The 55,209-nt window shown below is 64.8% G+C and carries 56 protein-coding genes and 6 pseudogenes; 25 read left to right on the forward strand and 37 right to left on the reverse strand.

Annotated elements, in window-relative coordinates; all coding sequences use genetic code 11:
* Positions 1–94: 94 nt before the first annotated feature.
* A pseudogene (locus tag ABIE65_RS25165) lies at positions 95–729 on the reverse strand (transposase); the annotation flags it as partial.
* Between the two features lie 343 nt (positions 730–1,072).
* On the opposite strand from ABIE65_RS25165, the gene ABIE65_RS25170 reads away from it, so the two are divergent.
* From ABIE65_RS25170 to ABIE65_RS25190, 5 genes are read left to right on the forward strand one after another with little or no spacing between them, the layout of a single operon-like run.
* A complete protein-coding gene (locus ABIE65_RS25170; protein ID WP_354081545.1) occupies positions 1,073–1,438 on the forward strand; it encodes a DUF302 domain-containing protein in 366 nt (121 codons plus the stop codon).
* A gap of 1 nt (position 1,439) precedes the next feature.
* The gene (locus tag ABIE65_RS25175) at positions 1,440–2,111 is read left to right on the forward strand and encodes a TVP38/TMEM64 family protein (protein ID WP_354081546.1); all 672 of its coding nucleotides are present in this window, start codon (positions 1,440–1,442) and stop codon (positions 2,109–2,111) included.
* The gene (locus tag ABIE65_RS25180) at positions 2,111–3,424 is read left to right on the forward strand and encodes an APC family permease (RefSeq protein WP_354081547.1); all 1,314 of its coding nucleotides are present in this window, start codon (positions 2,111–2,113) and stop codon (positions 3,422–3,424) included. The genes ABIE65_RS25175 and ABIE65_RS25180 overlap by 1 nt, the downstream gene beginning before the upstream one ends.
* Before the next feature lie 60 nt (positions 3,425–3,484).
* Positions 3,485–5,818, forward strand: a complete 2,334-nt coding sequence (locus tag ABIE65_RS25185) for a heavy metal translocating P-type ATPase (RefSeq protein ID WP_354081548.1) — start codon at positions 3,485–3,487, stop codon at positions 5,816–5,818.
* Between the two features lie 10 nt (positions 5,819–5,828).
* Positions 5,829–6,440: a class I SAM-dependent methyltransferase gene (locus ABIE65_RS25190; protein WP_354081549.1), complete on the forward strand. Its 612-nt coding sequence runs from the start codon at positions 5,829–5,831 to the stop codon at positions 6,438–6,440.
* Between the two features lie 43 nt (positions 6,441–6,483).
* On the opposite strand, the gene ABIE65_RS25195 is transcribed toward ABIE65_RS25190, so the two are convergent.
* The 5 genes and pseudogenes from ABIE65_RS25195 to ABIE65_RS25215 all read right to left on the reverse strand — a co-directional run.
* Positions 6,484–7,803 carry an MFS transporter gene (locus ABIE65_RS25195; RefSeq protein ID WP_354081550.1) on the reverse strand — a complete coding sequence of 440 codons (1,320 nt, stop codon included), beginning with the start codon at positions 7,801–7,803 and terminating at the stop codon, positions 6,484–6,486.
* Positions 7,804–7,815: 12 nt separating this feature from the next.
* Positions 7,816–8,151 carry a YnfA family protein gene (locus ABIE65_RS25200; protein ID WP_354081551.1) on the reverse strand — a complete coding sequence of 112 codons (336 nt, stop codon included), beginning with the start codon at positions 8,149–8,151 and terminating at the stop codon, positions 7,816–7,818.
* A 33-nt stretch (positions 8,152–8,184) separates the two neighbouring features.
* On the reverse strand, positions 8,185–8,319 hold the full coding sequence (locus ABIE65_RS25205) for a MerR family transcriptional regulator (RefSeq protein ID WP_354081612.1): 135 nt from the start codon (positions 8,317–8,319) through the stop codon (positions 8,185–8,187).
* A gap of 9 nt (positions 8,320–8,328) precedes the next feature.
* Positions 8,329–8,562 (reverse strand): annotated as a pseudogene (locus ABIE65_RS25210) (MerR family DNA-binding protein); the annotation flags it as partial.
* Positions 8,492–9,183: pseudogene (locus tag ABIE65_RS25215) on the reverse strand (IS630 family transposase); the annotation flags it as partial. The pseudogenes ABIE65_RS25215 and ABIE65_RS25210, both read right to left, overlap by 71 nt.
* Positions 9,184–9,440: 257 nt before the next feature.
* Between ABIE65_RS25215 and ABIE65_RS25220 the strand changes: the two are divergent.
* Complete coding sequence (locus ABIE65_RS25220; protein WP_354081552.1) at positions 9,441–10,382, forward strand: 1-phosphofructokinase family hexose kinase; 942 nt, start codon at positions 9,441–9,443, stop codon at positions 10,380–10,382.
* A 59-nt stretch (positions 10,383–10,441) separates the two neighbouring features.
* On the opposite strand, the gene ABIE65_RS25225 is transcribed toward ABIE65_RS25220, so the two are convergent.
* Positions 10,442–11,388 (reverse strand): IS630 family transposase gene (locus ABIE65_RS25225; protein WP_354081553.1). Its coding sequence is split into 2 segments (ribosomal slippage): positions 10,442–11,052 and positions 11,052–11,388, totalling 948 coding nucleotides; the frame shifts between segments, so codons are not numbered across the junction.
* Between the two features lie 675 nt (positions 11,389–12,063).
* Here ABIE65_RS25225 and ABIE65_RS25230 point away from each other — a divergent pair.
* The 12 genes and pseudogenes from ABIE65_RS25230 (at position 12,064) to glgP (ending at position 24,113) form a co-directional block, all read left to right on the forward strand.
* Positions 12,064–12,696 carry an RNA polymerase sigma factor gene (locus ABIE65_RS25230; protein WP_354081554.1) on the forward strand — a complete coding sequence of 211 codons (633 nt, stop codon included), beginning with the start codon at positions 12,064–12,066 and terminating at the stop codon, positions 12,694–12,696.
* A gap of 668 nt (positions 12,697–13,364) precedes the next feature.
* Entirely contained in the window at positions 13,365–13,877 is a 513-nt protein-coding gene (locus tag ABIE65_RS25235) for a hypothetical protein (RefSeq protein ID WP_354081555.1), read from the forward strand.
* A gap of 181 nt (positions 13,878–14,058) precedes the next feature.
* The gene (locus tag ABIE65_RS25240; RefSeq protein ID WP_354081556.1) at positions 14,059–14,739 is read left to right on the forward strand and encodes a TVP38/TMEM64 family protein; all 681 of its coding nucleotides are present in this window, start codon (positions 14,059–14,061) and stop codon (positions 14,737–14,739) included.
* Positions 14,740–15,055: 316 nt separating this feature from the next.
* Positions 15,056–15,715, forward strand: coding sequence for an RNA polymerase sigma factor (locus ABIE65_RS25245; RefSeq protein ID WP_354081557.1), 660 nt, complete (start codon positions 15,056–15,058; stop codon positions 15,713–15,715).
* Between the two features lie 398 nt (positions 15,716–16,113).
* On the forward strand, positions 16,114–18,465 hold the full coding sequence (locus ABIE65_RS25250) for a heavy metal translocating P-type ATPase (protein WP_354081608.1): 2,352 nt from the start codon (positions 16,114–16,116) through the stop codon (positions 18,463–18,465).
* Between the two features lie 69 nt (positions 18,466–18,534).
* Positions 18,535–18,798, forward strand: a complete 264-nt coding sequence (locus tag ABIE65_RS25255; protein ID WP_354081558.1) for a DUF2933 domain-containing protein — start codon at positions 18,535–18,537, stop codon at positions 18,796–18,798.
* A gap of 23 nt (positions 18,799–18,821) precedes the next feature.
* Entirely contained in the window at positions 18,822–19,475 is a 654-nt protein-coding gene (locus tag ABIE65_RS25260; RefSeq protein WP_354081559.1) for a methyltransferase family protein, read from the forward strand.
* Positions 19,476–19,785: 310 nt separating this feature from the next.
* Positions 19,786–20,838, forward strand: a complete 1,053-nt coding sequence (locus tag ABIE65_RS25265) for a type II glyceraldehyde-3-phosphate dehydrogenase (protein WP_354081560.1) — start codon at positions 19,786–19,788, stop codon at positions 20,836–20,838.
* A gap of 20 nt (positions 20,839–20,858) precedes the next feature.
* On the forward strand, positions 20,859–21,533 hold the full coding sequence (locus ABIE65_RS25270) for a CBS domain-containing protein (RefSeq protein ID WP_354081609.1): 675 nt from the start codon (positions 20,859–20,861) through the stop codon (positions 21,531–21,533).
* A 31-nt stretch (positions 21,534–21,564) separates the two neighbouring features.
* Positions 21,565–22,164: a hypothetical protein gene (locus ABIE65_RS25275; RefSeq protein WP_354081561.1), complete on the forward strand. Its 600-nt coding sequence runs from the start codon at positions 21,565–21,567 to the stop codon at positions 22,162–22,164.
* Between the two features lie 78 nt (positions 22,165–22,242).
* Positions 22,243–23,003: pseudogene (locus ABIE65_RS25280) on the forward strand (IS5 family transposase).
* 27 nt (positions 23,004–23,030) lie between these two features.
* Positions 23,031–24,113, forward strand: a complete 1,083-nt coding sequence (gene glgP, locus ABIE65_RS25285; RefSeq protein ID WP_354081562.1) for an alpha-glucan family phosphorylase — start codon at positions 23,031–23,033, stop codon at positions 24,111–24,113.
* A 66-nt stretch (positions 24,114–24,179) separates the two neighbouring features.
* Here the strand turns inward: glgP and ABIE65_RS25290 are convergent, their stop codons facing one another.
* Both ABIE65_RS25290 and ABIE65_RS25295 read right to left on the reverse strand, forming a co-directional pair.
* On the reverse strand, positions 24,180–25,076 hold the full coding sequence (locus tag ABIE65_RS25290; protein WP_354081563.1) for a DMT family transporter: 897 nt from the start codon (positions 25,074–25,076) through the stop codon (positions 24,180–24,182).
* A gap of 268 nt (positions 25,077–25,344) precedes the next feature.
* The gene (locus ABIE65_RS25295) at positions 25,345–26,010 is read right to left on the reverse strand and encodes an RNA polymerase sigma factor (RefSeq protein ID WP_354081564.1); all 666 of its coding nucleotides are present in this window, start codon (positions 26,008–26,010) and stop codon (positions 25,345–25,347) included.
* Between the two features lie 523 nt (positions 26,011–26,533).
* Between ABIE65_RS25295 and ABIE65_RS25300 the strand changes: the two genes are divergently transcribed.
* A complete protein-coding gene (locus tag ABIE65_RS25300) occupies positions 26,534–26,746 on the forward strand; it encodes a hypothetical protein (RefSeq protein WP_502918573.1) in 213 nt (70 codons plus the stop codon).
* 153 nt (positions 26,747–26,899) lie between these two features.
* Here the strand turns inward: ABIE65_RS25300 and ABIE65_RS25305 are convergent, their stop codons facing one another.
* The 5 genes from ABIE65_RS25305 to ABIE65_RS25325 all read right to left on the reverse strand — a co-directional run bounded on the left by ABIE65_RS25305 (position 26,900) and on the right by ABIE65_RS25325 (position 30,935).
* A complete protein-coding gene (locus ABIE65_RS25305) occupies positions 26,900–28,162 on the reverse strand; it encodes an IS256 family transposase (protein WP_354081565.1) in 1,263 nt (420 codons plus the stop codon).
* A 793-nt stretch (positions 28,163–28,955) separates the two neighbouring features.
* Positions 28,956–29,372 (reverse strand): hypothetical protein, encoded by a 417-nt coding sequence (locus tag ABIE65_RS25310; protein WP_354081566.1) that lies wholly within the window; start codon positions 29,370–29,372, stop codon positions 28,956–28,958.
* A gap of 277 nt (positions 29,373–29,649) precedes the next feature.
* The gene (locus ABIE65_RS25315) at positions 29,650–30,147 is read right to left on the reverse strand and encodes an MFS transporter (RefSeq protein WP_502918574.1); all 498 of its coding nucleotides are present in this window, start codon (positions 30,145–30,147) and stop codon (positions 29,650–29,652) included.
* A gap of 12 nt (positions 30,148–30,159) precedes the next feature.
* Complete coding sequence (locus ABIE65_RS25320) at positions 30,160–30,495, reverse strand: YnfA family protein (protein ID WP_354081567.1); 336 nt, start codon at positions 30,493–30,495, stop codon at positions 30,160–30,162.
* The gene (locus tag ABIE65_RS25325; protein ID WP_354081568.1) at positions 30,492–30,935 is read right to left on the reverse strand and encodes a MerR family transcriptional regulator; all 444 of its coding nucleotides are present in this window, start codon (positions 30,933–30,935) and stop codon (positions 30,492–30,494) included. The genes ABIE65_RS25320 and ABIE65_RS25325 overlap by 4 nt, the downstream gene beginning before the upstream one ends.
* 90 nt (positions 30,936–31,025) lie before the next feature.
* Here ABIE65_RS25325 and ABIE65_RS25330 point away from each other — a divergent pair, with 90 nt between their 5' ends.
* The 4 genes and pseudogenes from ABIE65_RS25330 (at position 31,026) to ABIE65_RS25345 (ending at position 36,494) form a co-directional block, all read left to right on the forward strand.
* Positions 31,026–33,257 carry a heavy metal translocating P-type ATPase gene (locus ABIE65_RS25330; protein ID WP_354081569.1) on the forward strand — a complete coding sequence of 744 codons (2,232 nt, stop codon included), beginning with the start codon at positions 31,026–31,028 and terminating at the stop codon, positions 33,255–33,257.
* A 154-nt stretch (positions 33,258–33,411) separates the two neighbouring features.
* The gene (locus ABIE65_RS25335; protein ID WP_354081610.1) at positions 33,412–33,642 is read left to right on the forward strand and encodes a transposase domain-containing protein; all 231 of its coding nucleotides are present in this window, start codon (positions 33,412–33,414) and stop codon (positions 33,640–33,642) included.
* 492 nt (positions 33,643–34,134) lie between these two features.
* A pseudogene (locus ABIE65_RS25340) lies at positions 34,135–35,325 on the forward strand (IS256 family transposase).
* Between the two features lie 404 nt (positions 35,326–35,729).
* Complete coding sequence (locus ABIE65_RS25345) at positions 35,730–36,494, forward strand: peptidoglycan-binding protein (protein ID WP_354081570.1); 765 nt, start codon at positions 35,730–35,732, stop codon at positions 36,492–36,494.
* Positions 36,495–36,737: 243 nt separating this feature from the next.
* Here ABIE65_RS25345 and ABIE65_RS25350 read toward each other — a convergent pair whose 3' ends face one another.
* The 22 genes from ABIE65_RS25350 to cueR all read right to left on the reverse strand — a co-directional run bounded on the left by ABIE65_RS25350 (position 36,738) and on the right by cueR (position 51,548).
* Complete coding sequence (locus tag ABIE65_RS25350; RefSeq protein WP_502918576.1) at positions 36,738–37,913, reverse strand: ISL3 family transposase; 1,176 nt, start codon at positions 37,911–37,913, stop codon at positions 36,738–36,740.
* Between the two features lie 437 nt (positions 37,914–38,350).
* The gene (locus ABIE65_RS25355) at positions 38,351–38,800 is read right to left on the reverse strand and encodes a DUF305 domain-containing protein (protein ID WP_354081572.1); all 450 of its coding nucleotides are present in this window, start codon (positions 38,798–38,800) and stop codon (positions 38,351–38,353) included.
* A gap of 77 nt (positions 38,801–38,877) precedes the next feature.
* A complete protein-coding gene (locus tag ABIE65_RS25360; RefSeq protein ID WP_354081573.1) occupies positions 38,878–39,327 on the reverse strand; it encodes a c-type cytochrome in 450 nt (149 codons plus the stop codon).
* Entirely contained in the window at positions 39,324–39,455 is a 132-nt protein-coding gene (locus tag ABIE65_RS25365) for a hypothetical protein (RefSeq protein ID WP_354081574.1), read from the reverse strand. Before ABIE65_RS25365 ends, ABIE65_RS25360 begins: the two co-directional genes overlap by 4 nt.
* Before the next feature lie 4 nt (positions 39,456–39,459).
* Positions 39,460–39,879, reverse strand: coding sequence for a DUF411 domain-containing protein (locus ABIE65_RS25370; RefSeq protein ID WP_354081575.1), 420 nt, complete (start codon positions 39,877–39,879; stop codon positions 39,460–39,462).
* Between the two features lie 67 nt (positions 39,880–39,946).
* Positions 39,947–41,086, reverse strand: a complete 1,140-nt coding sequence (locus tag ABIE65_RS25375) for a copper resistance protein B (protein WP_354081576.1) — start codon at positions 41,084–41,086, stop codon at positions 39,947–39,949.
* A 2-nt stretch (positions 41,087–41,088) separates the two neighbouring features.
* Positions 41,089–42,837 carry a copper resistance system multicopper oxidase gene (locus ABIE65_RS25380; protein ID WP_354081577.1) on the reverse strand — a complete coding sequence of 583 codons (1,749 nt, stop codon included), beginning with the start codon at positions 42,835–42,837 and terminating at the stop codon, positions 41,089–41,091.
* Complete coding sequence (locus ABIE65_RS25385; RefSeq protein WP_354081578.1) at positions 42,837–43,385, reverse strand: cupredoxin domain-containing protein; 549 nt, start codon at positions 43,383–43,385, stop codon at positions 42,837–42,839. The genes ABIE65_RS25380 and ABIE65_RS25385 overlap by 1 nt, the downstream gene beginning before the upstream one ends.
* Before the next feature lie 661 nt (positions 43,386–44,046).
* On the reverse strand, positions 44,047–44,778 hold the full coding sequence (locus ABIE65_RS25390) for a cytochrome c biogenesis CcdA family protein (protein ID WP_354081579.1): 732 nt from the start codon (positions 44,776–44,778) through the stop codon (positions 44,047–44,049).
* The gene (locus ABIE65_RS25395) at positions 44,775–45,203 is read right to left on the reverse strand and encodes a hypothetical protein (protein WP_354081580.1); all 429 of its coding nucleotides are present in this window, start codon (positions 45,201–45,203) and stop codon (positions 44,775–44,777) included. Before ABIE65_RS25395 ends, ABIE65_RS25390 begins: the two co-directional genes overlap by 4 nt.
* Before the next feature lie 59 nt (positions 45,204–45,262).
* A complete protein-coding gene (locus tag ABIE65_RS25400; RefSeq protein WP_354081581.1) occupies positions 45,263–45,877 on the reverse strand; it encodes a hypothetical protein in 615 nt (204 codons plus the stop codon).
* Positions 45,874–46,317, reverse strand: coding sequence for a copper chaperone PCu(A)C (locus tag ABIE65_RS25405; RefSeq protein WP_354081582.1), 444 nt, complete (start codon positions 46,315–46,317; stop codon positions 45,874–45,876). The genes ABIE65_RS25400 and ABIE65_RS25405 overlap by 4 nt, the downstream gene beginning before the upstream one ends.
* Positions 46,314–46,970 (reverse strand): SCO family protein, encoded by a 657-nt coding sequence (locus tag ABIE65_RS25410; RefSeq protein ID WP_354081583.1) that lies wholly within the window; start codon positions 46,968–46,970, stop codon positions 46,314–46,316. The genes ABIE65_RS25405 and ABIE65_RS25410 overlap by 4 nt, the downstream gene beginning before the upstream one ends.
* A gap of 53 nt (positions 46,971–47,023) precedes the next feature.
* Positions 47,024–47,302, reverse strand: a complete 279-nt coding sequence (locus ABIE65_RS25415) for a hypothetical protein (protein ID WP_354081584.1) — start codon at positions 47,300–47,302, stop codon at positions 47,024–47,026.
* Between the two features lie 23 nt (positions 47,303–47,325).
* Complete coding sequence (locus ABIE65_RS25420; RefSeq protein WP_354081585.1) at positions 47,326–47,601, reverse strand: hypothetical protein; 276 nt, start codon at positions 47,599–47,601, stop codon at positions 47,326–47,328.
* A 3-nt stretch (positions 47,602–47,604) separates the two neighbouring features.
* Positions 47,605–47,943 carry a thioredoxin domain-containing protein gene (locus ABIE65_RS25425; protein ID WP_354081586.1) on the reverse strand — a complete coding sequence of 113 codons (339 nt, stop codon included), beginning with the start codon at positions 47,941–47,943 and terminating at the stop codon, positions 47,605–47,607.
* Entirely contained in the window at positions 47,940–48,518 is a 579-nt protein-coding gene (locus ABIE65_RS25430) for a DsbE family thiol:disulfide interchange protein (RefSeq protein ID WP_354081587.1), read from the reverse strand. Before ABIE65_RS25430 ends, ABIE65_RS25425 begins: the two co-directional genes overlap by 4 nt.
* On the reverse strand, positions 48,515–49,000 hold the full coding sequence (locus ABIE65_RS25435; protein ID WP_354081588.1) for a c-type cytochrome: 486 nt from the start codon (positions 48,998–49,000) through the stop codon (positions 48,515–48,517). Before ABIE65_RS25435 ends, ABIE65_RS25430 begins: the two co-directional genes overlap by 4 nt.
* A gap of 132 nt (positions 49,001–49,132) precedes the next feature.
* The gene (locus tag ABIE65_RS25440) at positions 49,133–49,672 is read right to left on the reverse strand and encodes a DUF411 domain-containing protein (protein WP_354081589.1); all 540 of its coding nucleotides are present in this window, start codon (positions 49,670–49,672) and stop codon (positions 49,133–49,135) included.
* Positions 49,648–50,580, reverse strand: a complete 933-nt coding sequence (locus ABIE65_RS25445) for a hypothetical protein (protein WP_354081590.1) — start codon at positions 50,578–50,580, stop codon at positions 49,648–49,650. The genes ABIE65_RS25440 and ABIE65_RS25445 overlap by 25 nt, the downstream gene beginning before the upstream one ends.
* A 138-nt stretch (positions 50,581–50,718) precedes the next feature.
* Positions 50,719–51,063, reverse strand: a complete 345-nt coding sequence (locus tag ABIE65_RS25450) for a hypothetical protein (RefSeq protein ID WP_354081591.1) — start codon at positions 51,061–51,063, stop codon at positions 50,719–50,721.
* Between the two features lie 89 nt (positions 51,064–51,152).
* The gene (gene cueR / locus ABIE65_RS25455) at positions 51,153–51,548 is read right to left on the reverse strand and encodes a Cu(I)-responsive transcriptional regulator (RefSeq protein ID WP_354081592.1); all 396 of its coding nucleotides are present in this window, start codon (positions 51,546–51,548) and stop codon (positions 51,153–51,155) included.
* A 143-nt stretch (positions 51,549–51,691) separates the two neighbouring features.
* Here cueR and ABIE65_RS25460 point away from each other — a divergent pair, with 143 nt between their 5' ends.
* Both ABIE65_RS25460 and ABIE65_RS25465 read left to right on the forward strand, forming a co-directional pair.
* Positions 51,692–53,437 (forward strand): heavy metal translocating P-type ATPase, encoded by a 1,746-nt coding sequence (locus tag ABIE65_RS25460; protein ID WP_354081593.1) that lies wholly within the window; start codon positions 51,692–51,694, stop codon positions 53,435–53,437.
* Between the two features lie 6 nt (positions 53,438–53,443).
* Complete coding sequence (locus ABIE65_RS25465) at positions 53,444–54,145, forward strand: HAD-IC family P-type ATPase (RefSeq protein WP_354081594.1); 702 nt, start codon at positions 53,444–53,446, stop codon at positions 54,143–54,145.
* A 30-nt stretch (positions 54,146–54,175) separates the two neighbouring features.
* Here the strand turns inward: ABIE65_RS25465 and ABIE65_RS25470 are convergent.
* Positions 54,176–54,898: pseudogene (locus ABIE65_RS25470) on the reverse strand (IS3 family transposase); the annotation flags it as partial.
* Positions 54,899–55,209: the final 311 nt, after the last annotated feature.

Here is a 55,209-nt window from a genome sequence, read left to right on the forward strand (position 1 = left end):
ATCATCCGGGCCCTCCGCAACACGCGTCGGGCCCAGCCTATCGGCTGGGGCAGAAATCAATCGGCGACCGGGTCAGTTTTCATGCGGCGGCTACACTGTCGGGATCGGTGCGCGAGATCTTCGTGTCTTTGACGGCCGGCTCCCGCTCCCTGCGCTGCAGCGGCTTCTGGCCGTGGGCGGCCCGCTCGGCCTCGCCGCCGCGTCGAGATCGTCCCAGTAATCGGCGGTGCTCTTGGCGCGCGGTTCCCAGTCGAAGCGGTTCTTGTTGGCGTTCGCCTTCAGATGGGTGGAGTCGGTGTAGAGCACCCGCCCGTCGACCAGGCCGTGCGAGATCGCCTGTTCGACGATCGCCTCGAAGATGGCCCGGGGAACACCGTCCTCCTGGAAGCGGCGCCGGCGGTTCTGGCTGATCGTCGAGGCGTCGAAGACCCGATCGGTGAGCTTCAGGCCCAGGAACCAGCGATAGGCGACATTGACCTCGATCTCCCGCACCAGCTGGCGCTCGGAGCGGATGCCGAACAGATAGCCGACGAACAGCGCCTTGAACATCAAGGTCGGATCCAGCGGCGGCCGGCCGTTGTCGGCGCAATAGAGCCCGGCGACGCGCTCGTGGATGAACGAAAAGTCGATCACAGCCTCGATCTTGCGAAGCAGGTGATCCTTCGGAACCAACTCCTCGAGCGTCACCATCTCGAGCGTCGTCTGCTCCGGCGAGGGCTTCTTGAGCATCAATTCTTGAATCACAAAGGCCCGGCTACCGCCAGGCCTTTGTCAGCAGTCTGAGCCGGGCACCCGACAGGGGTGCCCGGCTTTCGCCACATCCACGTCGTGTCTCTGCTGGATGCCCCATGTTGGCGCGACGGCCGAATCCAGGGTGTAGTCAGTGACAGAACAACAGGACACGCAGATGATGAACTGGAACGAAATGGGCCCTAAGTGGATTTCGCTATGGGGATTGGCTGGATCGCATGGATCCTGATTCTTGTTATCGTGGTTTTGACCATAGCCGCCTTCGCGAAATATCTTCGGAAATGAGCGAAAAGACTTCTGAATGACCTATACAATCAATCGAATGATGTCCGGCGCGGCTATCGACGACGTCGACGCGCGTGCGCGAAAAGCGCTTTCGGAGCACGGCTTCGGCGTGCTGACCGAGATCGACGTCAAGGCGACGATGAAAAAGCAGCTCGACGTCGAGCTGCCGGCCTATCGCATTCTCGGCGCCTGCAACCCGAAGATGGCGCATCAGGCAATCGAAATCGAGCCGCGGGTCGGTGCGATGCTGCCCTGCAACGTCATCCTGCGCGAAGTCGAGGGTGGTGTTGATGTCAGCGCCATCGACCCGGTGGCGTCGATGCAGGCTATCGAAAACGCTCAACTGATGGCCGTCGCGGGCCAGGTCCGCGAGCTGCTGGCGAAGGCCGTAGAGGCGATCTGAGATGAGCCTGCGCGCCGCCACACTCGGAGGCCTGGCGATCTTCGGGATCGTCCTGCTCGGCGTTTGGCAGATCGCGCCATCGGTCTTCACCGAGGCACGTGGACTGATGGACGGTGAACGTCTCGATATGCTGGTGGCGCGCGCTGGCTTCTGGGGGCCCGTTGTGATCGTCACGCTGATGACCGTCGCAGTCGTTGCGAGCCCGATCCCGAGCGCGCCGATTGCGCTGGCCGCCGGGGCTGCCTACGGACATCTCTGGGGCACAGTGCAGGTCGTGATCGGCGCAGAGCTTGGGGCGCTGATCGCGTTCGGCCTGGCACGAGTTCTGGGGCATGATGTATTGCGACGGGTGTTCGGTGATCGGATGGACGCCGGTCTGCTCGGGTCGCAGACCGCGTTGACGGCGACGGTTTTTGCCAGCCGCCTGATGCCCTTCGTGTCCTTCGACATGATCAGCTACGCAGCCGGACTCAGCCGACTGCATGCTTGGCGTTTCGCGCTTGCGACACTGGCTGGCATCGTTCCGGCGAGCTTCCTGCTCGCCCATTTCGGCGGGGAGGCGGTCAGCGGGGACCTCGGGCGGGCGACATGGGCGGTGCTTGGCCTCGGCCTGGTCACAGGATTGCCGCTGCTCTGGATCGCGACCCGACGCAAAACCAAGAAGGAATCCTGATGGCGGCCGCCTACAAGAAAAACAGCATCACATTGCCGGGCGCAGTGGCCATGGGCACCGGTGTGATGATCGGCGCGGGTATCTTCGCGCTGACAGGACAGATCGTCGAACTGGCCGGGCCGCTCTTCCCGCTGTCTTTTGTCGTCGGTGCAATCGTGACCGCGTTCAGCGCCTACACCTACATCAAGATGTCTAACGCGTTTCCGTCTGCGGGCGGCATCGGGATGATCCTGACGAAAGCCTACGGGCCGGTGACGATCGCGGCGGGCGCTTCACTCCTGATGGCGTTGTCGATGGTCATCAACGAAAGTCTCGTCGCGCGCACCTTCGGGACTTACACGCTGCGGGCGTTCGGCGGCGATCCTGACAGCGTTCTGGTTCCGGTTCTGGGCGTCGGGCTGATCGTCATTGCCTATCTCGTGAACGTCTCCGGCAACCGTTCGGTAGGGCTGTTGTCCATCATCATGGCCGTACTCAAGGTCGGCGGCATCGCGCTGTTCGGGGTGGCCGGTCTCTGGGCAAGTGGGATCTCGTTCGAGGCCACGGGCGGAGACCTGGGCACAACCGGCTTCGTGGCGTCCGTCGCGCTGTCGATCCTCGCTTTCAAGGGTTTCACCACGATCACCAACAGCGGTGCCGAACTCACCGAGCCACATAAAAACGTGGGCCGGGCCATTGTCCTGTCCATTGCGATCTGCGCGGTCGTCTATCTGCTTGTCGCCTTCGCGGTCGGATCCAGCCTACCGCTCGACCGCATCGTGGCGGCGAAGGACTACGCGCTGGCCGAGGCGGCCCAGCCCGCCCTCGGGCAAACTGGCTTCTATCTGACGGTGGCGCTCGCGCTGGTGGCCACGGCGTCGGGCCTGATCGCCAGCGTGTTCGCGGTCTCGCGGATGCTGGCGATGCTGACCGAGATGAAGATGATTCCGCACAGTCATTTCGGGATGCCGGGCACGATCAAGGACCATACGCTCGTCTACACCGTCGTGATCGCAGGCTTCCTGACGGTCTTCTTCGACCTCAGCCGGATCGCCTCGCTTGGCGCCTTCTTCTATCTGGTGATGGACATGATCATCCACTTGGGCGTGTTCCGGCATCTGCGCGAGGAGATCGGCGCACGTGGCTGGGTGCTGCTGGCGGCCATCGCGCTCGATGCCGTGGTGCTGGCTGCCTTCGCCGCGATGAAGTGGCAGTCCGACCCGCTGATCGTCGTGATCGGCCTCGTCGGCATGGCGCTGGCCTTCCTGTTCGTGCGGGTGTTCCTTGCGCGCAATCCTGTCAGCGAAGGCGATCACGACCACCATCGAAAGTGACTTGAGCTTCCAGTCGCTGGAGGCGTGAAACTGCGACAGAACCAGAAAGGTTCACACACCATGGACCACGATCATCATCACGCGGGGTCCGATATCCCGGCGGGAACGGAGACGGCAAAGGACCCGGTCTGCGGGATGAAGGTCGCGGTCAGGCCCGACGGGCGGCACGCGGAGTTTGGGGACAAGACCTTCCATTTCTGCTCCGAGAAGTGCCAGACGAAGTTCAAAAGAGACCCATGGTTCTACGCAACGGGCCGGAGCTCTGAGCACCCAAAGGCGGCCCCCGCGGACGTCCAGTACACCTGCCCGATGCACCCCGAGATCATCCGCGACGCGCCCGGTGCCTGCCCGATCTGCGGCATGGCGCTGGAGCCGATGCTGCCAACTGACGAGCCGAGTGAGGAACTAACCGACTTTACACGCCGGATGTGGATTTCGGCCGCCGCCGCGGTGCCGCTTGTCATCCTGACGATGGGCGAATTGGTGGCGCTGCCGGTGCGCGACTGGATCGGGCACCAGACGGCGAGCTACCTGGAATTCGTGCTGGCCACGCCGATCATCCTCTGGGCCGCCTTGCCGTTCTTCCAGCGCGGCTGGGATTCGATTGTGAACCGATCCCCCAACATGTGGACGCTGATCAGCCTCGGTGTGGCGGCAGCCTATCTCTATTCTCTGGTTGCGACATTCCTGCCGGACGTCTTTCCGGAACAGTACCGCATGGGCGAAGGCGTCGGTACTTACTTCGAGGCGGCGGTGGTGATCGTGACGCTGGTCTTCGTGGGGCAGGTGCTGGAGTTGCGCGCGCGCGAACGCACCGGCGACGCGATCCGTGCGCTTCTGGATCTGGCGCCGAAGACCGCACGGCGCATCCTGCCGGACGGGTCTGAATATGACGCGCCACTGGAAAACATCATGGAAGGCGATCGGCTGCGCGTGCGGCCAGGTGATGCGGTCCCAGTCGACGGAACGGTGATCGAAGGTCGCTCGTCTCTGGACGAAAGCATGCTGACTGGCGAGTCGATGCCCGTCGAAAAAGGCCCAGGCGACGCGGTGACCGGCGCCACGTTCAACAAGAACGGCAGCCTCGTGATCGCGGCGGGCAAGGTCGGGTCCGACACGGTGCTCGCACAAATCGTGGCGATGGTGTCGAACGCGCGGCGGTCTCGCGCGCCAATCCAGGGGCTGGCGGACCGGGTGTCGGCGGTGTTCGTGCCGACCGTGGTCGGGATTGCTATCTTCGCCTTCGTCGTCTGGATGATCTTCGGTCCGGAACCCGCGCTCGTCTTCGCCATCGCCTCGGCCGTATCGGTGCTGATCATCGCCTGCCCGTGCGCGCTTGGGCTGGCGACGCCGATCTCGATCACCACGGCGGCGGGGCGCGGGGCGCAGGCGGGGGTGCTGGTCAAGGATGCTGAAGCGCTCGAGCGGATGGCCGGGGTCGATACGCTGATCGTGGACAAGACCGGCACCCTGACGATGGGCAAGCCGAAGCTGACGGATACCGTTGCGCTGGAGGACGTGGCCGAAGCGGACCTGCTGTCGCTTGCCGCTGCACTCGAGCGCGGGTCTGAACACCCGCTGGCCGAAGCGATTGTCGAGGGGGCCGAGGCGCAGGGCGCGGCACGGCAAGAGGCGGCGGATTTCGAGGCTGTCACCGGAAAGGGCGTGCAGGGCCGCGTCGGTGGACGCGCGGTGGCGCTCGGCAACGCCGCGATGATGAAGGAGATGGGGCTGGATACGGGCACGGCCGACGCGAAGGCCGACACTTTGCGCGCCGAGGGCAAGACGGCGATGTTCATCGCGGTCGATGGCGCACTTGCCGGTATCGTGGCGGTGGCCGACCCGATCAAGGAAAGCACCACGCAAGCGATCCGCGAACTTCACGCCCAAGGGCTGCGCGTCATCATGGCGACTGGCGACAATGAACGGACGGCGCAGGCGGTGGCGGGCAAGCTCGGCATCGACGAGGTGCGCGCCGGCATCCTGCCCGAGGCCAAGAAGGACCTGATCGACCAGTTGCGCCGTGAGGGCCACAAGATCGCCATGGCAGGTGATGGCGTGAACGACGCTCCCGCACTGGCCGCCGCCGATGTCGGCATCGCCATGGGGACGGGCGCCGACGTGGCGATGGAAAGCGCAGGGATCACACTACTGGGCGGTGACCTCATGGGTATCGTGCGAGCCCGTAAGCTCGCCCGCGCCACCCTGCGCAACATCAAGCAGAACCTGTTCTTCGCCTTCGCCTACAACGCGCTTGGTGTGCCTATCGCCGCGGGGCTGCTCTACCCCGTGACCGGGCTCCTCCTGTCGCCGATGATCGCGGCGGCGGCGATGAGTCTGTCTTCGGTCTCGGTCATCAGCAACGCGCTGCGGTTGCGGCGGGTTGATCTTTGAGGGAACGACCATGGCTGAAGAACCGAGCCGCTGGGAAAACGTCTACCAGAGCAAGGAAGAGGCCGAGACGAGCTGGTACGAGGATCGTCCGCAGGTCTCGCTCGACCTGATCGCCGCGACAGGGGTAACCATCGACGCCGCCATCATCGATGTCGGCGCGGGGGCGTCGCGGCTGGTGGATTGCCTGCTGGAACAGGGCTTCCGTCGGATCACTGTGCTGGACCTGTCTGGCACTGCGCTGGCAAAGGCCCGCGCCCGACTGTCTGACGATGTGCCCGTCGATTGGGTCGTGGCCAACGTCCTCGACTGGCAACCGTCAGTGCACTTCGATGTCTGGCATGACCGGGCTGCGTTCCATTTCCTGACCGACGCGCCCGACCAAGACGCCTATCTGCGGGTCATGGACCAGGCTCTTGTCCCGGGTGGCCATGCCATCATCGGCACGTTTGCGCCGGATGGCCCAGAAAAATGCAGCGGCCTACCGGTCGCCCGCTATGACGCGACCCTTCTCGCGGAACGGCTGGGCCCGGGCTACCGGCTGATCCAGTCCTTGATGCACGATCACGTGACGCCTTGGGGCAGCGTGCAGCGGTTCCATTTCGGCCTGTTCAGAAAGATCTGATCCATCCGACCAGCTCTTTGCCCGACCTGCCAGAGCCGGATCTTCAGGCCAGCCTCGACCACTGCGGATGCAGATCGTCGACAATGACGGGATGGGCGTGCCCCCGAGCGTGATTCCCCTCGCGCAAATGCGGATGATCGGGCGGCAGATTTTCATGGCGATGCGAGACCGGTTCTTCTCCCGCCGCAGGCCAGACGGCCAGGGCCAGCGCGACCGACGCGGCGGCGATCATTGCCAACACGGCGAATGTCGGCCCCATGCCTACGCGCGCGCCGAGCCAGCCCGCCAGCGGGTAGGTGATCAGCCAGCATCCATGCGACAATGCGAACTGCGCGGCAAAAACCGCTGGCCGATCTTCAGGCAAGGCCGAGCGGCGCAACAGCCGCCCTGAGGGAGTCTGCACGACCGAATAGCCGAGGCCCAGAATGACCCACAGCGCCATCAACGCCGGAAGCCCGGCCGTTATGAGAAATGGCCCGGCGATCAGCCCCGCCGCCAGCACCGCAGCCCCCGCCAGCATCACCGGACGGTCGGGCACGCGGTCGAGCAGGCGCGGCAGGGTCAGCGCCGCCAGCATCGACCCGCCCCCGAAGGCCGCCAGCGCCAAGGCGACCTGCGACTGCCCAAGGCCCAGACCGGCCTGCACGATCACCACCGTATTCACGATCACCATGGCACCGGCCGCGGCAACGGCAAGATTCAGCGCCAACAGGCCGCGCAGCCGCGGCGTCGCCAGATAGAGGCGGATACCGCGCGTCGTGCGGTCCCAGATCCCGCGCGGGACTCCCGGCTTCGGGCTGGGCAGCACGACCGAGACCACCAGCACCGCCGAGGCAAGGAAGCCCACGACCGTGCCCCCGAACAGCGCGGGGAAACTCACCACTGTCAACAAGGCCGCCGCCAGCATCGGCGAGATCAGGTTCTCCAGATCATAGGCCAGGCGCGACAGCGACAAGGCCCGGGTATAGTCCTTCTCGTCGGGCAGAATGTCGGGGATGGTGGCCTGGAAAGTCGGCGTGAACCCAGCCGACGCCGCCTGCAACAGGAAGATCAACACATAGACTTGCCAGACCCCGGTCACGAAAGGCAAGGCGAGCGCGACCCCAGCGCGGATCAGATCCAGCGCGACCAGCATCCCGCGGCGCGGCAGACGTTCGGCAAAGGCCGCTGCGATCGGGGCCAGCACGACATAGGCCACCATCTTGATCGCCAGAGCGGTACCCAGCACCAGCCCCGCTTCCGCCCCCGCCAGATCATACGCCAGCAGGCCGAGGGCCACCGTCGCAAGGCCGGTTCCCACGAGCGCGATGACCTGCGCCGCAAACAGGTGGCGATAGGTGCGGTTTGCGAGCAATCGGAGCATGACGTGAACCTTTCAGGCGGTGCGTGGCGCAAGCAGGATGAAGCCGGCACCGAGGAGGCAGAAGATCGCGCCGGTCAGGTCCCAGGGATCCGGCCGTTGTCCCTCGATCGCCCAGAGCCAAACCAGGGAGGCCGCAATGTAGACCCCGCCGTAAGCTGCGTAGGCGCGACCAGCGAAGTCGGACGGGGCAAGTGTCAATAGCCAGGCAAAGGCCGCAAGCGAAACGAGGCCGGGCAGCAGCCACAGCGCCGAGGCCCCGAGCCGCATCCACGCCCAGACGGCAAAGCATCCGGCAATTTCGGCAAGCGCCGCGGCGGCATAGACCGCAAAGGTCGGAAGCGCGGTCATGTCGCCGCCCCCGAGCCGGGCTCGGGACGATGGTCATCGGCGCAAAAGCGCATGGTCGCTCAGCACCTCGATCACCCTGCAATCCGCGATCGTACCCTGGGCGCATTGCATGATCATCCGCTCAAGTTCAGCCTTCAACGCCGTCAGCCGCGCGATGCGCGCCTTCACGGCGGCAAGCTGTTCCTTTGCGATGATGTCCGCAGCGGCGCAGGACTGGTCGGGCCTGTCGGCGAGGCTGAGCAGGTCGCGGATGGCCTCGAGCGGAAATCCGAGATCACGCGCCTGGCGGATGAAAGCAAGCCGGTCGAGCGCCTTTGCCCCGTAGAGCCGCTGGTTCCCGGCGCTGCATGTTGCGGCCGATGACGGTGCCGTCGAGGACATTGAGGGCGGCGAAGAGCGTGGTGGTGCCATGGCGTTTGTCGTCGTGGGTCATGGTGCCGGCGCGTCCCTTCTTCATGGGCAGGCCGGGCTGGGTGCGGTCGAGGGCCTGGATCTGGCTCTTCTCGTCGACCGAGAGGACGATTGCGTGGGCCGGCGGGTCGAGATACAGGCCGACCACGTCGCGCAGCTTCTCGACGAACTGCGGGTCGTTGGAGAGCTTGAACCGCTCGACCCGGTGCGGCCGCAGGCCATGGGCACGCCAGATGCGCTGGACCGAGGAAACGCTGATGCCGGCGGCCTTCGCCATCATCGCGGCCGTCCAGTGTGTCGTCTCGACCGGGGGATCGGTCAGGGTGAGTGCGACCACACGCTCCGCCACCTCCGGTCCGAGCGGCGGGATGCGCGACGGCCGCGTTCTGTCGCGCAGCAGGCCGTCCACCCCTTCGGCCATGAACTGCTCCTGCCAGCGCCAGACGCGGGCTTCGACTTGCCCGTGCGGCGCATGATCTCGACGGTTCCCGCGCCGTCGGCCGTCGCCAGAATGATGCCTGCCCGCCAGACGTGCTTCTGCGGGCTGTTCCGATCCGCGACGACCGCTTCCAATCGGGCACGGTCTGCGGCACTTACCTCGACGGTGATACCTTCGCGCATCCCGCCGAGACTCGCACACGCGAAGCGGTCAGGGAATCTTCTGTTAGGTTCTAACCACTAGCTTAACTGTGTCCACGGAACCGGCAGCAGGCCATACGCCGAGGCGTAAGAAATGTGGACGCGCGCCGTTCCTTCAGCCATCGCCGCGACGCGCCAGGCGATCGCGGCGTCATTTTGTGGTCTCCTGCGATCAAGAGTGGGAGTTCTGTTGCCGCCGGAAGATCGAACTGCGCTGCCCGATCTGGAGAACTGCTACAATGAAACCTATCGTCACATTGACCCTGAACCCGTCGGTAGATGGCGCCGCGGAGGCCGATGTCGTCCGTCCGGTCCGCAAGATCCGAACATCGAACGAACGATACGATCCGGGCGGAGGCGGCATCAATGTGGCGCGGGTCGTTCGGGAACTCGGCGGCTCTCCGCTTGCGATCTATCTCGCCGGCGGCGTGACCGGCGGTGTGCTCGACGACCTGCTCGACGTTGCGGCGGTGGCCCGACGGCGCGTGTCGATCCAGGATCACACCCGCGTCAGCCACGCCGTCTACGAGCGTTCGAGCGGTCAGGAATACCGGTTCGTACCTGCCGGCCCCCTGGTCCAGGAATCGGAATGGCGGGCGTTCCTGGCGTCGATCGAGGATCTCGACTGCGACTATCTCGTTGCGAGCGGGAGTCTGCCACGCGGTGCCCCCGAGGATCTCTACGCCACCGTCGCTGACATGGCGCGCCGTAAAGGGGCCAAGCTAGTGCTCGACACTTCGGGGATGGCGCTTCGCGCCGGGATCACGCGCGGCGTCTATCTGCTGAAGCCAAGTCTCGGCGAACTCGAGACCTTGCTCGGTCGAAAACTTCCCGATCCGGCGGCGCAGGAGGCGGCGGCGCAAGAACTGGTCAGTTCGGGTGCTGCCGAACTGGTGGCGTTGACCCTGGGCCGCGATGGCGCACTGCTCGCGACGAGCGAGGGTACGCTGCGCCTGGGTGCGCTCGATGTCGTCGTAAAAAGTGCGGTCGGCGCCGGAGACAGCTTCGTGGCGGCCATGACCCTCGGTCTCGCCCAAGGGCGCTCGGCAGAAGATGCGTTCGGCTATGGGATGGCGGCAGGTGCTGCGGCCGTCTTGTCGGCCGGTACCGGCTTGTGCCATCGGGAGGACGTCGAGCGTCTCTACGGAGAGCTGAAATGCCGGATGCCGGCTGGCCGATAAGCCGTCACAAGGACCGAACGGCCGGTGGTTGGGCGAGAAGTGATTAGAGCGGTTTCCGATCAGTCTGCATCGTATCCTGCTTTGGCGAAGTAGTTCGCGCACTCGGCGGGCGAGTAGAGGTCTACGATGCGGCCGATGGTGCTCCAGAGACCGTGGATTGTGCGCTCTGCCGCCTTGCGCAGGTGCGCTTTGAGCTTCGAGAAGGCGAGTTCGATCGGATTGAAGTCGGGGCTATAGGGCGGCAGGAACAGCAGCTTCGCGCCGGCCGCTTCGATCGCTGCCGCGACGACAGGCGTCTTGTGGCTCGACAGATTGTCCATGATCACGGTGTCGCCTGGATGCAGCTCGGGGATGAGCACCTGGCGGATATAGGCGATGAAGGCCTCGCGATTGATCGGGCCGTCGAGCACCATCGGCGCCATCATGCCGGTGCGCCGCAGGCCTGCAACGAAGGTGGTCGTCTTCCAATGGCCATGTGGCACGCCAGAGCGCAGTCGCTGTCCCCGGCGGCAGCGGCCGTGTCGACGGGCCATATTCGTCGAGGCCCATGTCTCGTCGATGAACACCAGCCGTTCGGGATCGAGGTCGAGTTGACCTTCGAACCAGTCCCAGCGCCGCTTCAGGACGTCGGGCCGGTCCTGCTCCGTGGCGTGCGCCGACTTTTTTTGCGCGTGATCCGGTGCCGATCGAAGAAGCGCCACAACGTCCCGATGCCGACCGCTACGCCGCGTTCCGCCAACAGCGCCTGGATTTCGACCAGGGTGATGTCGTCGGTCGCCTCGACGCACCCGAGGATGAAGGCGGCATGCGCCTCGATCCTGGCCGAGCGGCGGTCACCGCCCTGCGGCTTCGCTGCCGGCGTGCCGTGACGAAGCGCCAGTTGCCGCCAGCGGATCGCGCTGGCGGCGCTCACACCGAAGCGAGTTGCGGCCTGACGGCACGACATCCCGCCTTCGACCGCGGCCACCACCCGATCACGAAGATCCTGCGAAAGTCCTCGACCCATCCATGCCGGCCTCCCTCACCAGCAAGGATCGTGAATCAGAAAACCACGCTCATGGGAATCCCCTACGATTCACGTCGACCGGAAACCGCTCTAGCGCCCACCTCCGCACAGGGATCATCAAGATTGCTTGAAGCAACATTGACCGAGATCAATTCGCACCAATCTCCAGTGTGCCAAGATGGGGTTGATGGCCGTTAGCGTCTGCTCGGATATGCGATGCGGCCGGATGGAGCCGAGCTTTTGCACCGAATTGTGCCGATATTGCGGACCTGGGCGACGCTCGCAGTCTGCTTTTTGCTGGCGGCTGGCCTAAACTTTCATCCAATTCACGATTCGGAATATTCAGCATTTGCTGGGACGCCTTTGTTGCAGGCTGCGATCGCGCCTGCGCAAGCGGCAGGCGGCGGTGCCCATCATCAATCTTCGGCAGCCTTGCACTGCAACTCACCGGGCTCCTGCGCCTTTCTGCCCGTGAGTTTCTCGGCTCTCATCCGCGAACCGAAATCCGGCGACTGGACACTCCGACCGTCGCGCCATCCGCGATCCAGGATCGTCCATCGTCAATTCCGACCGCCCCGTCTCCCTGCGCACGCATGACCGTCGCGCGGTGGGCCCGATGCTCCTCTGCGCGTCGCGACACCCCTTCGTCGTTCCAATGCGCATGGAGATGCTGCAATGCCCGCCCTCTCACGCCCCGAACCCACCCGTTCGACGTCAGCCACCTACGATGTCGCCGCCGTCCGCCGTCTGACCGAGTGCCGACCGGAATTCTTACGCTTCTTCCGTAGTCGTCTAAGCCGGCCGGAGGATGCCGAGGATGCCTTCCAGGATTTTTGCCTCAAGGTGATCCGGGCTGCGCAAGCGCCGGGCGACGGCGGCAAGGTCGATGCCTGGCTCCGCCGCGTTCTGCGCAATACCCTGACCGACTATTACCGCCGTCGCGCGACGCGGCAGCGGGCGGAGGCCGCGTACGAAGTCGAGGCTCCGGAGCCGGTGTTTCAGCCCGGCGCAGACCAGCAAGATAATCCGTGCCGCTGCGTCCGGGACCTCGTGCCGACTCTCCGGCCGGACTATGCCGAGATCATCCAACGCGCCGATCTCGAACAGGAGCCGCGGGAGCGAATCGCGGCACATCTCGGACTGACGACCAACAATATCGGCGTCCGCCTGCATCGGGCGCGCCGAATGCTAAAAGACAAGATTGAGGAACGCTGTCCGACATGTTGCGACGGCAGCTTCCGGAACTGCGATTGCGGGCCGGTGGCGCACGGGGCGAGTCGGGTCGAACGGTATACTCCCTGGGTGTAATGGCGGCATGGCCGGAGCGTCTCTCTGATCGACGCCAAACGCGGGTCGTCGCCATCAGGAAGACGGCCCGCGCCGATGGCATGGCTGATCGTCAGGAGCTCGGGATCACGCCGTCGCCAACGCCGCGGCATTGCTGGCCGGAATTGCGTTCGCCGTTCGCGGGGTGAGTCTGGTCACGCGCCACGGCAAGAGACCGACAGCGACCGTCGGTTGATGGCGGGAGATGAAATATTCCCGAGAGAGCCTCCCCCTCGTTTACCAGTCCGAGGCTCGTCGGCGGCCCACGCCGACGAAGAAGCAAGGTTTTCAGGCGCCCGAATCTCTGCGCCGAGTTCATCGGGCTCGCTTCTTGACGCGGCCGCCGCTGTCGGGCGCGAATTCAGCCGCATCTTCAGTGGGCTGCGCCTGCACGGACGCGGAACCGTTCTTCCGGTACACGATCGCCACACCCATGCGGGGAGAACGGGGTGCCCGCGGCGACGCGTATGGCATCTGCGACCGAGTGGCCTGAGCGGTTGGCGTGTTCCCGACGGAAGACGTCCGAAGCGCGTATTCGGCGCCCCCGGTGTAATGACGCGGCAGGACGAGCGTCTGAAGGATCGAACGCTGCGCCAGGCACGAACGTCCGCCTGCACGGCGTCTCCCATTCCAGCCGCAGGAGAGCAAAGATGACGATACACTCCGCCTCGCCCCGTTCGATTGGCTTGCGTTTGCCGGTTCTGAAAGCCCTGGGCGTCGCCGTTGGCATCACTGCCCTCACCGCAACCGGCGCTTTGGCGGCGCAACACGAGACAAAGCCGCAGCAGGGCCAGTCGCAGCAAATGCCCGGACCTTCCTTCGAACGCATGCAGGAGATGATGCAGCAGGCCGGCGAGGCGAAAGACCCCGCCGAACGCCGCCAGCTCATGCGTCAGCACATGCAGATGATGGGCGAGAAGATGCAGGCGATGCGCGGCATGATGGGCGACATGCCCATGCATGGCCGAATGGGCGGCGGTCAGATGTCAAGCGGCTCGTCCATGGGCATGTCGGGAGACAAGTCCGGGCAGATGCCGCAGATGATGGGTGCGGCGACGCCCGAAATGATGACCCGCATGCGCGAACATCAGGGCATGATGCAGCAGATGATGGAGCAGATGCTGGAACAGCAACGCATGATGATGGACAAGGGCGAGCAGTAATAACGCCGAAAAGGCGGCGGCCGCACCGGAAGGTGCGGCGGCCGCTGTCCGAAACTCTCAAAGGCCCGGTGTGAGCGAGACGCAGGACGCATGATCCGGTCTGTCCTGGTCCCGCATCGTCGCGGGACTGGTGGTTCTTTCCGTCTTTGGTGCGGCGTCTTTCGTCCTGTGGTGGACCGGCATGCTGGACCGCCTGCTCGACGGTGAGGCGCTTAAGCAGGCGGCGATGCAGCTCGGTCCTTTCGGTCCGCTCCTTATCATCGGCCTGATGACCGTCGCCATCGTCATGAGCCCGATCCCGAGCGCCCCGATCGCTTTGGCTTCCGGCGCCGCGTACGGGCATTTCTGGGGGGCGCTTTATATCGCCATTGGTTCCGAAACAGGCGCACTGATCGCCTTCGGCGTTTCCCGCCTCGTCGGGTACGACGCGCTCAGAGCATGGGTCGGCACACGGCCGTCAAAAGGCATATTGCGACGCTTCATAGCCTCGCAAAACACCTTGATGGCGGTCGTATTCGCCACGCGACTGATGCCGTTCCTGTCCTTCGACATCATCAGCTACGCCGCCGGTCTGACACCGCTCAGGACCTGGCGCTTCGCGGTCGCGACCTTGCTGGGCGTTATTCCCGCGAGTTTCCTGCTGGCACATTTCGGCGACGAACTCGCCTCCGGCGACTGGCGGCGAGCCGGGGTAACCGTGCTCGCGCTCGGCCTCGTCACCCTGCTGCCCGTCGCGTGGAAGCTCGTTCCGGCGCGCCGCCGGTCAGTGTTGAGGCGCCTGTTCCGTGCGGGACAGCCTTCGAAGACCGTGGCACCGGACCCGATAGCCACAAGCCAACAGGATGGGAGGAAGAGGCCGTGATGGGACGGCATGTGGAGCATGGGCGGAATGGGGCTCATCTGGATACTGATCCTGGTGGTCGTGGCCGTCGGTATTGCCGCCTTGGTCAAGTACCTGATGTCGCGGAAGTAGCTTCGACGCTGATCCGGTCCGGAGCGACGGCATCTTCTCGGTCCTGATTCTAGCCGTTGCGCATACCCACTGAAAGCGGCCTTACCTCCTGCTCCGACATTGTTGCGGCCACAGAAAGCCCAGCATCGACGTTCGCCGTTCGTATTCGGCGCCACCGCTGTAAGGCGTTTGTAGGTTAGGCGTCTGAAAGGACAGGAGGTGAACGATGACTGGCGACGATCCAGAAGGCCGCTCGGGCGGCGGCGATGAGCATGACGCGGCCGCCAGGGCTGCTGATGCCGCCGTGCGTCGGGCGCTCGTCGAGAGCCGCCGGCAGATCCTGAGTTTTCTGCGACGGCGACTGGGCAGCTCCGAAGCCGCCGAAGATGTCTTGCAGGCATTCATGCTGCGGGCAATCGAGCGATTGGCCCAGTTGCGCGATGTCCGCACGGTCCGGGGCTGGCTGAGCCGGATCCTCGCTTCGACCATCGTCGACCATCAGCGTCGGTCCACCCGGCGGCGGCAAAGGGAGGCGGTGATGAGCCCGAACGATCTTGAAGCATTTGAAATCGAGGCGGACGAGGAGCTCGACGAGGCGGTCTGCAACTGCCTCTACAAGCTCCTGCCCACGCTCAAGTCGGAATACGCCGAAGTGATCTGGCGCGTGGATCTGTTGGGGGAGCCTCGGGATCGGGTCGCGGCGAGCCTCGGCATCACCTTGAACAATGTGACCGTGCGGCTCCACCGCGGCCGGCAGGCGCTGAAGAAGCGGCTCGAGGAGATGTGCCTGACCTGCCCGGTCCACGGCTTCCTCGACTGCCGCTGCGAAGAGGCGGAACGCGCGCGGCGGCGTCGCGAAGAGCTGGCGGATGGCATGAAACTGTAATGCCAAGTGCGTCGTCGCGTCTGTAGGGCTGAATGGCGGTTCCATTCGGGCCGGGCCGCCCGGCGGTCCGGCTGTGACTCGGACGCACATGAAAGGATGACAACAATGCACACGGATACGAAGCCTTCGAGCGTCAGTCCGGCCAATCGGACCGAAGAATCCTGCTGCGGTCATGGAGGGCGCGCTCCAGCCGATTCAGTGAAGTCCGCAGCCGCGCCCGAACGGTCTCCTGGGAAACCGCAGGCCGAGACGACGCGAGAGGCGGCGCAAGGCAAATCGAGGGGCTGCTGCTGCGGCAGCTGAGATGTAGGGGAAGGCCAGGTGCCACTCGTCACGGCGCCTGTCGACCTGCGGCGCATGCTGCGCCGCGCGTTCTGGGAGGTTTGGTGTTGAGTACTGTGACATTGGAGGTCGGCGGCCTATTCGAGAAACTCGACCATCTCGGCGTCGAGAAGCAGTTGAGCGCCGAGAAGGGTGTCCATCGGGCGACCTCCAACCCCGCATCAGGCAGCGTGACCGTCGACTTCGACGAGACGGTCACGAGCGCCGAGAGGCTGCGGCAGAAGGTGCGATCCTGCGGGTTCCGCTGCCGCGGCAGCGTGACGCCGCGGCATGTCAGCAAGCCGGAGGGGGCGGAGCCGGCGGAGGTGACGTCCGCGCAGCCGCGCCACCAGGGCCACGGCGGACCGACGTCGGCGCAGGACGAGATGGCGCAGGAGATGGGCCACGGCGGCGGCATGGACATGGCCGCCATGGTGCGCGACATGCGCAACCGCTTCTGGATCGCGCTCGTCTTCACCATACCGATCTTCGTCTATTCGCCGATGGGCGGCATGTTCACGCCGCCCGCGCCGCCCTTCGGACTGGACCTCGATCTTTGGCTGTTCTTCCTCGGCAGCATCGCGATCGTCTATCCGAGCTGGCCGTTCTTCACCGCCGCCTGGCGGGCGCTCCGGAACGGCGTCCTCAACATGGCGGTGCTGGTCGTACTGTCGGTCGGCACCGGCTACGTCTTCAGCGTCGGCTCGACCTTCTTCTTCCCCGGCGTGCAGTTCTACGAGGCGGTGGCGGTGCTGCTGGTCTTCATTCTGCTCGGCCACTGGCTGGAGATGCGGGCCCGCGCCGGCGCCTCGGCGGCGATCCGCGCGCTGCTCGATCTCGCCCCGCCGATGGCGACTGTCCTGCGGGATGGGCGCGAGGTCGAGGTTCCGACCTCGGAGGTGCAGGGCGGCGAGACCGTCGTCATCCGCCCCGGCAACAAGATCCCGGTCGACGGCGAAGTGGTCGAGGGGGAATCCCTCGTCGACGAATCCATGCTGACCGGCGAGTCCATGCCGGTGAACAAGGGGCCGGGCGATCAGGTCATCGGCGCCACCATCAACAAGAGCGGCACCTTCCGCTATCTCGCGACCAAGGTGGGCGCGGACACGGCACTGGCGCAGATCGTCAAGCTGGTGCAGGAGGCGCAGAACTCAAAGGCACCGGCGCAGCTCCTCGCCGACCGCGCCTCGCAGTGGCTGGTGCTGATCGCCATCCTGATCGGACTCGTGACGTTCGCGGTCTGGTTCTGGTGGATCGGCTCGCCGCTGCTGTTCGCCCTGACCCTGACGATCACCGTCTTCGTCATCGCCTGCCCGGATGCTCTGGGGCTCGCCACGCCGATGGCGGTGATGGTCGGCACCGGCCTCGGCGCGACGCATGGCATCCTCTTCAAGAACGCCGGCGCACTCGAAGACGCGACCAAGCTCGACGTCATCGTGTTCGACAAAACCGGCACGCTGACCATGGGTCAGCCGCGCGTCGTGGAGGTCGTGGCGGCCGCGGGCCGGGACGAGGACGAAGTACTGCGGACGGCAGCTTCGGTGGAGCGCGGCTCGGACCATCCGCTGGCGCTGGCGATCATCGGACGCGCCGAGGGGCTCGACGTGCCGGAGGCGCGCGCCTTCCTCAACCTGGAAGGCAAAGGCGCGCAAGCCGAAATCGAGAGCGAGACGGCATTGCTCGGCAACCGCCGGCTCATGGACGAGGAGAAGATCGATCTGGGGTCGCTCGCGGGGGAAGCCGACCGCCTCAAGGGCGCCGGCCGCACCGTCGTGCATGTCGGCCGCGGCGGCAACATCCTCGGGCTCATCGCCATCGCCGACGCCGCTCGTCCGAGTGCCAAGGCGACCGTCGCCAAGTTGCGCGAGCGCGGCGTCGAGGTCGCGATGCTGACCGGTGACAACGAGGGCACCGCCAAACGCATCGCCGCAGAACTCGGCATCGACATCGTGTTCGCCGACGTGCTGCCAGGCCAGAAGGCCGACAAGGTCAAGGAGCTGCAGGCCCAAGGCAAGCGGGTCGGCATGGTCGGCGACGGCGTCAACGACGCGCCGGCGCTGACCCAGGCCGATGTCGGGTTCGCGATCGGCGCTGGCACCGACGTGGCGATGGAGAGCGCCGACGTGGTGCTGATGAGGAGCGACCCTTACGACATCGTCGGCGCCATCGAACTGTCACGCGCGACCTTGCGCAAGATGCATCAGAACCTGTTCTGGGCGGTCGCCTACAACGTGATCGCCTTTCCGATGGCCGCCGGCGTGTTCTACCCCTTTGTCGTCAGCCCCGAGGTCGCGGCGCTGGCCATGTCGGGCAGCTCTGCGCTGGTCGCCGTCAACGCGCTGCTCCTGAAGCGCACGCGCCTGGAGGGGGTGGGGCGTGGCAGGTCCGACGAGGCAACCGGCGCACGCTCGGCCGAGTCGGTCGGATGAGCGGCCATGACATCGGCGTAGCAGTGTTCAGATCGCGCAGCGACGCTGCGGACAGTGTGGGAGCATAGAATGGATCATGGAGAGAATCGGCGCGGGTTCTTTGCCTCGCGCGCCAACTTGGTTCTGCTGGTCTTCCTTGGAGTGGGCGGCTTCTATCTCGTCTCAGAGCATTGGGCCCATCTCCTGGGCGCCGGCCCGCTTGTTCTGCTCCTCGGTGTCTGCATCGGTATGCATTTCTTCATGCATGGAGGTCATGGCGGACACGGGGCGGGCGGCAACAAGGGCGAGCGCCCGCCCTCCAGCGACGGGGCGCCTGACGATCATCGTCACTGAACGACGGGACAAGGAGAAACGCGATGACCGAAAGCGCTCCGGCCTATGGCCTCTGGGCCCTGGTTGTCCTCAACTCTGCAATCTTCATTCTGTTCGCCTTCAGCTTTTTCAAGCCACAGACCACGCGGGATTGGCGCTCCTTCGGCGCGTTCAGCGCCTTTCTCGTCGCGCTATTCACCGAGATGTACGGGTTCCCGCTGACCATCTACCTGCTCTCCGGATGGCTCCAGAGCCGCTATCCGGGCGTGAACTGGCTGTCGCACGACGCCGGGCATCTGCTCGAGATGCTGTTTGGTTGGGAGGCAAATCCGCATTTCGGGCCGTTCCACCTGCTTAGCTTTGCCTTCATCGGCGGCGGCTTCGTGCTGATCTCGGCCGCCTGGAAGGTCCTTTATGATGCGCAGCGCCAGCGTGAGCTCGCGACGACCGGCGTCTACGCCTATGTCCGCCACCCGCAATATGGCGGCTTCATCCTCGTGATGTTCGGTTTCCTGCTGCAGTGGCCGACGCTGCTGACGCTTGCGATGTTCCCGGTCCTCGTCATCATGTACGTTCGCTTGGCAAAGGGCGAGGAGCGCGCGGCGCTGGCCGAGTTCGGCGATGCCTATCGCAGCTACATGGCCGACGTTCCGGGGTTCATCCCGACATTATCCGCCCTTGCCGGCCGCTCGGCATAGGCTTGGCCGCGGCCAGTCCCTGTCCAGGCGGGGATAACGAGGAACACGTGTGAAGAGATACTCGGCGCACCGGCAACCGCTCTGCCTTGGCCTTGGTCTCGCGTAGCTTCACTGCTGACGCTACACCGCGCCGGGCGGCGTGTTGGGGACTTACCGCTGTTCGCCCTGGTCGACTTACCTGCTCCCGATTGGCCGTCATTTAGGCTGGTGTGGCGGTCGAGCACTCGGGATTGTTATAGCGATACCCGGGGTGCCCCACGAGCCCTCGGCACCGATAAGGAGTGTCTACTTTTACCTGAGGAAGAAAGCTATGAACGCAAGCAGCAGGACCCGCGTCGCCGTCAACGGCTACGGCGTCATCGGCAAGCGCGTCGCCGACGCCGTCGCCCGGCAGGACGACATGGAACTCGCCGGCGTGTCGGACATCAGCGCCGACTGGCGGGCGCGGATGGTGACGCAGAAGGGCTACCGGCTCTACTGCGCCGCGAGCGAGCATGCGCGGACGATGCGCGATGCCGGACTCGACGTCGCCGGCGCCCTCGACGACCTGCTCAAGGCCGCGGACGTGGTCGTCGACTGCACGCCGAAGCGCGTGGCGTCGAAGAACGTGGAACTATATCGCCAGAAGGGCATCAAGTTCATCGTGCAAGGCGGCGAGAAGCACGAGGTGACCGGCCATTCCTTTGTCGCCGAGGCCAGCTACGAGAGCGCGCTCGGCCGCGACAGCACGCGCGTCGTCTCCTGCAACACCACCTCGATCGTGCGCACCCTGACGGCGCTCAAGCATGCCGGGCTGCTGCACCGTGCGCGCGGGACGCTGCTGCGCCGCGCCACCGACCCATGGGAGAGCCATCTCGGCGGCATCATGAATACGCTGGTACCCGAGCCCGAGATCCCTAGCCACCAGGGGCCCGACGCCCAGAGCGTCGATCCCGAGCTCGATGTCGTCACCATGGCCGTGAAGGTGCCGGAGACGCTAGCGCACCTGCATTACTGGGCGGTGCAACTGACACGGCAGACCAATAAGGATGAGGTGCTCGCGGCTTTTCGCTCGTCCCCCCGGATCGCGCTGATCCGCATGGCGGACGGCCTGACGGCGATTAACACGGTCAAGGAACTGATGGCCGACCTCGACCGGCCACACGATAATCTTTACGAGGTTGCGCTGTGGTCCGACATGCTGAAGGTTGAGGGCGACGAGCTATTCTACGGCTATATGGTCGATAATCAGGCGATCGTCATTCCGGAGACGGTGGACGCGATACGGGCCCTGATCGGCCATGTACGTGATCCCCACGAATCTATCGCCAAGACCAACCTCGCGCTGGGGATCGGCGCCGTCGTCGACGCGCTGGGAGGATGAGGATGAGGGCAAAAGACATCATGACGACGTCCGTCGTATCGGTGACACCGGAGACCGGCGTGTCGGAGGTCGCGCGGCTTCTTCTCGAACGGCACATCAGCGCCGTGCCGGTGATTCAAGCCGAGGGCGGGCTGGTCGGGATGGTGAGCGAAGGTGACTTTCTGCGCCGTACGGAGGGCGATGGCCGACTGCACGGCTCCTGGTGGCTGCGGCTTTTCTCGGGACCCGGCGAGAGCGCGGCACAGTACGTGAAGACGCACGGCCGCTCCGCCGCCGACGTCATGACCCAAGACGTGATCACCGTTACGGAAGACACCCCGGCCGGCGAAATCGCTCATCTCCTGGAAACCAAGCGGATTAAGCGCGTGCCCGTCCTGCGCGACGGGAGGATCGTCGGCATCGTCAGCCGCGCCGATCTGCTGCGCGGCCTCGCGGCGCAACGCGATGCTCCCGTCGCCTCCGCTACCGTCGAGGACGAGACGATCCGAAAGCGGATCCTCGAAGAGATGAGCGCGAGCGACTGGGCGCCGACCTACGGCGTGAGCGTCATGGTTGCGGAGGGCATCGTACAGATCTGGGGATTCGTGGATTCGCACGAACAGGGTGAAGCACTCCGGGTCGCTGCCGGGAACGTGCCCGGCGTGAAGGGCGTGGAACTTCACGTCAGCAACATTCCAGCCCATGGGTGGGAATGAGCGGACCGGACCTCGGTCGAAGGAGCCACCAGTGTCGCTGATCGATTCCTTTCTCGCGCGCAGGCGGATCGCCTATTTCTCGATGGAGATCGCCCTCCGTCCGGAAATGCATACCTATTCCGGCGGGCTCGGCGTGCTCGCCGGCGATACCGCCCGGTCCTGCGCCGACCTCGAGTTGCCGATGGTGTTCCTGACTCTCGCAAGCCGGGATGGTTATCTGCGCCAGGAAATCGATAGCGACGGGCGGCAGGTTGACCACGCCGATCCGTGGGATCTGGCGGATTGGGCAACGCCGCTTGATGCCATGGTGGCCGTTCGGATCGAAGGGCGTGCGGTTTGGGTACGGCCGTGGCTGCACGTTCTGACCTGCCCAGTCGGCCACGCGATCCCGGTCCTCCTGCTCGACACCCGGTTGGATCACAATGAGCCCGCCGACCGCGCGATCACCGACCGCCTCTATGGCGGCGATGAAGCCTATCGTCTAAAGCAGGAAATCGTGCTCGGCGTCGGCGGCATGCGGATCCTGCACGCGCTCGGCTTCGACATCGAGATGTACCACTTGAACGAGGGTCACGCTGCGCTGCTCCCCGTCGCGCTGTTGCGGGAGCATCCGCATCCTAGGTTCTGTTGACAAAAGGGGATTCCCCGCGGGCGGTGTTTCTGATTCAAAGTCGCTTTCAGACGGGAGGCGACGTTGGCGCGGGATCGAATGTCGGACGCGGAGTGGGCATTCTTCGAGCCGTTCGTCACGGCGATCCGTCGGCCGAACGGCCGGCGCCCGGTGGATCATCGGCTCGTGCTGGACGGCGTCTTCTGGATCGCCCGGACCGGTGCGCCCTGGCGGGATCTGCCGGAAGAGTTCGGCAAGTGGTCCTCGGTCTACCGGCAGTTCCGGCGCTGGACGCTGGCGGGGCTGTGGGAGCTGATCCTTGAAGCGTTGAACGAGAGTGCCACCGTCCCCGACAGCGTACAGATGATCGACAGCACCATCGTGCGGGCGCATCACTGCGCCGCGGGCGCAAAAGGGGGACTCAGAGACAGGGTCTCGGCCGTTCGAGAGGTGGCTTCACGACCAAGATCCACCTCCGCACGAACGCCCTCGGCCTGCCGATGAAGGCAGCCGTCACCGCGGGACAGGTCTCCGACTATACCGGCTACGACGAGATGGCCGACGAGGACCTGCCGGACTGCAGGGTGCTGATCGCGGACAAGGGCTATGATTCCCAGGCGATCCGCGACAACGTCCGGGACCATGGCGGCACGGCGGTCATCCCGGCACGACGGAACCGCAAGACGCAGCTGCCCGTCGACCGCTTCGTCTACGCCCTGCGCAACCGCATCGAACGCTGCTTCAACCGTCTGAAGAACGCCCGCCGCCTCGCCACGCGCTACGACAAGACCCTCGCCAGCTATCTCGCATTCGTCGAGATCGTATCCGCGCGGATATGGGCCAGGCATTTGTCAACATGACCTACCAACCGACCCAGCGACGGCGCGTTGCATTACGATGCAAACAGGGTGCGCGAGCGCTGCGTGTTCACCACCCACACACCGGTCGAGGCCGGCCACGATCTCTTCAGCTACGAAGATGCGACGCGACTTCTCGGCGACTTCCTGCCGTTGGACCAGCTGAAGCTGCTGGCTGGCCCCGATCGCCTGAATATGACACGCCTTGCGCTCAATCTGAGCGGCTATGTGAATGGGGTGGCAATGCGCCACGCCGAGACGGCCCGCCGCATGTTCCCCGGCTATGGCATTCGGGCGGTCACCAACGGCGTCCACGTTCCGACCTGGACACACCCGGCTTTTGTCCGGCTCTTTCAGGAGATCGCCCCTGACTGGGGGCACGATCCGGAAGAATTGTCCGGGGCGGACCAGCTTTCGGACGACGCCGTTTGGACGGCGCACCAGGAAGCCAAGGGCGACCTACTCGCCGAGATCCAGTTTCTGACCGGCTTGGCGATGCAGCCCGACGTGCCGCTGATGGCCTTCGCCCGCCGAATGACCGGCTACAAGCGCCCGGACTTGCTGTTTACGGACCTGGAGCGGCTGCGGGCAATCAACCGCGGCCAGCCATTCCAGCTGGTGATGGCCGGCAAGGCGCATCCGCGCGACGAGGGCGGGAAGGCGCTGATCGCCAAAATCCACGCCCACATGCGCAGCCGCGCTGGCGACATTCCGATGGTGTTCCTGCCCAACTACGACATGGCGCTCGCGAAGAAACTCGTCGCCGGTGCCGACGTCTGGCTGAACACGCCGCTGCCGCCCCACGAGGCTTCCGGCACCAGCGGGATGAAGGCGGCGCTGAACGGTGTCCTGAACCTGAGCGTCCTCGACGGCTGGTGGATCGAAGCCTGGGTCGAGGGTGTGACCGGCTGGGCGATCGGCCACGACGACCAGCGCCACGGGGACGATGCCGAGGACCTCTACAACAAGCTCGAACGGACGATCCTGCCGCTCTATCGCGCCGACCGCGGTGGCTGGATTGCGATGATGAAGGAATCGATCAGCAAGATCGGGCCCCGCTTCAACAGCCAGCGCATGATGCGCCGCTACGCCAGCGAGGCGTATCTCCGATGATGCATTGACGCCTCCGAACATGAGACGGGCGGGGCGGCGGGCCTTCGTGGAATGTTCCACCCCGGCCTATGCAGCGATACCAGCTGCCGATCTGGTTCCGTGATGCGAAACCAGACCTACCCCAAAGATTACCAGGACGATGCCGACTAGTTGCGGCCACTGCAACGTTTCCCCAAAGAAAAGAGCGCCTATCGTCAGACCAAAGATCGGGATCAGAAAACTGAAGGCGTTTGCTCGGTTGAGCGGTATCTTCTCGAGCACTGAGAACCATAGCCAGTAGACGAGCGCAGTACCGAACAGGCTGAGTGCGAGAAGGATGCCGATGAACGTGACCGACCAGCGTACCGTCGACGGCTCCTCCGTGCCCCAGGCGATTAGAGCGAGGGGGACGCTGCCGATCAGCATCTGCAGGCCCATTGCCATGAGGGGATCGACCTTGCCGGCGATGCGCTTGATGCCGACGTTGCTGACTGTGATGCCCAGTGCAGCAAGGATGATATAGGCGACGCCGAAAATGTAGTTATCCCGCCCCGGAGCGATAAATTGGGGCGCAGCGATGCTGAGAATGCCGACGAAGCCGAGTGTCAGCCCCGTCATTCCTCGCGCCGTGAGCCGCTCATTGAGAACCATGCTTCCAAGCACGGCCGCCAACAACGGTTGGGTATTGCCAATCACTGTCGCAAGGCCGGGGGAGACGAACTCCGCGGCGTGGAACATTCCCAGAAATCCTAAGGCCGTCGCGCCGAAGCCGACAGTGGCCACAATTGACCAATGGGCAGTCCCCTTCGGTAGCGGCCTACACAGTACAAGCGCCAGACCGGTCAGCGTCAAGCCCGCGAGAAAGGCCCGACTGGCGGCGAAAGTCAGATGCGGGGCGTACGCGATTCCGGCCGCTATGAGAGGGTAACACATGCCCCAAAGCAGCATGACCAGAATGACTTGCGCGATCGTTAGAAATGACACCCTGTTGCACCTAATGCTGTCCAAAGGCAGTTCGTCCGCGCATATTCATCTTGGCTCCCGACTTCCCGGCGGTCCTTCACAAGCGATCGGCCCATGACGAAAGAGCACAGCCCCGCTGCGTTTAGCTTAAAGATCGCCGGCTTGGCTAAGGGGAGATAGAACCATTTTGAAGATTCGCATCGATGTAGAAGAACGTGGCGGCGCGGCTGTAGGACGGGTTGCGCTTGGCACCGATCGGAAGGACGCTCCTGCCGTGGCGCCGTTACACTCAGTGGTATACTGTGCGCCCGTTCTTGGTCCCTGTGGCCGGCCCGCAATCGCAGTTCCGGAAGCCGTTGCCGCAGCACGTGGGGCGGCGCTCCCCAATTTTCTCTCTCAGCGATCTGCGCGCCCGATGCAGGCGGACACCAACATTGTTGGAAGTGAGGCCGAGGTCGGCAGCGATCCGCTCGCGCGGCTCCTCCTCAAGATCGGCGCGTCGAACAATCTCGGCATAGTCTGGCCGGAGTGTCGGAACGAGGTCCTGGACGCAGCAGCATGGGTTCTCAGGCTGGTCCGCGCGCGGTTGATCCGTCGGCTCGGAAGCCTCAGCTTCGTGCGCAGTCTCGACCCGATGCCGCGTGGCGCGGCGCCGATAGTAGTCGATTAGCGTGTTGCGTAGAACATGACGGAGCCAAGCATCGATCGTGCCGGTAGTCCCAGGATTCTTCGTGGCTCGCAAGACCTTAACGCAAAAGTCTTGAAAGGCGTCTTCGGCATCATCCGGACAGCTCATGCGCCGTCGCAAGAAGCGCAGAAATTCGGATTGGCACTCGGCCAGGCGCTGCATAGGGGCAGCGTCGGAAGCGCACCTGTTGGACGGAACAGCATTTGGCCGTGAAACAGTTGGCATTGCGGTGATTCCATGCAGGTGCAGAGGCTCGGCGAGCGGCATCACGGCGCGGGCAGGGCTACCCAAGCCGCCAGCGCGTCGGTCAGACGATCGCGGAGAGACGAGGCGGTCGGAACTGGCGTTGTACGATCTCAGAATGAGCACGATCCGCCGGAGCCGGCGCCCAATTACCGCGTACCGGCGCACGGCAGAGTATCGAGAACTTTACAGGCAAAACGGCACAGGACGCCGCCGAGCCGCAGTGCTGAACCGCAGGCAATCCGGCGCACGTTGCGCGATCGGGTTCCTCGGGACTTACCTGGTTCGCCTCTACCGCCTCCACCTCGGAAGATGAAGGGCCAGCGTGCACCATGTGCAAACCCAGACCAACTACGATCAGCAGGGAGAGGAGCAACTCCACCCGAATTCGCGGCACCGGCCCAATCCTCTTGAGTCGCTTTGCCTTGCAGAGGTGAACCTGCGAAAATCCGCGGCACCGTCGGGCAACCTTGTGCCGCGGAGACCAGGTTCGCATTACCTCACTCAACATCGCCGTGCGAGGTGGAGTTCCCGAGGCCGACGAGAATTGTCCCTTCCTCTCAGGAGTTGGGGCCTCCGGCAAACCCGGGGCGGTTCAGTCTCGGTCTTCAAGGCCGTCTATATCGACAAGCGCGAGATCAAATGCGCCTGTGTCGGCGGCTCGAGCAACGTGCCCTTGGGCTTCGTCTCCCTCACCGAAAACCTGATGATGATCGCCATGGCGATCTGGATGTCAATCCGGATGCTCTGGCTGGCGTAGTTCCTCACCGCCGCACCTGCAGGGTATCGGCAGGCGCTTCCTGTTCGTCATGGACACCGCGCCGACGGTTAGGCCCTGCTCCTGCTGGACCGATCACATTATCACGGCATCGTCCGCCACGTGAGCTATGGCCGATATTGGGTGACGCGGCGGTCAGGCGGCGTGGTGTGCTGACGTCGTGTTGACGGCGACGCCGTCGGCGAATTTGACGCCTTCGATGATCATGGGCAACCGGTTTTGTCCCTTCAGCCGGCGCCAGGTCTTCGAGGCGGCGATGACGAGCTTGAAGACCATGATGCGGGCGGTCTTCTGCGAGAGGGCGCCTTTGGTGCGAACGGTGCGGTGCCTGACGGTGGCGAAGACGCTCTCGATCGGGTTGGCGGTCCGCAGGTGGTCCCAGTGCTCGGCAGGGAAATCGAAGAAGGCCAGGAGCGCCTCGCGGTCCTTTACCAGGCATTCGGCGGCCTTGGCATACTTGATCCCGTATTTCTCGACGAAGACCTCGATGGCGGCTTCCGCCGTCGCCCGGTCCGGTGCGTCGCGCACCTCGCGCAGATCGTCTTTCATTCCCTGCTGGATGGACTTCGGCACCTTGTTGAGGATGTTGGCGACCTTGTGTACCCAACATCGCTGGTGGCGGGTCGTCGGAAACAGCTCGTCGAGCGCCTTCCAGAAACCGAGGGCTCCGTCCCCGACGGCGATCTCCGGCGCGACGGACAGACCGCGGGCCTTCAGGTCGACCAGCAGTTCCCGCCAGCTCTGGGTGCTCTCGCGGACGCCGACCCGGAAGCCGACCAGTTCCTTACGGCCTTCCGGCGTGGCGCCGATGACGACGAGCATGCAGGCCGCAGTGTCCTCCATTCTCGCCTGGAGATACACGCCGTCGGCCCAGATGTAGACATACCGCCTGGCCGAGAGGTCCCGCCGTTGCCAACGATCGTAATCGCTCGTCCACTCTTCCTTCCGCCCGATAACCGACGGCGAAAGGTTCGGCGCCTCGCTTCCGAGGAGCGCTGAAAGAGCTTCCTGAAAGTCGCCCGTCGACACGCCGCGCAGATAGAGAACCGGCAGAAGAGCCTCCAGGCTCCGCGTGCGCCGCGCCCACTTCGGCAGGATCGCCGAGGTAAAGGTGATCCGCTCTCCATCCACCGCGCCGCGGTCGCGCAGCTTCGCCCGTTTTACCGGCACCGGACCGATCCCGGTCTGGATCATCCGTTCCGGCCCATGGCCGTGCCGCACGACACGAGCCCGGCCATCGGCAAGCCGCTCGTCCCTCATCGCGGCCAGAAATGCCTCTGCTTCCGCCTCGACCGCCTGCGCCAGCAGACGGCGGGCACCGTCACGCAGAATGGATGTCAGGGGATCGTCGACATCGTCGGGGTGCTGAAAAGCGACAACAGTGCTATCCGTCGTCATGGCGTATCGCTCCTTCGGGAGGTTCTGGCAGGCTGGTTACCCGCCTCGATACGCCGCCTTCCTCAAACCGTCATCACCCAGCTTCGGCCATAGCTCCCGCCACGTCGTTCCCAGCCCGAAGGCCCCATCGTCACGCCGATGATGCGGTTGCAGGATCTCGACCAGACGAAGAACCTGACCGAGACGCAGCCGGACACTACCCCCGGTGCTCGAGGTGGCGCACCTGCAGAGGCAGATTTCCGCCGCGCCCGGCATTGTAGATCGAGACCGGCACGGCTCTGCTCTTAAGAAGGAGCGCAAGCACGATCTGAATCCCGATGGTGCGTTTTCCATATGCCCGCCGACGCCGCGGTGTCGGCGGGCGTCGTGCTCGCGCCTGGCGGAATGATGGCCACCGGGTGGCTCTGGCTTGACCCCATGGGGATCAGCCTCGTCATCGCGTGTAGCGTTACGGCTACTGAAATCGTCGCTTGGCTGGACGCTGTGTCGGGTTTTTGGTCGAGAGAGACGCGGTGGAGGCGTGGTTGCTGTTCGACGCGGGCGTTCCGTCGGCCCACGACCTCCACATCTGGTCTCTGAACACGACGTCAAACGCGCTGACAGCACACCTTTTCCGTGATGCCCGACGGCCATCCGGGCGACGCCGTCCACGATCGAATCCCCGACGGCCTCAAATACCGCGTCACCATTGAACACGCTGCTCTGCAGATCGAGATCCAGTACGACCCCGATTACCAGCTTTGCTCCGCCGGAGGTCATCTGACCCGAACGATCGTCCGGCGGGGGCGACAGGTCACCGTTCCGTCGGCCCCCGTCGCCGCAATCGCCAGTGCAGGCGACCCACATAGAGCAAGAGCGCGAGGGCCGTCAGTACCTCCGCGAAGATGGCGAGATGAATCGCCATTCCATACTCGGAAACCGGACCGTTGAGCCGGGATGCGGTGTAGTGTCCCAGTACCACGAAATTCAGGGCGCAATAAATGTACGTAAAATATGCCGCGAGCATCGGGTGATTTTTCAGAAACAGCCAGAATCCAGCAATGCCGAACAGTAACATGATAGCAAGGAAGCTTAGGATGTGCCACGGCGCGGTGGTCGGTAGATCGGGATAGGCATTCAGACGGGCGACGTTGTCCGCATAGTGGATGAGAGTTGCGACGAGATTCACACCGAAGAGGACGGTCAGCGCTCTGATGACAGTGGTGTTCATCGGCGACCCCCTTCGTCAAATCGCTGGCGGTGATGCCCGCCCTCAGCCCGCGTGCAGCCGTGCCACGAAGTTCTCGACCACGTGCACGATGGCCTCGGGCGCGCCTCCGGGATCAGGTGGCCGCCGTCCGGTTCGGCCGGAAGCGCGCGCCGGGAATGGCGGCGGCGAGGGCGCGGCCGCGATCGATCGGGATCCAGCCGTCCGCCTCGCCCCAGACCATCTGCACCCGGCACGGGCCAGTTGGGATCCGGTGCTTCCAGGTCGATCATTCGGAACCTCACGCCGTATTGAGTGCCGTCTTGGTGCGATGTTTCCGGGAAACATCGCACCAGGTTGGGTCACGCGCCTCCAGGCGCGACAGCGACAAGGCCCGGGTATAGTCCTTCTCGTCGGGCAGAATGTCGGGGATGGTGGCCTGGAAAGTCGGCGTGAACCCAGCCGACGCCGCCTGCAACAGGAAGATCAACACATAGACTTGCCAGACCCCGGTCACGAAGGGCAAGGCGAGCGCGACCCCAGCGCGGATCAGATCCAGCGCGACCAGCATCCCGCGGCGCGGCAGACGTTCGGCAAAGGCCGCTGCGATCGGGGCCAGCACGACATAGGCCACCATCTTGATCGCCAGAGCGGTACCCAGCACCAGCCCCGCATCCGCCCCCGCCAGATCGTAGGCCAACAGGCCAAGCGCCACTGTCGCAAGTCCGGTGCCGAGGAGCGCGATGACCTGCGCCGCGAACAGGTGGCGATAGGCGCGGTTGGCGAGCAATCGCAGCATGAGGTGAACCTTTCAGGCGGCGCGTGGCGCAAGCAGGATGATGCCGGCGCCGACGAGACAAAGGGCCGTACCGGTCATGTTCCAGGTATCGGGCCGTTGGCCTTCGATCGCCCAGAGCCAGACCAGAGAGGCCGCGATATTGACACCGCCATAAGCCGCAAAGGCGCGACCAGCAAAGTCAGACGGGGCGAGCGTCAACGCCCATGCAAAGGCCGCAAGCGAGACGATGCAAGGCAGAAGCCACAGCGCCGAGGCCCCGGGCCGCATCCACGCCCAGACGGCGAAGCAACCGGCGATCTCGGCAAGCGCCGCGGCGGCGTAGACCGCAAAGGCCGGAATCGCGGTCATTTGGCCGCCCCCGAACCGGTCTGGGCACGATGGTCGTCGGCGCACAGCGCATGGTCGCTCAGCACCTCGATCACTCTGCAATCCGCGATCGTGCCCTGGGCGCATTGCGCGATCATCCGTTCCAGCTCCGCCTTCAGAGCTGTCAGCCGTGCGATACGGGCCTTCACCGTGGCGAGCTGTTCGGTCGCGATGATGTCGGCAGCGGCGCAGGACTGGTCGGGTCTGTCGGAGAGGCTGAGCAAGTCGCGAATCGCCTCGAGCGGAAATCCGAGATCGCGCGCGTGGCGGATGAAAGCCAGTCGGTCGAGCGCCTTTGCCCCGTAGAGCCGCTGGTTCCCGGCGCTGCGTTCGGGTTCCGGCAGAAGCCCGATCTGCTCGTAATAGCGAATGGTCGGAACCTTGACGCCCGCCGCTTCGCCCAGTTTTCCGATGGTCAGCATCAAATGTCTCTTGAATCTATAGTTGCTAGAGACATTAGGTTATCGACTCGATGGAGACAATCGCCACGTTTGGCGGGACGGGAAAGCACGATGACGACGCGCAATGTGACAAGCTGTGTATGGACAGTCACCGGCATGGACTGCGGATCCTGCGCCGGCAAGATCAGGCGCGCGCTCGAGCGCCTGCCTGGGGTCACCGATGTCGACGTGGCGCTGATGTCCGAGCGGCTACGCCTTACGCTGGACGAAGATCAGACGTCACGCGATCACGTCGAGACGGCGGTGAAGAAGCTGGGATTCGGCATTGCTTCCAAGGGGAGTGCCGCCCCGCGGAAGGGTTTCGTTCTGCCCGATGGCACATTTCCTGCCGGCGCCACCGGCGATGCCGCCCTTGCACCCGAAACTCCGCAAGGCGCTTCGGGTCATTCCGACGGCCCGGCTGCACGCGACCCCTCCTGGTATCAGACCGGTAAGGGCCGCCTGGTGATTGGCACCGGCGCCCTGCTGGTCGCGGCCTGGGCTGTGAAGCTTCTGGCCTCCGGCGGCATCGCGAACTGGGCCTTCATCCTGGCCACGCTGATCGGTGTCGCACCGATTGCCCTTCGCGCCATAAACGCGGCACGCGCGGGCATGCCCTTCACCATCGAGATGCTGATGACCATCGCGGCCAGCGGCGCGCTGGTCATCGGCGCCGCTGAGGAAGCAGCGCTGGTGGTATTCCTGTTCGCAGTGGGCGAAGTACTGGAAGGGGTCGCGGCGGACAAGGCTCGCGACGGGATCAGGGCGCTGGCCCGGCTGGTTCCCAAGACGGCCCTTCTGGAGGTTTCCAGCAAGACGCGCGAGGTGCCCGCTGAAAACCTGAAGATCGGCCAGACGGTTCTGGTGAGGCCGGGCGACCGGGTGCCCGCCGATGGCGAGGTGATCGAGGGCGTCTCGGGCGTGGACGAAAGCCCGGTCACGGGCGAAAGCGTGCCCAACCTGAAGGAACCCGGCCAACCGGTGTTTGCAGGCTCCATCAACACCGAAGCAGCCTTGCGCGTGCGCGTGACGAAGGCGGCAGAGGACAATACGATTGCCCGCATAATCCGTCTGGTCGAGGAAGCGGAAAGTGCCCGCGCCCCGACCGAACGGTTCATCGACCAGTTCAGCCGCATCTACATGCCTGCGGTGGTGGGCCTCGCTCTCATGGTGGCCATCGTGCCGCCGCTGGCATTCGCCCAAGCTTGGGACACGTGGGTGTACCGCGCGCTGGCGCTTTTGCTGATCGGCTGTCCCTGCGCGCTGGTCATCTCGGTTCCGGCGTCCATCGCCTCGGCATTGTCCGCGGGAGCACGGCGCGGGCTTTTGATGAAGGGCGGTGCGGTGATCGAAGCCGCGGCCCGAACCACGCAGGTAGCCTTCGACAAGACCGGCACGCTGACCCTTGGGCGCCCCCGGATCACCGACATCGTGCCAATCAGCGGATCGCAGGCCGAAGTTCTGTCACTCGCCGCAGGGATCGAGGCGGGCTCCAGCCATCCGCTGGCCGAGGCGATCCTGTCCCGCGCCGAGTCCGACGGTGTCGCACCGCTGCCCGCATCCGGCGCCCGCGCACTGCCCGGCAAGGGCGCCGAAGCGATGGTCAGCGGTGTGCCTGCTTGGGTCGGCTCGCCGCGCTTTGCCGAGGCGTCCGGCGTTTTCGACGATGCCGCGCGCCGCACGGCCGCCGCGCTCGAGGATGCGGGCAAGACCGTCGTGGCGATATTCCGCGCGGATCGGCTGGTCGGGCTTCTGGCCTTGCGGGACGAGCCGCGCCCGGACGCAGGCGACGCAGTGCGTCAGCTGAAGGCGCTCGGCGTTGGGGCGGTAATGCTGACCGGCGACAACGCCCGTACCGCTGCGGCGATCTCGCAGGCCCTCGGAATGGAACACCGCGCCGAACTGATGCCAGAGGACAAGGTCGCCGCGATCCGCGAGATGGTGGTGCATGGTCGCGTTATGATGGTGGGCGACGGGATCAACGATGCGCCTGCGCTGGCCTCGGCCCATGTCGGGGTCGCCATGGGATCGGGCACCGATGTGGCGCTCGAGACCGCCGACGCGGCGCTTTTGCGCAACCGGGTGACGGATGTCGCAGGAACGATCCGGCTCTCCCGCGCGGCCATGGCGAACATCCGCCAGAATGTGGCGATCGCGCTCGGCCTCAAAGGGGTGTTCCTCATCACGACCGTGCTGGGCGTGACCGGGCTCTGGATCGCGATCCTCGCCGATACCGGTGCCACGGTTCTCGTCACGCTCAATGCGCTGCGTCTGCTGGCCTTCAATTCCGAAAGGGAGGCCTGAGATGATCTCGCCGTTCAGCTGCGGGTTCTCGCGGCGAAGATCAGGATAATATACGAGCCCAGGGCGCCCAAATCCGGCCCGTGGCCCTGACCCGCAAGACCGCCTTGTTCGCCGGTCATGAGGTCGGGGCCGAGAACTGGGGCTCCTCGCCTCCATCGTCGCTAACTGCAAGCTGAACGGCGCCGATCCCGTCGCCTACATCCCCCACACACTCACCGGCATCATCGACGGCCATTCGCAGAGCCCCATCGATGATCTCATGCCGGGATCGTCCTTGAGGACGAAGATCATGGGCTCGATCGGCATGTTACCCACGCGATATGGCGATGGGCTCGCGTCGCCCTTTATCTCTCGCCGGTCACTACCTGCGACCCGCTCAGGGTAAGCGATCACGCTGCTCCGGCCCGTCGACCCCCGTGGCCGGTCGCGCCCCTGTGGCGCCAGGAGAAGGGGAAGGGGACGTTACCGCACAACGGTTTCTCGTGGTATGCGCGAGAGGTATGGTGCTCGGATCGTTCGAATTATCCTCCGTAACAAAGGGAGCCTCTTTGACCGCCACGAATTTCGACCCGCCAGTGGAGGTTGAAACCCCGCAGGGTGTCGGGCTCATCCGCTCTGTCGAAGAAGGCCTGGATTGGGTCGAGGAACTGCTGGCCGACGATTACCCGCCCGCGCTAACTCGCGCCCTAGGCCATGCTGAGAAGCGGCTGCGCTTGGCGGTCGGCTCGCAGTCTCCTGCCATCGTTGGGGCGGCGAGAGTGACCCTCCCGGGTCGTGTCCCTGGGAGTGGTGTAGGAGCGAGCTGCCACTGAGGTGGCCATCGCCGGTCTTCGGCTAGGGTTCGGTTGCGAAGCTGAACCTTGAGCAGGAGACGACGATGACCGATGACAGGATGGCCCTGATCGAGCTGATCGAGAAGGGTGCGGATGCGGACCTTGTGCGCGAGCTTCTGGCCTTTGCGGCCGATCGCATGATGGAGCTGGAGGTGGAGGCCAGGACGGGAGCGCCGGCCGGCGCCCGCAGCGCCGAGCGCCTGACGCAGCGGAATGGCTATCGCGAGCGCGCCTGGGAGACGCGGGCCGGGCGGATCGAGTTGGCGATCCCGAAGCTGAGGAAGGGTTCCTACCTTCCCTCGTTCCTGGAGCCTCGACGGACCGCCGAGAAGGCCCTGACGGCGGTCATCCAGGAGGCATACGTGCACGGGATCTCGACGCGGGCCGTCGACGACGTCGTAAGGCGATGGGTGACTCCGGCGTGTCGAAGAGTCAGGTCAGCCGGCTCTGCGAGGAGATCGACGAGCGGGTGAACGCCTTCCCGAACCATCGAGGGCGCCTGGCCCTATCTGTGGATCGACGCCACCTACCTGAAGGTTCGCCAGGCCGGGCGGATCGTGTCGCTCGCCGTGATAATCGCCGTGGGCGTGAACACGGATGGGCGCCGCGAGGTGCTCGGCGTCGCCACGGGCGCCTCGGAAGCCGAGCCGTTCCGGAAGGCGTTCCTGCGCTCCCTGGCCGACCGGGGCCTGCGCGGGGTGAAGCTCGTCGTCGCCGACGACCACAAGTGGCTGCGGGCAGCGGCGGCGAAGGTGTTCAGTGCCACGCACCAGCGGTGCCGCGTGCACTGGCTGAGGAACGCGCTCGCGCACGTGCCGGCGAAGCAGCGCCCGGCGGCGGTCGCCATGCTGAAGACGATCTTCGCCCAGGACAGCGCCGAGGCCGCACACGCCCAGTGGCGGCAGGTGGCCGACGCCCTGCGCGAGCGCTTCCCCAAGCTCGCCGGACTCCTGGACGGCGCCCGTGAGGACGTGCTCGCCTACATGACGTTCCCGCGCGAGCACTGGCCACAGATCGCCTCCACCAACCCGCTCGAGCGCTTGAAGGGCGAGATCAAGCGGCGAGCCGATGTCATCGGCATCTTCCCCAACGATCGCGCCGTCGTCCGCCTGGTGGGGGTCCTGATGCTGGAGCAGAACGACGAGTGGGCGGCCAGCCGCCGATACATGAGCCTGGAGTCGCTTGCAGCACTGAGCGATGATCCCGTCCTCAGGTTGTCCGCCGTGGCCGCCTGATTACCCTCGGACCCTGCCGAGGACCGGCACTCCTACACCACTCCTAGGGATACGACCCGGACGCTCTCCCTTCGGTAATGCGAGCGCCATACCGAATCACAATACCGCAGGCCCGGCATGCCACCGACGTCGCCCGACGAACAGCGCGAACAGGAGCCGCCCGATGAGCAGTCTTAAGATCGAGGAACCGGAACTTCGACTGCGCTATGGAGTTATCGCGAGTGACGGGTCCAACCGCTGCCTGGCGCTATCGCCCGCCGGACCAGTCGGGACCCGAACGAAGATGCGGGTGACGGCTCATGCCCGCCCAAGCCAGTCCTGGAACGACTGCCGCCGGAGACCCGCCCGGGATGCCCCGGCGTCAGGTGCCGGCGCGATCTCCCACAGCCTTAAGGAGTGACGCCATGCACACGATGCTAAGGAACATGATGCTCGGCGCTACTGCGCTGGCCCTGACTGCCTCAATGGTAGGCGCGGCGACGACCGCCAACGCCCAGACCTCAGCGCCTACGGTCGCCCCGGCTCCCGCGTCGCCGGCAGCGATTCCCGGTTCGAGAGTGAAGGCGCTGCAGGAAGCACTGAGCGAGCAGGGCATGACCGTGACGGCCGACGGCGTTCTGGACGAGGAGACGCGAGCCGCTATCCGAAAGTATCAGTCGCAGCACCACCTCCCCGTCACCGGCGAGCCGGACCAGGCGACTCTCGACAAGCTGGGCGTTGCCGCAGGAAATGCGCGTGGTCAGAGGATGGGCAGTGCCGGGATGTGCCAAGGCGGCATGGGCCAGGGCGGCGCGATGGGTCAGGGCTGCCCCATGATGGGCCAAGGCATGATGGGTCAAGGCACGATGGGTCAAGGCATGGGCCAGGGCGGCATGATGGGGATGATGGGCGACCAGGGCGGAATGCCTGGCATGATGGCCGGCCGTGGCTCCGGCGCGGGGATGGGTTCCGAAGATGGAGGCATGCGCGGCCCGAACATGATGCGTCTCATGTTCGCCCTGATGGACGCGGACGGCGACGGAGCGCTCTCACCGCAGGAGTTTCAGGCGGCGCATGAACGCATTTTCAACGCCGCCGATGGCGATGACGACGGTAGCCTGACGATGGAGGAGATGCAGGGCTTCATGCATGGACCGGGGAAGCCCGCGCGGAGGATGCGCGCCCGTTGAGACGCCCGCGCCGAAGCGACGGGGGGAATAATGCCGAACAGGACGCCGATGGCGGCGAAGAAGAGGAAGGCAAGCAGGTTGATGCCGGGGTCGAACACGGGCTCTGTCTCTTTTTTCGATGCAGTTTGGTGGCTAAGTGGCGCTGATTCACCAAGGGGATCAGCATCATGGCTTCAGGCGCGCGTATCGGATTGTCAAACGGCGTTCAAAGCTGGCTCTGACTCACTTTTCGTGCACCTGGGTTCAGTAAGCTGGAGCGAGGAGGCGGGCTCGGAGCAGATCGAGCTTTGCGCGGCCGTACATCTGGCGCTTCACGAGCTTCAGCCTGGTGATCTGCCCTTCGGTTTGAGCGTTCGACCAAGACTCGGTCAGGGCCGCGCCGACGGCGGTTCGATCGGCGGCGATGCCTTTCCCGAACGAACCGAGCAGGCTGCCGGCGGCGTCTTGGATCCACGAGGGAAGGTCATCCGGAGCGCGGGCCCGCAGCATCTCGTGGAAGCGCTCCGTCAGATCGCGGGCGGCCGCCAGTCTCGGTACGGCGTTCTCGACCGCGGCTACGATGATCGCGTCGGGCCGGGCGAGGTGATCGCGCCTGGTGTCATCAGATGATTGATCATCCGGGCGGATGGGATCTTGCGTGCGGCGGCGCGCCTGACGAATGGAGCGCATCGATCGCTGCACCGCTTCGAGAAACGCGGCGCTGGCGTTCTCCATCAGATGCCAGCGGTCCGCGACCTGCGTCGCCTGCGGTGCGGCCCTAGCCGCTGCCGGGCCATAGCCGCCGCCGCGATCGCGTGAGATGACAGCGATCTCGGGGTGCTGCGCCAGCCAGGCTTCGACGGTGCCGGTCTCGCGATCCGGCAGAAGATCCACGATGCACCGCCGCTCGAGGTCGCAGACAATGGTCCCGTAGCGTTGCCCCCGCTTCCAGGCCCAATCGTCGATTCCCACGACACGGAGAGGCTGCGTGTTGCTGACCGCGTGCCGACGGACGACGCGCAGCAGCGTGTCCTTGCTGACCGGGAGCATCAATCGGCGCGCCAAGTTGGCAGTGGGAGGTCCACCCAGGGCGATGCCGAGATGCCGGACGATGACTTCGAGCCGCGACGTCCGGCGAGCGGACCTACCGGCGACCTCTTCCCCCAGCTGCTCGTTGAAGGTCTGGCGAGGGCAATCCGCCCGGCTGCATCGGAATCGCCGAACCGCGATGCGCAGCTGGACGATCCTCCCATGGGAAGGCAGATCCAGCAGGCGACGCCGATAACGGCTGTGTACCCGGTCGGATTTCTGTCCGCAGGCAGGGCACATCGGGACGGCAGCCCGGCAGCGAGCGTCGATCAGGATCCGCTCGGATCCGATCTCCATGTTGTCGATCACGAGACCGCCCGGCGAGAGCGACTGGAACCGTCCATACCCCATGGCAAGCACTCCGATCATGGATGCCTACCAAGTGTAGTAGCCCTGCACGAAATGCGCGTCAGAGCCAAACTTGCACGCCGAAACACATATCGGATCACCCATCCCGGCTGGGTTGACGGTAACGGAGGTCGTGCCGGGCACCGGGTCTGCAGCGGTCGAAGGCAGTGCCACTGGTGGCGGCAGTGCGGCCCGCTCGCCGAGCGGCAAGTCCAACGCATCGGATCCGGTGCCGATGAAGACAACCGTCCACCGGGTCCGACCCTGCGCGCACCGGATCCGCTGCTGTCGAGGGCAGCGCGACCGGTGGCGGCAGTGCCCGAGTTGGGCAAGAAGAAGCAATAGAAGCGCCCAGCCAGGCCGGCTTGCCCAGTGCGCAGGCCGGCCTTCTGCTGCGGCGAGCTCTCCAGCATGCTCTTTGCGGATCGGCATCGGCCGATCTATTTGCGCTCCAGGTCCTGGATAAGCGCCTTCATCTCTGCGATCTCCGAGCGTTGAGCCTCGATGATCTGGTCGGCGAGTTTGCGCACGCGTGGATCGGCGATATGCGCGCGTTCGCTGGTCAGAATGGCGATCGAATGATGCGGGATCATGGCCTTCATCCAGGAAACGTCCTCAACCGTCTCCTGGCTACGTACGAGATACAACGCTCCGGCAAAGACCACGACACTCGCGATGATAATAGCGGTGTTGATACCCCTTTTTGGGTACATGCCGAGCATGAACAAAAGCATGATGCAGGCCATGGTGGCACCCATGACGAGTGCCATATAGGCGCGCGTTTCACTGAAAAAGATGTGATCCAGTGCGTAGGTATTCAGGTACATCAGCCCGAACATGACGAGTGTAGACGTGGCGATCATCACGCCGAAGCAGGCATACGATTTCATAAATACTCCTGCGGATAGCATTGTCCTGACAGCATTAACACGTACATGTAAATGCCTATATGTTCGCTATTTTAAGTTTATTGTTTCTCATTCCGCACATCCTGTTTCGCACGGATGGCGATTGACCATGTGCTTTTTACATAGGCCAGAATGGCAATGATCTCCGAATCGTTCAGGACTGTCGCGAACCCCGGCATATCGCTTTGATAGCCCGGAACGATTTCACCGGGACCTTTTCGGGTCATCTCGATGAGCTGGGCATCGCTGTGATGCCAGGTATGGCCCGATGCATCGTGCGGCGGTGCGGGTAGGCGCCCATTGGCTTTGCGGGTACGCCAGTCCGGCTCCCCTTGCAGGTCGGCGCCATGGCAACTGGCGCAGTGCTCCCGGTAGAGGGGCAGGCCGCGTGCCACTAATTGCCGGTCGGCCGCGTCGATCGCGGGGCCGGGGGCGCCCCACCCACGAAGTCCGATTCCCAACGTGGCAGCGACCAGGACGGCGCCGGCGAGAGCATAGCGGCGGATCAATCGCGGCGGCCTCGCCACAGATACCTCGCCAGTGCTGCTATGGCCAAAACGAGCAGGAGGATGAGGAGAAGGCCGACGAAGCCCATACCCCACATCATGCCGCCGCCCATCATGCTGTCATGCATCATGCCGTCATTCCTGGCTGAAGAGTGCTGCGGGACGGTTCAATTCGTAGATGCTGAACGGCCCGGTCTTGCTACCGCCCATGCCGGGGGAGCCGGCAGGCATACCCGGCAGTGCGATCCCGGCAATCGTCGGCTTTTCAGCGAGAAGCCGCCGCAACGCCGTGGCCGGCACATGGCCTTCCACGACATAGTTGCCGATCAGGGTGGTGTGGCAGGCTTGCAGGTCGTCCGGGACGCCATGACGCGCTTTGAGATCAGCGAGATCGTCCGTGGCGACGACCTCCACGGCAAACCCTTCCGCCTTTAGGTAGCGTGCATAATCGAGGCAACAGCCGCAGTCGGGGCTGCGGTAGAGGGTGGCCTGGGTCGCCGCAAAAGCGGCCGGCGCCGTCATCAGCCAGGCGAACAGGAAAGCAAGGATGCGCATATTTCGGACTCCGTAGGATCTCGGGCGTAGCGGTCCCCGGCGGAGGTTGTCCGCCGGGGATGGGAGGTCAGAACCACATGCGCAAGCCGACGAGGAACGACGTGCTCCCCGCGTCCTCGCCCTCGTCACGGGCGTAGCGGCCGGTTTTGCCGACCTTGCGCTCGTATTCGACGCCAATATACGGCGCGAAGTCGGGTACGAACTCGTAGCGCAGGCGCAATCCTGCCTCGAAGGTGGACAGGCCCGCTCCGATGCCGAGCTCCGGCACGTCCTGGGCGGCCAGTTCGATTTCGGCACGGGGCTGCAGGATCAGCTTCTGGGTGATGAGCTGGTCATACTCGGCCTCGATGCGGGCGGTGACGTCACCCTTTTGCGAGACGAAGGCCGCGGTATCGAGCTCGAAAAAGTAGGGCGCAAGGCCCTGCAGGCCGAGCACCAGGTAGGACCGGTCTGGACCATCAGGCCGGTAGTCCTGTCGTCCACCCGCCTGAAAGTCGAACCATGGTGTGATCGCCCGGCTCCAGAGCGCCTGGATCTCGGCATCCTCGAGCTTGCTCCCGACCGTGCCTTCGCCCTCGGTCTTGATCCAGAGCTTGTCGATATCGCCGCCATACCAGCCCTGACCGTCCCACAGATAGCCGTCTCGCCCGTCCCGAGCCCGGTACTCGAGCCGGTCGGCCATGATCTTGTAGGCGGTGAGGCCGCCCTGTTCGGTACGCAATGTCTCGCGCGCACCCGCCATGGTCTGGGGATCGAAGACCGTATCCGCCGCATGACGCGGCCCCGACGTGGCGGCCGCCGGCGGCGGTGCTTCCGGCACGGAGGGAGACGGATCGCTCATCGCATGGCCGGCCTGCATGCCGGACATCGGTGTTCCGCTCCCCATTGCATGAGCTGCATGCGGATCCGCCTGGGTGGCCGGCGGGGTGTGGCCGGTATGCGGCATCGATTGTCCCGACATCATCGGCATCGCCTGATGCCCCGCATGCGGATCGGCTGGCGCGGGCGCTGCCGGTACCTGCGCCGGTGCGGCTCCATGGCCAGCATGGGGGTTCGCTGCACCCATTCCTGTCGATCGCATGGTGTCCATACCGGAGGCCGGCGGCGGTGCCGTCATCGGCATGCTGTGGCCGCTGTGCTGCGCATAGGCAGGGGCAGCACCGAGCAGCGCGCATGCGGTCGCGAGGCGGGTGAGGAAACGACCCATCGTCATGCCGGGCCTCCATCGAGCGGCCGCACGGTCACGACGTTGAACATGCCGGCATGCATGTGGAACAGCAGATGGCAGTGAAACGCCCAGTCGCCCGGGGCGTCGGCCGTCAGGTCGAAGGTCACCTTGCTGCCCGGCAGCACGTTGACGGTGTGCTTCAGGGGGTGGCTGCCGGGATGGCCGTTGACCAGTTCGAAGAAATGCCCGTGCAGATGGATCGGGTGCTGCATCATGGTGTCGTTGACCAGGGTCACGCGCACACGCTCGTTGCGCGCAAAGCGGATCGGCTCGACCACCTCGCTGAACTTGCGGCCATCGAACGACCACATGAAACGTTCCATGTTGCCGGTGAGATGGATCTCCATCTCGCGAGAGGGCGGGCGTCTGTCGCGGTTAGGGGTGAGTGCCACCAGATCGCGATAGGTCAGCACGCGGTGCCCGACATTCTCCAGGCCGAGGCCGGGATGGCCAGTTCGGTCCTGCGGCATCGCCGCCACCATGTCGACACCGACGCCGACCTTCATGTCGGGCGGGGCATTGGCGGGATCACGCATGCTCATGCTGCCGTGATCCATGCCGGCCATCGCCCCATGGTCCATACCGGCCATGCTGGTCCCCATACCGGCCATGCCCATATCCTCCATACCGAGGGTCGGACGTTGCCGCAAAGACGGGACGGTGGCCGCCATGCCCATTCGCGGCGCCAGGGTACCACGGGCCATGCCGGACCGATCGACCGATTCCGCGACGATCGTGAAGGCGCGATCCTCGGTCGGTTCCACAATCACGTCATAGGTTTCCGCGACGGAGATCTGGAACTCCTCGACGGTCACCGGCCGGACATTCTCTCCGTCGGCATTGACCACGGTCATGCGCAGGCCCGGGATGCGCACATGGAAGATCGACATGGCGGAGGCGTTGATGACGCGCAGCCGGACCCGCTCGCCTGGCCGGAATAGCCCGGTCCAGTTCTCTTCGGGTCCATGGCCGTTGATCAGGTAGGTGTAGGTGGCGCCGGTGATATCGGCGATATCGGTCGGATCCATCCGCATCCCGGCCCACATGGAGCGACCTTTGAGCCCCATCTGCTGTTCGGGGTTATCCTGCTCGAACAAACCCGCCAGCGTCAGGTTCTGGCGGTTGAAGTAGCCGGCCTGCTGCTTCAGCGTCGTCATGATCGCGTGCGGATGCATGAAGCTCCAGTCCGAGAGCACGAGCACGTGCTCCCGGTCGTAAGCCACCGGATCGGGGGTTGCTGGGTCGATGATGATCGGCCCGTAATGACCGAGCTGTTCCTGCAGACCGGAATGGCTGTGGTACCAGAAGGTGCCCGCCTGCTTGACCGGGAACTCGTAATGATAGGTTTCACCTGGCCGGATGCCGGGGAAGCTGATGCCCGGCACCCCGTCCATCTGGAAGGGCAGGAGCAGCCCATGCCAGTGGATCGAGCTGTCTTCGTCCAGGGTATTGGTGACGTCGAGGCGGACCGTACGCCCTTCCTGCAGGCGCAACAGCGGCGCCGGTAGCGTGCCGTTGACGGTGATCGCTTCGCCGGTCCGGCCACCGACGCTGAACGGACTGCGACCGATCCGCAGGGCGATCCTGTCCCCGAAAAGCGTCGAGATATCCGGAGCGATGCCACGGGTACCGCTGCGGGCCCAGGCGGGGAATAGGGGGGCGAACATCGCCGCCGCCCCCACTGCCGCGCTTCCTGCAAGGAAAGCGCGGCGGCTGATCAAACTGGTCATCACAGCACCTTCAGTTCGCCAACCATGCCCGCCTCATAGTGGCCGGGCACATTGCAGGCGAACTCCAGGGTCATGCCGCCGGCGAACCGCCAGATCAGCTCCTTGGTCTCACCCGGACGCAGCAGCACGCTGTTGGGATCGTCGTGCTTCATCATCGCGCCATGGGCACCGCCGCCATGGCCCATGTTGGCGTGATCGGTGACGATATCGGTCGCGGTCAGCATGCCCGCCTCCATCATCGCCATCATCTCCTTCTGATGCTCGGCGTGTGTGACGGCGGTTCCGATGTTGAACTCGTGCAGCAACTCGCCGCTGTTGGTCAGCACGAAGCGGATGGTCTCGCCGGCGCGTACCTTGATCGCGGTCGGTTTGAAGAACGTGTCGCCGAGCTCGACATTGATCGTGCGCGTGGCGGGGTTGGATTTGGCGGGGGCGCCGATGCTTTCGCCGTGACCGGGACTGGCCTGGGCCGGGAGGGTGGTGAAGCCGAAAGCGCTGGCGAGAAGGGTGGCGGTCACAAAGGACGCGCGCATGGATGCGGTAGGCATGGTTGTACCTCTTCCTGAGCAGGATGGTGAACGACAGGACAGAGCAGCACGCCATGGGCTGGGCGACGGATCTTCTTGGATCCGCTCACAGCATCAGCGATGGGAGTGCTTGCTGGTCCGGGCCGGCTAGGGCCCATGACCGCCGCGGTACGGCGGTCAACTCAGATCGAGAGGCGGGGGGGTCGCTCCAGTCGGAACCGCGCGTCCTGCCAGATCCATGACATCCCGCCAGCGATACGACCGGCCACCGGGATTGGCGCATAGAGGTCAGGAAGAATGGTCTCCATCGCAGCATGGCACGACGCGATGCTGCAGCATGAACCTGACTGATGCGCTTTTGAACCCTGATGCGCGTGATCGATGGCGCCACCGTGATGGTCCATCGTTGTGGCGGTCGCCTCATGGCAGGGAAGAGCTGAATCCGGCGTAGCCGCAGCCGCTGAACCCGGAAACGCCACAAAAGCCGCGATTCCGATCAGGAAAAGCAGCCCCATCATTCGCAGCGCGGCGAGCCACGCGCTATGCGGCACATTACGATTCACGATATGATATTAGGGATTACGTCTCAACAAGTCAAGACGAGCTCTAGGCTCGATCAGGTTCAACCTCTTCTGCACGCGAATGCGGTCTCGTTGCGCATAACGCTATCGGGCGCATCGATTCACCCGATGCGTCCTAGAGCCGGGAAGGCGTCGAGCAGCCAGTAGGACAGGGCGCTAAGCCGTCCGGTCGCCATCGCGAGGCCCATCAGAACCATTATTCCGCCAGCGACCTGATGGAGGCGGCGTCCGATTCGGCCGATGACCCGCAGCTTTCCCGCGATGCTGTCCGTAAACGCGGCCACGACCAGAAATGGAACCCCGAGACCAGCCGAGTAGACCGCCAAAAGGGTGATGCCCTCTTCAACCGTTGCGCTCGTGGCGCTGGCGGTAAGGATGGCGCCAAGGATCGGACCAATGCAGGGCGTCCAACCGAAGCCGAAGGCAAGCCCGAGAATATAGGACGCGACCGGCTGTCCGCCTGGCAGATCGGGGTGAAACCGCAACTCGCGCTCCATAGCGGAGAAACGAGCCGCTCCGATCATGAACAATCCGAACACGCTCACAATGGCGCCGCCGACGAGGTTGAGCTCATAGCGCCAACGGAGGAGCGCCTGCCCCAAGGCCGTCGCCGAGGCGCCGAGGATGAGAAAGATGGTCGAGAAACCCAGGACGAAGCAGAAGCTCAGCCAGACTGCATTTGCTCGCGACGGCGCCGCTCCGCCGGACACCGTACGTCCCGCAATGTAGGAAACGTAGCCCGGCACCAGCGGCAGGACGCAAGGGGACACGAACGAAATCGTGCCGGCCAGCAGTGTTGCTAAAACTCCGAGGAGGGAGATCTCGACCATCATGCGCCCGGCCGCACTCCAAGAGCGCCTCGCGGGAGCCGCAGGGCCGCAAGGTAGGCGACAGTGGGAACGATCACCCATTGCAGCAGCGGCGTGAGACCCGTATCGACGATCGGAACGACCGGCATGATGTCCCGATAGGCCCACGCCGCTCGAACGACGATGTTCAGCCATTCACTGAAGACCGTGTAGGCAACCCCGAACGCCACAGCCATGATCAGGACCCGACGTACCCGTTCGAAAGGCCACGCCGCATTCCCAACCAGGAAGAGCGACAAGAGCATCGTGCTCATAGCGATGAGAATGTCACCTCCCGTGCAATGCACGATCGCGAAAGCAATGTCGCCCCAGGTTCCCTCCAGCCAGATGGTGTAGAGGGGGATGTGGCCGATCTCCCAGATCAGATGTAAGACGGCCGAGAACAGCATGTATCTCCGGAGAACCCGGAGCCACTCTGGTGCGGATGCTCCGTGAATGGCCACGCTCGTCATCTGATCAGCCCCAAGACACGATCCAGAAGACCCGGCTCAGGCGGGCGCGCGTTGCTCAAGCCATTGATGTAGAGGACCATGCTCACATAACCGAACTCCTCACCGTGGAAGATGCCGGCGTGACGCCCGCCGCGGTCGAGCACATGGGCCTTCGGGCTGATCCCTTCGCGCGAGGAAAGGTCGGCAAAGCGTGCGGCCAAGGAAGCGGCTGTGGCGCCCTTGGACGGTTCGACGGTGATGATGTTTGACGCGGTGGAGTTCTCCCCGCCGTCGCCGGCCTCGGCAACCACAACGAACGTAACCAAATCGCGCATCGGTGTGATGTTCACCGCCTCCCGGACCCGAGCAAGTAGCGCCTGCTGCGCAACGCAGGAGGGCGCTCCGCAGCCTTCGGGTGCGAAGCTCAGGACCACGACCTGATCCGAGAGACGGCCAAGATCGAACGGTTCGCCGGAACCATCGACGACGTCGAGATCCGGCGGACGCCGGACATCCGTCGCCTCGAAAGCGGGCTCCTTCTCCGCCATGACTTCGTCGAGCCGGTCTTCTGGATGGTTAGCCAGGGCCCGGCCCGCAAGAAGCACTGCCGTGAGGAAGACTACTGATCTCACGGCCGTTCCTCTGTGGGACCCATCGCGCCGGGGCCGAGGACCGGGACCGCCACCGTCAGCTTGCCCGCGACCTCGAAGACCAGCGTCAAGAGGAAGGTCTCGCCCTCCTCGAGTTTCCGCGATAGGTCCATCAGCATCAGGTGCGAGTTGCCTGGGGCGAGCGTCACTGGTGTGCCGGGAGAAATGTCCAGGCCTTGGATGTTCACCATGCGGCTTACGCCCGCAGCATTGGTCTCGACCCCGTGGAGCATCACGTGTCCGGCTGCCGGACTCGTCACTTGGAGCAAACGATCGGCCTCACTGCTGGTCAGGGTGAGGTAGGCGGCGCCTAGTCGGGAGGCGAGAATGCTGGCGCGGGCCCAAGGATCGGTGACAAGGATCTCAGCCTGCGCGACCATCGGCATGGCTAAGGTGAGTAGGGAGGCAGCGAGCAACTTCATTTCTGCTGTTCTTCCTTTTCGACCTGCATGAGGACTTCCTCGGCGACGGCCTCGGGCGGCTGGTCGCGTTCCCGGAAGACAGCTTCCAACCGCCCGTCAGGATCCATCAGATAGATGTGGCCGGCATGCGCCATCATGTAATTGCCAGGCGCGGTTTTCTCCTCGACCCGCTCGTACCAGGTCCGGAAGCTTTGCGCTGCGTCGGCCACCTGCGCCTCGGTGCCGGTCAAACCGACGAGGCGGGGATGGAAGGTGGAGACGTATTCCGCCATCACCGGGACGGTGTCGCGCGCCGGATCGACGGTAATGAAGAGCGGCACCACGCGGTCTGCTTGAGGGCCCAGCAGATCGAGCACGCTTGCCATGTAGGCCAACGTCGTCGGGCAAATGTCAGGACAATGGGTAAAGCCGAAGAAGACGAGCTGCCATCTCCCGGCGAAATCAGCCTCCGTCACGGCACGGCCGGTATGATCCGTCAGTGAAAACTCCGAGCGGATGTCCGCTTCTCCGAAAGAGGTCGCCTGGGGTACTTGTGGCGCCATGTACGCGCGCAACGTCAGCGCGCCGCCTGCCGAAAGCAGGAGAACCACCGCGCCGCCCCAGACCGCGAGCCGGGTGCGCCGTAGACGGCGCGTTCTGATGTTTTCGGTCATTGTTCCAACTCAGGCCGTTGCCCGCCCGGGCCGCGGCCCGGGCGGGTGACGGCTCAGCCCTCCTGCGGCTCGGCTTTGGGCGCCTGCATCTGGTCCGTCATGGCCTGCATCATCTCGGTGCAGGTCTCCATCATCGGTCCCATCTGCTGCATCATCGGCATCATGCCCTGCATCCCGGACATGCCCCCGCCCATCATGCTGCCGGGCATGGCGTCCTGGTTCTGCACCATCTGACCGGACATCTGGCCCCCGGCCTCCTGCGCAAGGGCGGCCGTGGTCAGGAGCACCGCCAGAGCGGTTGCAGCGAAGCCGAGCTTACGTGTGGTGTTCATCATCTTCTCCTTAAGGTGTTTGGCTATTTCCTCGTCGGGTCCGGCTCTCCGGCCGGATTGCTCTTGCTCGCGCAAGATTTCGAGCCGCCCATCATGCAGAGCCCCAGCCCGCACATGACGGCGCAAGGGGCGAGGCTCAGAATTAGCGGCGCCGCACCCACGGCAGTGAGCCAGCCCCAGTTGAGGGCGAGACCTGCGCCGATCAGCACCATCGCGGCAAGCATCAGGCCTCGGCGGCCCAGAGGCAGTCGCAGCGGGATGGCCCAGGGTTTTGCGGACATGGTGGTCGTCTTCGACATGGTCTACTGGCTCCATTCGTTGATGAGCGGCCGGATTTGGGCGACGGTTTCAGGACTGTGCCGTTCGGCGGGGCCGGTAAGGCTCCCGCGCTCGCGCCGTGCGCGGTCGATCAAGATCGTCGTCGGCATCTCCTCGCGATATGGCGCGCAGTAGATGGCCCAGATGTTCGCGAGCGCGACTTGCCCCCGTAAATCCGCAAGCGTCAGGCCCCGCCCATTCCCGTCAAGGAAGGGCGGCGACAGGACATCGCACAGCTCCCCGTGCAGGGGTGTTGCCGCCCGGGCCACAGCCGGGGTCGCCGCGGGCGCAAGGACGCCAGCAAGGAGGTCGCGGCGCCTCATGAGCTGCGCTCCGCTTGCAACCGGCGCACGACCGGCAGAATGTCCTCCTCAAGCGCGCGCCGGTCGAAGGGGCCGACGTGCTTGTAGGCGATGCGTCCTTCGGCATCGATCACGAACGTCTCCGGCAAACCGTAGACGCCCCAGTCGATGGCGACGCGTCCCGATCTATCCACTCCGATGCGAGTGAAGGGGTCGCCGAGCTCGTTAAGGAAAGCCAGCGCTTCTTCGGGCGCGTCCTTGTAGTTGATCCCGTAGATTGGGAGGATGCCTGCTTCGGCCAACTCCACGAGAAGCGGGTTCTCCATGCGGCAGGGGACGCACCACGATGCCCACACATTAACGAGGGAAACCTGGCCCTGCAGGTCTGCCGAGGACAGGCCGTCCTGCCGCCCTTCGATGGGTGCGAGCGCGAACTCCGGGACCGCTTTATCGATCAGGGTCGAGGGTAATCGGTCGTCGTTGTTCCAGAGGCCCCAGTAGAAGGCTGCACCTAGCAGGCCGAACACCGCTAGCGGCAAAAGCAGAACCAGCCGGCTCCCTCGGCGCCAAGGCTCTCGCTCGACATCCGCACTCATGATCCGCCCTCGTCCTTTGCGGTGACGTTCATCTGTAAGGCACGCTGGCGGTCGGGCCATGTGCTCTTGATGAAAGCGAGCACCGCCCGAATTTCCCCGTCCGTCAGCACGCCCTCAAAGGCGGGCATGTCGCTCTCGTAGCCTGGCACGACGCCGCCGACCCCGAGCTTCGTGATAGTGAAGAGCTGCCGGTCCGCGTGGTGCCAGGTGTGCCCGGTTTCGTCATGCGGCGGAGCCGGCATGCGGCCGCTGTCGAGCCGGCGCTTCCAGTCGGGTTGACCCTCGAGCTTGGCGCCGTGGCACGACGCGCAGTTTGCCGCATAGAATTTCTGTCCAAGGGCGATTTCGTCCGCTGTCACGGGCTTGCCGAGGACGGTGAGCCCTTCGACGCGCGTCTCGCCACCTCGTTGTTGTGCAAGCGCGGCGATGGCTACCAAGCCCGCAGCAGTGGCACCGACGAGGGCTACTGCTCTGCGCTTCATTTCGGCCGCCGCAGGTACTTCACCAGCGCAACAAGGCTGAGCACCAGGACCGCGAGGACAAGCAGCAGAACAAGACCGCCGCCCGCCATCATGAGGCCCATCATGGGTCCGTCCATCATTCCCATCATGCACTCACTCATTGGAATAGACGGTGACCCCGCCCTCGCCGAAGGCGTAGGTCTTCAACATGCCGGTCTTCTTAGACGCCATGCCGGGGGCGTTTGCCGGCATGCCGGGGAGCGTGATGCCGCCGATTTTCGGACGCTCGGTCACCAGCCGCTCGATGATCTCGGCGGGGACCAAGCCGCTGACATAGTAGCCGTCGATCTCGGCTAGGTGGCAGCCGAGTCCCTGCTCCGGCACCCCGACTTCGACGGAGCGCCGATCAAAGCTCGGGTCGTCGATGCGCGTCACCTGATAGCCGTTCCCTTCGAGGTACTTGGCATAGGCGTCACAGCAGCCGCAGCTCGGGTCGCGCCAGATCGTGATCTTCTTGGTGGGCACGGTCTGTTCCGCGCCGGCCGTGTCGCTGGTGACCGTCCGGCCCGTATCCTGCGCCGAGGACAGCGTGGCGAAGGCGATACCGCCAGCGACCGCGACAGCTGCGATTGAGACAAATGCAAAAGCGTTCTTCATGGTGAATTCCCTTAGATGGCGGCGAGCGCGGACCAAGTGGCGCCGCCGTTGTGGCTCTGCATCAGGCCTCCATCCAGCGCGGCAACGATGTGGTCAGCATTGGCTGGGTGCACCGCCACTGCGGAGGCAAACCGATCGGCAAGCTGAGACCAGACGACGCCACCGTCGCGGGAGGTCCAGACGCCGGACGGCAGCGCGGCGTAAACCGTTTCGGGCGCGGAAGGCGCGCTCGCCAGCGCATGGATCGGCTCGCCCCCCGGAAGCGGCGCCTGCGATGGCGGAGCATCGCCGGAAACCAGAGCGTCCATCGCGTTGCCCGGCTGGACGTCCTGCCAGCGGCAGAAGCAGTCGGGAACGCGGATCAGGCCCACTGGGGTGCCGGCATAGATCCAGATTCCACCCATGCCCGTGGCGAGATCGACCGAGACGAGCGCCAGAAGGTCGCGTTCGGCGTCATTGAGCCAGGGGCGATCCATGGCGAGGCTCCAGCTTTGGCCAGCATCCTCACTCTTCCAAAGTCCGTCGCCTCGGACCGCGGCGTAAGCCATATCGGGCCGTCCCGCCGCGAGAGCCACAGCGTCAATTTTGCCCGCGGCGAGCCCGCGGGAACGGCCTTCCCAGGTGCGTCCACCATCTTCAGACAGGGCGATGCCACCGGAGGCGAGACTGGCCAGGATGCGGCCGCGCTGCTCGCGGTGCGTTGCGAGAGCCAGGACGGCGGCAGGGATCGGCAGCGCCGTCCACGAGCTTCCGCCGTCATCGCTGCGGATCAGATCTGAACCCGCGGCGAGCACAGCGTCACCGTCGAAGGCGAGCGCCACCACTGCTGGCTTTACCGGCGCCGCGCCCAGCATAATCTTCGGTAGCGCCAACACGCTGACCGCGGTGCCGGACGATAAAAGAAACATGCGGCGCGTCAGCGGCGGATGCGATTGGCTGGGCACGGTAACTCCTAATCAAACCCTCGGTCCTCCGCCGCGGCCGGAAGGCACGCAAACGTGGGAAGGACGGCGCATCGGGGCACATGCGCCGCCGAGGCACTGGATGACGTGCCGGCTGCGCTCGTGCGGCCGGGCGTCAGATCAGATGAGGGTCCGAGGAGGCGGTTTGGCTGGAGAGCTTGAAACGCCGGAAAACTCCTGCGTCACCGGCGCCCTAAGCGCCTCGCGGGGAGCCGAGACGATGCCGTATGCCTGCGGTGCGAGCACAGCCGCGAAGCCGCCCGCTCCGCAGACGAAGTCGCATGCAACGCCCATTTCGCCCGCGTCGAGGTCGCCACAGGCATCGCAATCGGACATATGCGTCGCAGCATCATCGCAGGCGATCGTGGCGGCGGCCATCTCCGCAGAGCCCGCTGCATGCGCAACCGAACTCACCGCGAATGCAGCGAGTACGGCAACGATGATCAGGCGGGCCACGAAGTTCATGAGATAAGCTTATCCTGCAGTGAGGCAGGTTTCCATCCGGTGGTGCTCGCGATTGGTTGAACGTCTGAACGGCCGCATTATCGAGGGCGTCAGGCCGTTCCGGCGTTTTCCAGATCGTTCATGATTGGACAGTCGGGGCGATCGTCGCCGTGACAGCGCGTCACGAGATCACGAAGCGTCGCGCTCAACGCCTGTAACTCCACGATCTTCTGCTCAATACGAGCAAGATGCTTTTCGGTGATCGCCTTGACACTTGAACTCGATCTCTCGCGATCTTCGTAAAGTGATAGGAGGGTCCGGCATTCCTCAATACTGAATCCGAGAGATCGGGCGCGCCCCAGAAACGCAAGCTTATGTAGGTCGTGCGACGCAAAATCCCGGTACCCATTTTCGCTTCGCATAGGCCGCACGAGGCCGATGTCCTCGTAATATCGAATCGTCTTAGCCGGCAGACCGCTCCGTTCCGAGACATCACCGATGTTCATGGCCGCGACACCTATCGCTCTATCCTGAACGAACACATAGAGGTTCCACTAGCTGGAAGGTCAAGAGCAATCGGCATCTTCCCATTGACATTCCAGTGACTGGAAGCTTTACCCGTCGAGGCGTATCAACCGGAGGACCGAAGATGGATGTTGCGCGTTCTTCAACGGGAGAGGCCAGAGATCCGGTCTGCGGCATGCTCGTCGAGCCGAATGCCAGCATCCCTCATCATGAGTATGAGGGTCAGGTCTACCACTTCTGCTCCGAGAAGTGCCGGTCCAGGTTCGCTGCATCGCCTGACGACTTCATTGAGGCCGTGGATCCCGTTTGCGGAATGTCCGTCGATCGGGCGACGGCTAGACACCTGTCCTCGCATTCGGGGCAGAAGTTCTACTTCTGCTCGGCTCGCTGCAAAGAGAAGTTCGACGCGGCGCCCGAGACATACCTGAAGGGGAAACCGATGCCGGAGCCGATGCCGGCAGGTACGGTCTACACCTGTCCCATGCACCCCGAGATCGAGCAGGTCGGACCCGGAGACTGCCCGATCTGCGGGATGGCGCTCGAGCCGAAGGGCGTGCCTCGGGGGGACGAGGGTCCGAACCCCGAACTGGTCGACTTCACCCGCCGGTTATGGATTGGGGCCGCGCTGACGGTACCGGTACTCCTCCTGGCGATGGGCGGCTATGTCGGGATGCCGATCCGCACCTGGGTAGGGGAACGGCTCGCGCACTGGCTCGAACTGATTCTCGCGACGCCAGTGATCCTCTGGGCAGGCTGGCCGTTCCTGGTACGTGGCTGGAAGAGTTTCCGCAGCCTAAACCTCAACATGTTCAGCCTGATCAGCATGGGGATCTTGGCGGCGTGGAGTTTCAGCACCGTCGCCGTGATCGCCCCCAGCCTTTTCCCGAGCGGATTCCGCGACATGGAGGGGAACGTCGGCATCTATTTCGAGGCTGGTGCGGTCATCGTGGTTCTCGTGCTCCTTGGCCAGGTTCTTGAGCTGCGTGCGCGCGAGCGGACTGGTTCCGCGATCCGGGCGCTGCTCGATCTCGCAGCGAAGACCGCGCGCATCATTCGTGCAGACGGCAGCGAAGAGGAGGTGCCGCTCGAAGAGGTGCAGATTCGCGATCGCCTCCGGGTCCGCCCTGGCGACAAGGCGCCGGTCGACGGTGAAGTGGTCGAGGGGCGATCTTCAGTCGATGAGTCCATGCTTACCGGAGAGCCGGTGCCGGTCGAGAAGGTCGCTGGCGACCCGGTTACCGGCGCGACAATCAACGGGACCGGAAGTCTGGTGATTGAGGCGAAGCGCGTGGGCAAGGATACGATGCTTGCGCAGATCGTCGAGATGGTGGCGGCTGCACAGAGGTCGCGCGCGCCGATCCAGAAGCTTGCCGACGCGGTAGCCGGTTTCTTCGTGCCGGCGGTAATGGCGATTGCGGTCCTTTCCTTCATCGCGTGGTCCATCTGGGGACCCGCGCCGGCCCTTGCCTATGGCCTCGTCTCAGCGATCGCCGTGCTGATCATCGCCTGCCCCTGCGCCCTCGGGCTCGCCACCCCAATGTCGATCATGACCGCAACCGGGCGCGGCGCTCAGGCGGGGGTGCTGATCAAGAACGCGGAGGCGCTCGAAGCCTTCGAGAAAGTGGACACTTTGATCGTCGACAAGACCGGCGCGCTGACGGTCGGCAAGCCGGAGCTCTCCGCCGTGCTGCCCGAGGCTGGGCACGACGAGGCGGAGATCCTGCGTCTGGCGGCGAGCCTGGAGCGGGGGTCCGAACATCCCCTTGCTGAGGCCATTGTCCGGGGCGCCGAGGCGCGCGGACTGGGCCTCGCCAAGGCGGATCAGTTCGAAGCGATCACCGGGATGGGCGTCAAAGGCGTGGTTGACTGAAAAGTGGTGGCTCTGGGCAATGCCAGGATGCTGGCGGAGCTCGGGGTCGAGACGCCGGCTGCGACCGAGACCGCGAACGCCCGGCGCGACGAGGGCGAGACCGTCATGTTCGTGGTCCTCGATGGAGCTATCGCAGGGCTCGTGGGCGTCGCCGACCCAGTCAAGGACACGACGCCGGCCGCGCTCGAGGCGCTTCATGAGCTCGGCTTCCGGATCGTCATGGCGACGGGCGACAATGAGCGCACTGCGCGCGCCGTTGCCGGCCGCCTCAGCATCGACGAGATACGCGCCGATGTGCTGCCCGAGGACAAGGCGCGGATCATTCGAGAGCTGCAGGCCGAAGGAAGCAAAGTGGCGATGGCCGGGGATGGCGTGAACGATGCGCCGGCGCTCGCTCAGGCCGATGTCGGAATCGCCATGGGCACCGGCGCCGACGTGGCCATCGAGAGCGCCGGCTTCACCCTGGTCAAGGGCGATCTCGGCGGGATTGTGAGGGCACGGCGGCTGTCGCGCGCCACGATGCGCAATATCCGGCAGAACCTCTTTTTCGCAATGATCTACAATACCGCTGGCGTGCCGGTCGCAGCCGGGCTGCTCTATCCCTTCTTCGGGCTCCTGATCTCACCGATGTTCGCTGCCGCGGCGATGAGCCTGTCGTCCGTCTCCGTCATTGCCAATGCACTCCGGCTGCGCGCGGTGCGACTCTAACTGACCTGCCCCCCTCTAGTCCCTCGATCATTATGAGAGCCCAGGGGGTGGATAGTTGATCTGCCGCGCCGGCGGTAGCGGCTGTGCGGCGGAGCCTTCGAGATTGCGCAGCCGTCCGGCCGTGAGGTTCAGCCGCACGGCTTCCGGCGTCAGCCCGCCATGCGCCGAGTGCGGGCGCACGTGGTTGTAGTCGAGCCGCCAACGTTCGATTACAGCCCGCGCCTCGGCCAGGGTGGCGAAGACTTCCTCGTTCAGGCACTCGTCGCGCAGTTTGCCGTTGAAGCTTTCCACGAAGCCGTTCTGCTGGGGTTTGCCTGGAGCGATGTAGTGCCAGTCGACGCCGGTGCGGTTGGTCCATTGCAGCATGGCCCTGCTGGTCATCTCGGTCCCGTTGTCGCTGACGATGGCCGCAGGCCGGCCGCGCCGGGCGTCCAGCTCACGGGCCATGCGATGGCCGCCGATCGAGGTGTCGACGACCAGCGCCAGGGCCTCGCGCGTAAAGTCGTCGACGATGCAGAGGATCCGGAACCTGCGGCCCCAGCTCAGCGTGTCAGCCACGAAGTCCAGGCTCCAGCGCTGGTTGGGGCCGTCCGGCAGCGCCATCGGCGCCCGCGTGCCGGTGGCGCGCTTGCGGCCACGCCGCCTGCGTACCGCCAGGCCCTCCTCGCGGTAGAGCCGGAAGAGCTTCTTCTTGTTCATGCTGACGCCTGTCAACGCCGCTGCAAATCTGACCCGGTTGTCTTCGTAGCGCCGGTTTAAATCTGACCCACCCGGTTCTGTTCGTCCGTGGTCGGGGCGCGCCCCGACCAGATCGGGGATCGTCTTCCAGTGCCCGTGCGGGGCCACATCTACCAGGCGCTCGCCCTTCGGACCCCAGCCGTAGCGGCGGACCATATTGGTAGTAGCGCCGGTCTCGTCGTGGAACAAGAAGGAGGTGGGATTCATGAAGCGCTGCCAGATCCGCCAGGGTCTGTGGTGTGCAGCAACATCGGGCCGGTCCTACTCGGCGGCCCTCAACCACTTTTTGTGTGACAGGCCGGGCCTTCTCAGCGTTGACTAGATCG

Origin of the sequence: Constrictibacter sp. MBR-5, assembly GCF_040549485.1 — a bacterium.
GTDB lineage: Bacteria > Pseudomonadota > Alphaproteobacteria > JAJUGE01 > JAJUGE01 > Constrictibacter.

Excerpts from the sequence above, each read along its gene's own strand:
- ABIE65_RS25315 (WP_502918574.1), bottom strand. The coding sequence starts at position 30,147 with ATGCTGCGATTGCTCGCCAACCGCGCCTATCGCCACCTGTTCGCGGCG.
- ABIE65_RS25320 (WP_354081567.1), bottom strand. The coding sequence starts at position 30,495 with ATGACCGCGATTCCGGCCTTTGCGGTCTACGCCGCCGCGGCGCTTGCC.
- ABIE65_RS25325 (WP_354081568.1), bottom strand. The coding sequence starts at position 30,935 with ATGCTGACCATCGGAAAACTGGGCGAAGCGGCGGGCGTCAAGGTTCCG.
- ABIE65_RS25240 (WP_354081556.1), top strand. The coding sequence starts at position 14,059 with ATGCTGGACCGCCTGCTCGACGGTGAGGCGCTTAAGCAGGCGGCGATG.
- ABIE65_RS25200 (WP_354081551.1), bottom strand. The coding sequence starts at position 8,151 with ATGACCGCGCTTCCGACCTTTGCGGTCTATGCCGCCGCGGCGCTTGCC.
- ABIE65_RS25370 (WP_354081575.1), bottom strand. The coding sequence starts at position 39,879 with ATGCGCATCCTTGCTTTCCTGTTCGCCTGGCTGATGACGGCGCCGGCC.
- ABIE65_RS25260 (WP_354081559.1), top strand. The coding sequence starts at position 18,822 with ATGACCGAAAGCGCTCCGGCCTATGGCCTCTGGGCCCTGGTTGTCCTC.
- ABIE65_RS25355 (WP_354081572.1), bottom strand. The coding sequence starts at position 38,800 with ATGAAATCGTATGCCTGCTTCGGCGTGATGATCGCCACGTCTACACTC.
- ABIE65_RS25395 (WP_354081580.1), bottom strand. The coding sequence starts at position 45,203 with ATGCTGTTCTCGGCCGTCTTACATCTGATCTGGGAGATCGGCCACATC.
- ABIE65_RS25460 (WP_354081593.1), top strand. The coding sequence starts at position 51,692 with ATGGATGTTGCGCGTTCTTCAACGGGAGAGGCCAGAGATCCGGTCTGC.
- ABIE65_RS25265 (WP_354081560.1), top strand. The coding sequence starts at position 19,786 with ATGAACGCAAGCAGCAGGACCCGCGTCGCCGTCAACGGCTACGGCGTC.
- ABIE65_RS25405 (WP_354081582.1), bottom strand. The coding sequence starts at position 46,317 with ATGAAGTTGCTCGCTGCCTCCCTACTCACCTTAGCCATGCCGATGGTC.
- ABIE65_RS25255 (WP_354081558.1), top strand. The coding sequence starts at position 18,535 with ATGGATCATGGAGAGAATCGGCGCGGGTTCTTTGCCTCGCGCGCCAAC.
- ABIE65_RS25305 (WP_354081565.1), bottom strand. The coding sequence starts at position 28,162 with ATGACGACGGATAGCACTGTTGTCGCTTTTCAGCACCCCGACGATGTC.
- ABIE65_RS25365 (WP_354081574.1), bottom strand. The coding sequence starts at position 39,455 with ATGATGCATGACAGCATGATGGGCGGCGGCATGATGTGGGGTATGGGC.
- ABIE65_RS25375 (WP_354081576.1), bottom strand. The coding sequence starts at position 41,086 with ATGGGTCGTTTCCTCACCCGCCTCGCGACCGCATGCGCGCTGCTCGGT.
- ABIE65_RS25180 (WP_354081547.1), top strand. The coding sequence starts at position 2,111 with ATGGCGGCCGCCTACAAGAAAAACAGCATCACATTGCCGGGCGCAGTG.
- ABIE65_RS25235 (WP_354081555.1), top strand. The coding sequence starts at position 13,365 with ATGACGATACACTCCGCCTCGCCCCGTTCGATTGGCTTGCGTTTGCCG.
- ABIE65_RS25450 (WP_354081591.1), bottom strand. The coding sequence starts at position 51,063 with ATGAACTTCGTGGCCCGCCTGATCATCGTTGCCGTACTCGCTGCATTC.
- ABIE65_RS25420 (WP_354081585.1), bottom strand. The coding sequence starts at position 47,601 with ATGTCGAAGACGACCACCATGTCCGCAAAACCCTGGGCCATCCCGCTG.
- ABIE65_RS25175 (WP_354081546.1), top strand. The coding sequence starts at position 1,440 with ATGAGCCTGCGCGCCGCCACACTCGGAGGCCTGGCGATCTTCGGGATC.
- ABIE65_RS25380 (WP_354081577.1), bottom strand. The coding sequence starts at position 42,837 with ATGACCAGTTTGATCAGCCGCCGCGCTTTCCTTGCAGGAAGCGCGGCA.
- ABIE65_RS25245 (WP_354081557.1), top strand. The coding sequence starts at position 15,056 with ATGACTGGCGACGATCCAGAAGGCCGCTCGGGCGGCGGCGATGAGCAT.
- ABIE65_RS25330 (WP_354081569.1), top strand. The coding sequence starts at position 31,026 with ATGACGACGCGCAATGTGACAAGCTGTGTATGGACAGTCACCGGCATG.
- cueR (WP_354081592.1), bottom strand. The coding sequence starts at position 51,548 with ATGAACATCGGTGATGTCTCGGAACGGAGCGGTCTGCCGGCTAAGACG.
- ABIE65_RS25430 (WP_354081587.1), bottom strand. The coding sequence starts at position 48,518 with ATGAGTGCGGATGTCGAGCGAGAGCCTTGGCGCCGAGGGAGCCGGCTG.
- ABIE65_RS25435 (WP_354081588.1), bottom strand. The coding sequence starts at position 49,000 with ATGAAGCGCAGAGCAGTAGCCCTCGTCGGTGCCACTGCTGCGGGCTTG.
- ABIE65_RS25295 (WP_354081564.1), bottom strand. The coding sequence starts at position 26,010 with ATGCCGCTCGCCGAGCCTCTGCACCTGCATGGAATCACCGCAATGCCA.
- ABIE65_RS25310 (WP_354081566.1), bottom strand. The coding sequence starts at position 29,372 with ATGAACACCACTGTCATCAGAGCGCTGACCGTCCTCTTCGGTGTGAAT.
- ABIE65_RS25425 (WP_354081586.1), bottom strand. The coding sequence starts at position 47,943 with ATGAGGCGCCGCGACCTCCTTGCTGGCGTCCTTGCGCCCGCGGCGACC.
- ABIE65_RS25415 (WP_354081584.1), bottom strand. The coding sequence starts at position 47,302 with ATGAACACCACACGTAAGCTCGGCTTCGCTGCAACCGCTCTGGCGGTG.
- ABIE65_RS25220 (WP_354081552.1), top strand. The coding sequence starts at position 9,441 with ATGAAACCTATCGTCACATTGACCCTGAACCCGTCGGTAGATGGCGCC.
- ABIE65_RS25345 (WP_354081570.1), top strand. The coding sequence starts at position 35,730 with ATGCACACGATGCTAAGGAACATGATGCTCGGCGCTACTGCGCTGGCC.
- ABIE65_RS25270 (WP_354081609.1), top strand. The coding sequence starts at position 20,859 with ATGACGACGTCCGTCGTATCGGTGACACCGGAGACCGGCGTGTCGGAG.
- ABIE65_RS25390 (WP_354081579.1), bottom strand. The coding sequence starts at position 44,778 with ATGATGGTCGAGATCTCCCTCCTCGGAGTTTTAGCAACACTGCTGGCC.
- ABIE65_RS25385 (WP_354081578.1), bottom strand. The coding sequence starts at position 43,385 with ATGCCTACCGCATCCATGCGCGCGTCCTTTGTGACCGCCACCCTTCTC.
- ABIE65_RS25170 (WP_354081545.1), top strand. The coding sequence starts at position 1,073 with ATGATGTCCGGCGCGGCTATCGACGACGTCGACGCGCGTGCGCGAAAA.
- ABIE65_RS25350 (WP_502918576.1), bottom strand. The coding sequence starts at position 37,913 with ATGGGGTATGGACGGTTCCAGTCGCTCTCGCCGGGCGGTCTCGTGATC.
- ABIE65_RS25410 (WP_354081583.1), bottom strand. The coding sequence starts at position 46,970 with ATGACCGAAAACATCAGAACGCGCCGTCTACGGCGCACCCGGCTCGCG.
- ABIE65_RS25230 (WP_354081554.1), top strand. The coding sequence starts at position 12,064 with ATGCCCGCCCTCTCACGCCCCGAACCCACCCGTTCGACGTCAGCCACC.
- ABIE65_RS25185 (WP_354081548.1), top strand. The coding sequence starts at position 3,485 with ATGGACCACGATCATCATCACGCGGGGTCCGATATCCCGGCGGGAACG.
- ABIE65_RS25195 (WP_354081550.1), bottom strand. The coding sequence starts at position 7,803 with ATGCTCCGATTGCTCGCAAACCGCACCTATCGCCACCTGTTTGCGGCG.
- ABIE65_RS25190 (WP_354081549.1), top strand. The coding sequence starts at position 5,829 with ATGGCTGAAGAACCGAGCCGCTGGGAAAACGTCTACCAGAGCAAGGAA.